The sequence below is a fragment of the Rhizobium sp. Rhizsp82 genome (genome assembly GCF_047325115.1).
In the GTDB taxonomy this organism is placed as follows: Bacteria; Pseudomonadota; Alphaproteobacteria; order Rhizobiales; family Rhizobiaceae; genus Rhizobium.
On sequence record NZ_CP168570.1, the window covers coordinates 345,264 to 401,663 of the forward strand.

Sequence of the window (56,400 nt, forward strand, 5' to 3'; positions counted from 1 at the left end):
ACCAGATCGCCGGGGCCGGAAAATAAACCAGAGTGGGATGCCCCATCCGCTCGATGAACGAAAGGGAGAACATCATGGACATCCAAATGCTGATCGGTTCGCGTTTCGAAGCGGGCACGGAGACGGAGGAACACGTCCTCAACCCCAAGACCGGCGAGAAGGTCGTCGACCTGCCGGAAGCCTCGCTCGGCCAGATCGACAACGCCGTCGATGCCGCCGAGAAGGCCTTCAAGAGCTGGTCGCAGACGACGCCCGGCGAGCGCTCCTCCTATCTCCTGAAGATTGCCGATGCGATCGAGAAGGATGCCGCGGGTTTCGCCGCCCTTGAGGCGCTGAACTGCGGCAAGCCGATCAACGCCGTCCTCAATGACGAAATCCCGGCGATCGTCGATTGCTACCGCTTCTTCGCAGGCGCCGTGCGCAACCTGCATGCGCCCGCCGCCGGCGAATACCTGCCGGGCCACACCTCGATGATCCGCCGCGACCCGATCGGCATCGTCGGCTCGATCGCGCCCTGGAACTACCCGCTGATGATGATGGCCTGGAAGCTGGCACCGGCAATCGCCGGCGGCAACACCGTCGTCTTCAAGCCCTCGGAACAGACGCCGCTGACGGCGCTGAAGATGGCAAAGCTGCTCTCCGAGATCCTGCCCGAGGGCGTCGTCAACGTCATCCTCGGCCGCGGCGAGAGCGTCGGCAACGCGCTGATCAACCATCCGAAGATCGGCATGGTCTCGATCACCGGCGATGTCGCGACCGGCAAGAAGGTGTTGCAGGCCGCCGCAAAGACGGTGAAGCGCACCCATCTGGAACTCGGCGGTAAGGCTCCCGTCATCGTCTTCGACGACGCCGATATCGATGCGGTCGTCGCCGGCATCCGCACCTTCGGCTATTACAATGCCGGCCAGGATTGCACCGCCGCCTGCCGCATCTATGCCGATGCCAAGGTCTACGACCGCTTCGTCGCCGACCTGTCCTCGGCTGTTTCGTCGATCAGGTTCAACCAGTCCGACGACACCGAAAACGAGATCGGTCCGCTGATCTCCAAGCGCCAGCGCGACCGTGTCGAGAGCTTCGTCGCCCGCGCCTCCGAGCACAAGCACATGGAGATCACCACGGGTGGCAAGACCTCGGGCGACAAGGGCTTCTTCTACACGCCGACTGTGATTGCCGGCGCCACGCAGGACGACGAGATCGTCCGCCGCGAAGTCTTCGGCCCGGTCGTCTCCGTCACCCGCTTCAGCGATGTCGAGGACGCCGTCACCTGGGCAAACGACAGCGACTACGGCCTTGCCTCCTCCGTCTGGACCAAGGATATCGGCCGCGGCATGAAGACGGCCGCCCGCCTGCAATATGGCTGCACCTGGATCAACACGCATTTCATGCTCACCAACGAAATGCCGCATGGCGGCCTGAAGCAATCCGGCTATGGCAAGGACATGTCGGTCTATGCGCTCGAAGATTATACCGCCGTGCGCCATGTAATGATCAACCACGGCTGAATAACCCAAACGGGTTATTGAGATAACATATTTGTGACTCCAGACCGCCGTAAACAACTACGGCGGTCTTTTTGTGGATATATTTCAATATTGCGTTGAACGAATATATGCTCCATATTTGAGAAAAGCCTTGGCAACAGCCGCGGGGGGCTAAAAAGGCTGATTACTTTCAATGGCATCGCAGATTAATATTCCGGAACTCCAGCGCGCCCTTGGCGGCTTGATGGATTCGGCGCTGATGCCGGAACAATGGGACGGCACGCTGGAGGCGATCAGCCGGGCCACCGGCTCGGTCGGCACCCACATCATGCCGGTGCGTGGAAAATTCGAGGCCGGCGTCCTCACCACCCCTAATTTTCTAGAGGCCTTCGACATCTATTTCTCGGAAGGCTGGTACAAGCGGGACTTTCGCGAGCGCGGCCTGCAGATCGGCCTGACCAAGGGCGTCGTCATCGAGCATGACATCGCCACCAGCAGCGATTTCTCGCAGCACGCCTTCTATGCCGACTTCCTGGCGCGCTTCGGCATGCGTTATTCCGCGATGGTGCTGTTTCAGGCGCGCGGCACGACGCTCAGCATCAACCTGCAGCGCGGCATCCATGATGCCCCCTTCGACCGCAATGACGAGGCGGCGCTTCTCGGCATGCAATCGAGCCTGTCATCAGCAGCCGAACTGGTGCGCACGCTGGATGCGGCGAAGGTCGGCGGCATGGGCGAAGCCTTCGATATGACGGCTGCGGCCGCAATCTTCTTCGACCGCAAGGGCCGCATCACCCATCTCAACGCACGCGCCGAAGGCCTGCTCGACGAGGAAATCCGTATCGCCGGGGGAGAGCTTTTCACCCTGAAGCAGAGCGAGGCGGCACAGCTGCAGCGCCAGGTGCTCTCGGCCGCCGACGGCGCGCTGTTCATCGAACTGCCTGCCATTCGCATCACCCGGACGGGAAAGCCACCGCTCGTGGCCCGCGTTCAGAAGCTGCAGGGCTTTGCCGCCGATCTCTTCGCCCATTCGAGTGTCGTGGCGCTGATCACCGACCTCGGCGAGCGCGACGGCCCGAGCATCGAGCTCTTGCGCAGCACCTTTTCGCTGACGCCCCAGGAGGCGACGGTGGCACGGCTGCTGCTCGACGGATCCTCGCCGCGCGAGATCGCCACCATCTGCGGCCTGCAATATGAAACGGCGCGCGGCTATGTGAAACGTGTGCTCTCGAAAACCGGAACGCAGCGCCAGGCACAGCTGATAGCGCTGCTCTCCGGCCTGAAGCCTTAACCGGCGACCTGCGCCCCATAGAGGGCCCATACTTCCCAGCCGCCTTCCCAGATCATGTCGAGCGCGACATAGACGATAATCGCCAGCCCGATCCAGCCGATCCATCGGAAGCGGCTGAGCAGCTTCGCCACGAAATTCGAGGCAACGCCCATCAGCACGACGGAGAGAATGAGGCCGAAGATCAGCGCCGTCATGTTCGACTTCGCCGCCCCTGCGACGGCCAGCGCGTTGTCCAGCGACATGGAAAGATCGGCGAAGATGATCTGGCCGATCGCCTGGCGCAGCAGCTTCGGCTTGTGGGCATGATGCCCGGCCTCGTCACCACCCTCTTCTTCTTCGCCGGCTTCCCGCAGCTCCTTGAACATCGTCCAGCAGATCCAGAGGAGTAGCAGCCCGCCGATCAGGTTGATGCCCTTGATGACGAGCAGTTCCGCGGCAATGACGGCGAAGACGATGCGGATAACGGCGGCAGCCGCGATACCGGACACGATCGCCTTGCCGCGCAGTTCAGGCGCAAGACCGGCGGCCGCCATGCCGATGACGATCACATTATCCCCGGAGAGGATGATGTTGATCATGATGACTTCGAGATAGATGGAAATGACGGCGGGATCAAAGAGGGAGGACATCAAGGCACTTTCGTCGATGGGGCAAATCGATGAAAAATCCCCACGCCTTCAGCCCGCCTGCCACGCACAAATATGCGGCAGATCGTCATCCTTAGGAATTGGGGGCTCTTCCTAGGCAAAAGTTTGAAACAGATCGAAGCCCAGTTGAAAAGCCCCGCAACCCGGCGATGCCGGAACATTAGAAAATCGCCTGTTATTTCAATCGATTTTATTCTGATGCGGGAACAAATCGCCGTCTGCCGCGTCATCTTCTGCGTCCAACACAGAGGAAACTTCCATGCTTAAGTGGGCTCTCATATTTTTCGTCATTTCGCTGATCGCCGGCTTCTTCGGCTTCTCCGGCATCTCGGCCGCCACCGCGACGATCGCGCGCGTCCTCTTCGGCATCGCGCTGGTGATCTTCCTGATCTTCCTCATCCTCGCGCTGATGGCGGGACAAGCCATTCTCTAGCACCCACCGCGTCTCACGGGCGGGCCTAAAGCAGGCTCGCCCCGACATTGATCGCCAATGCCAGGATCGTCGTGTTGAAAAGAAACGACAGGATCGCATGCAGCAGGGCGATCTTGCGCATGATCCGCGATGACACCGCCACATCGGCGGTCTGCGCCGCCACTCCGATGGTGAAGGAGAAATAGAGGAAGTCCCAATAGGTGGGCTCCTCTATCTTGTCCGGAAACATCAGCCCCTCGCCCTTATCCGACCCGCCATAGAAGCGGTGGGCATAGTGGATGGTGAAGAGCGTGTGCAGGAACACCCATGAAATCAAGATCGTAACGACCGCCGCGATCGCCCGTGCGAAGGCGACGTCAGGGGGAGCATCCTTGACGGAATGCAGCTCGAGGCCGATGCCGGCAATGCTGGCCACTGCGGCGGCGATCGACAGGAACAGCACGAACGTATCGGAGAAATCCAGATCCTCCGAGCGCCGCCGGATATCCGAGACGGTTGCCCGCAGCATCTTGCGCCAGCTGATGCCGATGAAGACGATAGCCGTGACATTCCAGCCGACCAGGACATTCTTGGCATTCACGTCACGCGATGTCAGCAGCAGGAAAACGGCGAACCCGGCGGCGAAGGCGATGATGAAACTGCCGTGTCTGATTGCGTAGGTCATAAAACCGGAGCGCTTGCTGCCTGCCATTCCGCTTCTCCTGCCTCGGCTGACGATATCACCATGAAAAAGGCCCGGACACCATCGGCGTCCGGGCCTTTTCAAACACTTATCCGGCAGGATCAGGCAGCAGCGAGCTGCAGTTCCTTCTGAACCATGCCGCGCAGCGTGCCGAGGTCCTTGGCGAAGGCGCGGATGCCTTCGGCGAGCTTTTCGGTCGCCATCGCATCTTCGTTCATCATCCAGCGGAAGGTCTTTTCGTCGACACTGATCTTCGCAGCCGGCTTGACGGTCTCCGGCGAGAGCTTGCGCTCCAGCTTGCCCTGATCGTTGGACAGTTCGTCGAGCAGGTTCGGAGCGATCGTCAGGCGGTCGCAACCGGCCAGCGCTTCGATTTCGCCGGCGCTGCGGAACGAGGCGCCCATGACGATCGTCTTGATGTCGTTGGCCTTGTAGTAGTTGTAGATGTCGCGAACGGAGATGACGCCCGGATCTTCCTCAGGGGTGAACTCCTTGCCGGTCGACTTCTTGTACCAGTCGAGGATACGGCCGACGAAGGGCGAGATCAGGAATACCTTGGCGTCGGCGCAGGCAACGGCCTGGGCCTTCGAGAAGAGGAGCGTCAGGTTGCAGTCGATGCCTTCCTTCTGCAGCACTTCGGCGGCGCGGATGCCTTCCCAGGTGGAAGCGAGCTTGATCAGGATGCGGTCACGCTCGATGCCGCGCTCCTTGTAGGCGGCGATGATCGAACGGGCCTTGGCAAGCGATGCTTCGGTGTCGAAGGAAAGATCGGCATCGACTTCGGTCGAAACGCGGCCCGGGACGAGCTTCACGAGAGCCGCACCAACGGAGATCGCCAGACGATCGGCAACGGCAGCCGAAACGGCTTCGGCATTGCCGCCCTGCTTCTTGCCCCAGGCAACGCCTTCCTTGATCGCATCGGCAAACATCGGCGTACCCAATGCCTTCAGAACAATGCTCGGGTTCGTGGTGCAATCGACCGGCTTCAGACGGGCAACGGCCTCGATGTCGCCGGTATCGGCAACCACCGTGGTTATCTCGCGGAGTTGGTCAAGCTTGGATGTCATGGTCAAAATCCTTTGTGACTGAGCTGCGGACCGGCGCGATCTTCGCCCGGAAAAGAGGTGATCTACGGAATGCTGACGTTCGTGTTGCAGGCGAAAAGGCGCGGCTCCATCACGGCTATTGGGCTAACGTGAGGAACACCCGCAGTGTTCCCGGTGCGGAGGGAAAGAATGGCGCGATAATTCCGCGCAGGCAATGCCCGCGGCACCATGGCCGGTCCTGACTTCCCGCATGCCCGCACACTGTCCTCCTCGGACGGACAAGAACGACTTCTGTCATCGATAATATGGCAATTCCGTTCATCGAAAGTCAAGGACATTTGTGCATTTCAATTGACATAAGTGTCACACCCGTCATTATCGCCGGGGAACAAAGGAATGCCTGCACCCCTTTCGCTTGCTGAAGCAAACTAGGGTGAAATTTTCGCGAGAGAAGATGTGGTCAAGCTGAAGCGCGGCACGCATACCGCCTATTCCGAAGCCTCGTCGCTGCGTCTGCGGGCGGCATGGCTCTATTACAATCAGGGCCTGACCCAGAAGGATGTTGCCGAGCAGCTCGGCATCAGCCGCACGACTGTGATCCGCCTCCTCGACGAGGCGATGAAGCGCAGCGAAGTGCAGATCTGGATCAACGATTCCATCGGCGACTGCGTCGAGCTCTCGGTCAAGCTGGAACGCGCCTATGGCCTGGACGAGGCGATCGTCGTTCCCTCGCCCGTCACCAACGACGTCAATGCTCTGGCGAAGAGCGTCGGCCTGGCGCTCGGCCAGTTTCTGTCCGAGGCAATCCCCGACGACTACACGATCGGTGTCGGCTGGGGCCGCACGATGACGGCATCGCTTTCAAGCTTCCGCCCGCCCAGGCGCGACAATTGCAAGGTGGTGTCCCTGCTCGGCGGCATCGTCGCGGTACATCAGACGAACCCGATCGATTATACCTGGCGCCTGGCAAACCAGCTCGGCGCCGAATGCTACATGTTCCTGGCGCCGCTGCTGGTCGACTCCACCGAGACGAAACGGAACCTGATCGACAAATGCGGGCTGGAAACCATCTACCGCCTCGCCGAAAACCTCGATCTCGCCATCGTCTCCTGCGGCGATATCGGCCCGCACTCCACCTCCCTGTCGGAGGGCTGGATCTCCAAGGCCGAACTGCAGGAACTGATCGACGCCGGCTGCGTCTGCGATACGATGTTCAACTTCCTCGACAAGGACGGCAATACCATCGATCACTCGATCAACAGCCGCGTCATGTCGGTCGATCTCGATACGCTGAAGAAGGCCAAGCACATCGTGCTCTCCTCAGGCGGCGCCCACCGCGCCACCGCCATCCGCGCAACGATCAAACGCATCGGCTGCAACACGCTGATCACCGATGAGAGTGCCGCCAAGGCGCTGCTGGAACTGGCTGAAGGCTGACGCACGCCTCAGGCGTGCGCCGACTCCCACCCGAGCATCGCGCGCTTGCGTGTCAGACCCCAGTGATATCCCGTCAGCGCGCCACTCTTGCCAAGCGCGCGATGGCAGGGCACCACGAAGGAAATCGGGTTGGCGCCAACAGCAGCCCCGACAGCCCGCATCGCCTTCGGATTGCCGATGTCATTGGCGATATCGCTATAGGTGACGGCCTTGCCGAACGGGATCTTCAGCAGGCTTTCCCAGACGCGTACCTGGAAATCCGTGCCGATCAGCACCACCCGCAGCGGCTGCTCGGATGACCACTTGCCCGGCTGGAAGATGCGCTCGGCATAGGGCGCCGTCGCTTGGTTGTCCTCGACATATTCGGCATTCGGCCAGCGGCAGGCCATATCGTCGAAACAGGCCGCCTCGTCTCCGAGATCGCTGAAGGCAAGGCCGGCGAGCCCTCGATCGGTGGCCATGACCAACGCAACGCCAAACGGCGAATGGTGGAAACCATAGCGGATCGTCAGCCCGCCACCCCTTGCCTTCCATTCCCCTGGCGACATCGCCTCGTGGGTAACGAAGAGATCGTGCAATCGGCTCGGCCCGGACAGGCCGACTTCGAACGACGTCTCCAGCAGCGGCAGCTCTTCCTGCCGCAGCAGCCGCTTGGCATGATCGAGCGTCACTGCCTGCAGGAAGGCTTTCGGCGAAAGCCCGGCCCAGCGGGTGAAGGTCTTCTGCAGCTGGGTCGGCGACTGGTTGAGACGCGCGGCGATATCGTCCAGCGAAGGCTGGTCGCGATAATCTTCGGTGATCAATTCGATGACCTGCCGCACGGTCTCGTATTCGGGACCGTCAGGCGTGATGTCTCTGTTCAGATTTGCGATCATGTTCATCGTATTTCTCCTTGTAACAAGGAGATAATCAAGCGCGATCTCGCAAGCCACCCGTTTCTTGCGCCACTTTCATAACCGCTGCTTGACGGTGGCGAGCGCCCCCTTGAAGGCCTTCGCAAAACTCTCGCGATCGTCAGGATTGAGGAAAGAGCCGATATCGGTGCGCCGCCCCTGCCCCGAGACATGCATCGAAAGAATGCCGATCTCTTCATGCCGCCGCACGAGAAAGCGGGTCCAGAAGGGATTGAAATGATGCTCGACCATCTTGCCCGACGGCGCGAATTTTCGGATCGCCACATCGGTGCGCGACACCGTCACTTCCTCGCGTGCCCGCCCCGACCGGTAGTTCAGCCAGAAAGCGCCGTAGAGCAGCGCGAAATCGAGCCCGAAGAAGAAGCCGATCGGCCAGGCGCCGGTGACGATGAAGAACATTCCGTAGAGGAAGCAGATACCGCCGGATATCGCCAGCATGATACGGAACCCCTTGCGGCCGAGAGAGCGGTAAGGGAAAAGTTCGGCTGCGAAAACAGGCTGTTCGCCTGCGCTGTCGGCGTTGCTTTCCGTCATGGCTGGCGAGTATAGATTGCGGATGGCCGAACCGAAACTCAAATCCGCTTCCCGGACTTCCGCAAACTCAAAAGTGATCGTCCGCCGCAAGAAGACGGCGGTGCGCACCGCCTATTCCGAGGCCGAGCGCGAAGAAATCTTCCGCCGCTTTTCGATCCAGCGGCCGGAGCCGAAGGGCGAGCTGGAGCACAGCAATCCTTTCACGCTGGTGGTCGCCGTGGCGCTTTCCGCGCAGGCGACGGACGCCGGCGTCAACAAGGCCACCCGCGCCCTTTTCAGGGCGGCAGATACACCCGAGAAGATGCTGGCTCTCGGCGAAGAGCAAGTGCGCGACTACATCAAGACCATCGGCCTCTATCGCAACAAGGCGAAGAACGTCATGGCTCTGTCGCAGATGCTGGTCGATGATTTCGGCGGCGTCGTGCCGCAGACGCTCGAAGAGCTCATTCGCCTGCCGGGCGTCGGCCGCAAGACCGCCAATGTCGTGCTCTCCATGGCCTTCGGCCAGGCCACGATGGCCGTCGATACCCACATCTTCCGCATTGCCAACCGCATCAGGCTCGCCCCCGGCAAGACGCCGGATGAGGTCGAAGAGCGGATGATGAAGGTGGTGCCGAAACAGTATCTCTACCACGCCCATCACTGGCTGATCCTGCATGGGCGCTATACGTGCAAGGCCAGACGCCCGGAATGCGAGCACTGTATCATCGCCGATATTTGTAAGTCGGCAGAAAAGACCTGGGAAATGCCGGCGCCGCTGGTCGAGCTACCGCCGCAGGTGATCGGCGAGGCCGTCGAGTAGGCTGGCAATCGCCCTCTCGTAGTCCTTACGCACCCCGCCCTGCTCGATCTCGATCGCCGCACGGTCAAAGGCGGCTGACAACAGTGATGTCAGCGGTCCAAGCTGCGCCCCGGCGGCCGGCAGCATCGCCGCCAATCCCCGCCGCAGGCTTTCCTCGGCATTCTCGCGGTCGATCGCCGATGCTTCGGCGCCGAGAACGGCCGGTGCTTCCAGCAACAGAAGCCGCGTGCGTCCCTCCGCCGCCATCGCATCGAAATAGGCCGAAGCGCCCGAGAGCAGCGCATCGCGCGGCGACTGTGCATCCGCCGAGCGGCTCTCGATCTCTTCGGCGACCTTCTCCGCCTCCTGTTCGATGACCGCCCGGAACAGCGCCCGCTTGTCTTCGAAATGGTGATAGAGCGCCCCGCGCGTCACACCCGCCGCCGAAACGATGTCCGGCGTCGCGGTCTCGGCATAGCCCTTGTCGACGAAGAGGCGGCGCGCGGCCGCAATCAGCGCCTGCTGTGTCTGTTCGGTTCGTTCGCGATTGGTCCTGCTCATATCCCCTATTTACATACACACTGCATGTATGTTAAACGAAAAAACATACAAACTGTACGCAAATAAAAGAGGAGCAACGAAATGAAATCGACGAGCTATTATCCGGTGATCATGACCGATGACGTGGCGGCCACGGCGGCCTTCTACATTACGCATTTCCGCTTTCAGGCGCTATTTGAAGCCGACTGGTACGTCCATCTCCAGTCCATGGAGAATGAGAACGTAACCCTTGCGGTCCTCGACGGCAGCCACGAGACCATTCCCGAGCAGGCGCGTGGCAAGGTCTCCGGCCTGCTTCTGAATTTCGAGGTCGAGGATGTCGATACGATCTATGCCGCCTGCAAGACGGCCGGGCTGCCGATCATGCGCGATCTGCGCGACGAGGATTTCGGCCAGCGGCATTTCATCACCACCGATCCGAACGGCGTGCTGATCGACATCATCAAGCCGATCCCGCCGAGCGCTGAGTTTGCCGCCATGTACGACGCCTCGGCGCTGCCCGCCTGACCTAGCCTCTGAAGGCCGGATCCTTCTGCGACACCAGCTTGTGCAGGTGCACCATCATGCCGGCGGCAAAGAGCGGCGTGAGGAGATTGAGGAACGGCACCGCAAGAAAGGCCGCGATGACAAGGCCGCCCAGGAAGACCGTCGATCCGTGCTTGGCCCGGAACGCCCGGGCCTCCTCGGGCGGCCGGAAACGCATCGCCGCAAACTCGAAGAATTCCCGCCCCAGCAGATAGCCGTTGACCATGAAGAAGGCGATCAGGTTGACGCCGGGAATGAAGAGCAGGAACAGCGCGATCATATTGCCGAGGATCACCACGCCGAGGAACTTGATCGAGCTCGCGAGAGCCGGCCCAAAGGGCATGGCGTTGCCCGGCCGGTCATTTGGATAGTCCCGCTTTTCCACAACCTCGGCCACATCGTCGAGAAACAGTCCGGCGATCAGCGCCGTCACCGGCGACAGCAGCAGCGCGAGAGCGAGCGCCAGCCCGAGACCGGCAAGGATGGCGAAGACGAAGCTCAGCCATCCGGCCCATTCCGGCATCTGCGGAAAGAAGCCCGCGACCCAGGGAAAGAGCAGCGTGGCAAACAGGCTGCGCAGCACGAACCACAGCCCCACCAGCACCAGCAGGGTAAGGCCGAGAACCTTCCAGAAGACCGAGCGCGTCTCGGCGGCGAGAAGATTGCTGAAGGACAGACGAGCGGCGTCAAGGATCATGCTTTGGCGTCTCCATGTGTTGTCCCGGATGTAGGAATCCCCGCGCAGAACGGCAAGCGGAAATAAAATTACATGCAACAATGGAAAACTTGTCTGCAACTAGACACTAATATATACTGCAAACTATTCGATCTAAACTTGAGCCTGAGACGCAGCTTCCGGAAATAGTTGCAAACGGCAAGTCTCGCCTAAGCGCATCGGAAGCCCTCGTGTCTCCGCCAGTGAGGGGATGCCCGCGTGGAAGACTTCGTCCAGAAGCTCAGGCACTACGTGAAATCCGGCACCCCAGCGGAGCGCCGGATCGCGAAATATTTCACCGAGCATCTGAACGATTTGCCCTTCGAAACGGCGGCATCCGTCGCCGACCGGCTGGACCTCAGCCCGATGACCGTCGGCCGTTTTCTGCGGGCGCTTGGCTATCAGGGCCTCGACAGCGTCAAGATCCACATCCGCGAAACCGCGGTCACCTCGCCGGTGCAATTGCAGACCTCGCTCACCGAACTGCAGACCGACGCATCGAGCGGCAAGCCGCTGGCGTTGCTCGTCACCGAACAGATCCAGGCCCTGCACCACATCTATCATCTTACCGCCCAGCCCCAATGGGCCGAAGCCGTAGCGATGATCTCAGGCGCTCGCGAAGTCTTCATCGCCACGCATGCCCGCATGGCCGGCTTCGCCTCGCATTTCGCCCAGCGGCTGACCCGCGCCCGCGATGGTGTGCGGGCCCTTGATGGCTCCGGCAGCCGTTTCGCCGAATTGTTTGCCCGCCAGACCGGCGAAGGCGCGCTCCTCGTCATCGTCGACAGCCGCCGCTTCGCCCGCGCCCGGCTGCTCGCCAGAACGGCACGGCGCTACGGCTACAAGGTCGTCCTGATCGCTGCCGAGAACAATGACTGGATGCCGGATCAATCCAACATCATGCTGACACTGCCGCCCTCCCGCGTCCCTGATGACGACAACCTGCCGCCGCTGATGGCCTTGCTCGATTGTCTCTCGGAAACGGTAATCGCCGCCACCGGCGACGAAGCACAGCAGCGCGAACGCCGCATGGCCGAATTCGGCGCCATCCTGGGCGAAGGCCGCGGCGGAGGTTAATCCATCGCCTCCAGTTCGGCGCGGTGGCGATACATCGCCAGCAGCCGGCGGTATTCCCGATCGTACATCGCCCGCTTCCCGGCGTTCGGGCTGCGCTCGTCGCCGCCGGGATACATGGCGGTTCCTGCAGCGGCGAGATCGCGGTGCAGGCCGCAGGCGACGGATGCGGCGATTGCCGTGCCGAGCAGTACCGCCTCGTTCATCTTCGGCACCACCACCTTGCATCCCGTGGCATCGGAATAGAGCTCCATCAGCACCGGGTTCTTCACATGGCCGCCTGCCACATGCAGCGTATCCGGCACGTAGCCATATTCCTTCATCTTCTCGAGGATGTGGCGGATGCCGAGCGCAATTCCGACGGCCGTGCGCCAATAGAGCGCGCAGAGACCGTCGAAGGACGTGTCGAGCGTCAGGCCGCTGACGACGCCGACGGCATGAGGATCGGCAAGCGGCGAGCGGTTGCCGTGAAAATCGGGGAGCACGAAGATGCGGGCGCCGAAGGCGTCGTCGCCCTCCTCGGCGCGAAGCTGCGCAACGCGGGCGGCGATCTTCTGGTGCAGCGCCGCGGTCGGCTCCCCACCTGCGGCATGCATCCGCACGATATGGTCGAGAAGCGCACCGGTCGCCGATTGTCCGGCCTCGACGAGCCAGGACTGCGGAAATACGGCTTCGTAATACGGCCCCCACATGCCGTGGCTCGGCCGCCGTTCGCGCGAGAAGGAAACGATGCAGCTCGATGTGCCGGCGATCAGCGCCAGCTGCCGCTCGAGCGCGCGCGGATCGTCGGCAAAGCCACCGAGCGTTCCGAGCGCTCCGGCATAGGCATCGATCATCCCAGCCGAGACGTGGCATGCCGTCGTCAGACCGAGGGCCGAGGCCGCTTCCTGCGTCAGCGTGCCGACGCTGGAGCCGACCGGAACGGTATCGTCGGGCAAATGCCCTCGCTCCTGCAGGTCCTCAAGGCCGATCTTCTCCAGGAAGTCCTTCCGCCAGCCCTGTTTCTCATGGGAGAGATAATTCCACTTGGCCGTCAGCGTGCAGCGCGAGCGGTTCAGCGATCCCGTCGCTTTCCAGGTCATGAAGTCGGCAAGGTCGAAGAAGTAGCCGGCATTCATCCAGGTGCCCGGCAGCTTCTTCTTCAGCCACATCAGCTTCGGCATTTCCATTTCGGGCGACATGAAATGCCCGGAATGCTCCAGCACCGCATGTTCCGTCGCCGTGCAGAAATCGGCCTCCTGCAGCGCCCGATGATCGAGCCAGACGATCGTGTCGAACCGCTTTTCGCCACCGGTCGAAACGGAAATCTGCCGCCCCTCGACATCGCGCACGACAAGCGAGCAGGTACCGTCGAAGCCGATCGCGCCGATCGAGGCAGGCGCCACGCCGGATTGTTCCACGGCCTTGCGGACCGAGATGCAGACGGCGGACCAGATATTTTCGGAATCGTGCTCGGCGTGGTTTTCACGCAGTCTGTTCATGATGATGGGATGCTCGGCCTTGCCAAGCAACCGGCCAGTGGCATCGAAGACACCGGCGCGCGCACTGCCGGTGCCGACATCCACCGCAACCACGTGATCATGCATCAGGGGCGCATCCCATCCAGCTTTTGTTTCTGGATAAGGTGTATCAAATCCGGCATCACGTCAAACACCGCTTCGGGCGAAAGCCGGTCAAGTTCAGCACGATAGCCTTCGAAATTGGCGTGCGAGCCGCCGGTGAAGGCAAAGACGCGCATGCCGGCTGCCTTTGCCGCCTCGATGCCTGCGGGGCTGTCTTCGATGACGACGCAGTTCTCCGGCGCGACATGCATTTCCCGCGCTGCATGCAGAAAAAGGTCCGGTGCCGGCTTGCCGTTCTTGACCATGCTGGCGCTGAAGATGTTCGGCAGCTTGTCGATCAGCCCGGTGACGGAAAGTGAAAGCTTGATGCGCTCGACCTGGCTCGACGAGGCCACGCAGCAGGGCAGATGCAGCGCGTCGATTGTCTCGCCGATACCCTCGATCGGCTTCAGCTCGTTGCGGAAGCGGCTGTAGAGATCGACCCGCATCCGCTCGAGAAACTCTTCACCGGCATGGACGTGATAATCGTTTCTCATGGTTTCGATGACGGTCGCCAGGCTCTTGCCGAGAAAGCGGCCATAGACCTCTTCTTCCGTGATCGGAACACCGAGATCGTTCATCGCCTTGACGAGAACGTTGACGGATATCGGCTCGCTGTCGACGAGCACGCCGTCGCAATCGAAAATGACAAGCCGTGTCTCAGTCATGAAAGACCAACCATGTTCTCGGACGCGTTGCCGGCCCGCTTGCCGCAAGGCGGGTCGATGGCGGCGTCATCCGCCGCCATCGCAATTGCTTACACTGCAAGCTTGCCGTCGAGATAGAGCTGCAGCGTCTCGCGGGTGCCCTTTTCCCACAGCGTTTTCAGGGCATGTGCGAAGCGCTTGCGGAAGACTTCCGATTTCGCCACTTCGCCGAAGATGTCGTCGAAGGCGAGGAACGCCATCGGATCGTCCTTGGCCTTCAGCGCCGCGGCATGCAGACGGTCGGCGCTGGCATCGTTGAAGACGATGTCCTTGCCGCTGTCGGTCTTGCCGGCGAAGTAACGGCACCAGAGCGCCGAGACCAGCGACAGGCCGACGACATCACGGCCCTGGCTGAGATTGTCGAGCGTCGAGGGCAGGATGAACTTCGGCTGACGGTTCGAACCATCCTGCGCCAGGCGCGGAATGGTATCGGCGATCTTCGGGTTGAGCAGGCGCCGCTCGATCAGCTGGAAATAATCCTGCAGCGAAGTGTTCGGCACCGGCGGAACGATCGGAATGATCTCGTCCTTTTCGAGCTTTGCCAAAAAGGCGCGGATCAGCGGATCTTCCATGGAGTCATGCACGAAATGGATGTCCATCAGCGCCGCCGGATAGGCGATCGCCGCATGGCCGCCGTTCAGGATACGGATCTTCATGTGCTCGTAGGGCGTGACATCCGGAACGAAGGTGACGCCGACCTTTTCGAGGGCTGGACGGCCCGCCGTGAACTTGTCTTCCAGCACCCACTGCTTGAACTCTTCGCAGTAGACGGGCCAGTGGTCCTCGATGCCGAACTGATCCTTCAGAAGGTCGATTTCGCGCTGACCGGTTGCCGGCGTAATGCGGTCGACCATGGCATTCGGGAAGGCGACATTGGCCTTGATCCAGTCGGCAAGCGCCGGATCGGAAAGCTTTGCGGTGCCGACGACGGCATTGGTGGTGACGACGCCGTTATGCGGAATGTTATCGCAGGACATGACCGTGAACGGCACGATGCCCTTGTCCTTGCGCGCCTTCAGACCGGCAACGATCAGGCCGAAGACGGTCTTCGGCTCCGCCGGGTTCTTGCCGTCGGCGGCAATCGCCGGATGCTCCGGATTGAACTTGCCGGAAGCATCGATGAAATAGCCGCCTTCGGTGATCGTCATCGAGACGATGCGGATTGCGGGATCGGAGAGCTTGGCGATGATCGCCTTGGCGTCGCCGATCGGCAGAATGTCGGCCATCGGTCCGGTGACCCGGGCCGCGGTCTTGTTGTTGTCCTGCTCGACGACGGTCGTCAGGAAATCCTGGGCCGCGAGCTTCTCGCGCATGGCCGCGTCAGACGGCAGCATGCCCGCGCCGACGATCGCCCAGTCGTGATCCTGCCCCTGGTTGAACAGGTCGTCGAGATAGATCGCCTGGTGGGCGCGATGAAAATTGCCGACGCCGAAGTGCACGATGCCGGCCGTGAGCGACGCCCGGTCATAGGCCGGAATTGCGGCGGTCTTTGCCGCTTCGGTAAGCGTTGCCAGCGATAGTTTGCACGTCATGATCTCAGTCCTCTTGAGGTCTTCCGGAACGGCAGCCGCTCCGGGTATCGGTGAAGCGGACACCCCGCCCGCTTCACATGGCCACCCCGGCCCGGTCGTCGCCTCAGATGGCGAGGCCGCCCTCGTTGAATTTGTGGATGCGGGTCTTGTCTGGCGTCAGGTAGACGGTGTCGCCGGCCTTGGCCGCGAACTCGCCGCCGCCACGCGCCGTCACCGGGCCAATGCCATCGACGTCGATATGCAGGAACGTATCGGAGCCAAGATGCTCGGCGACCGTGACCCTGCCCTTCCACTCACCGCTCTCGTTCGACAGCATCACATGCTCCGGACGAATGCCGATCGTGTGCGCGCCGAGCTGAGCTGCCGTCTGGCCCTTGACGAAATTCATCTTCGGCGAGCCAATGAAGCCGGCGACGAAGAGATTGCGCGGGTTCTTGTAGAGCTCCAGCGGCGAGCCGACCTGCTCGATATTGCCCTTGTTCAGCACCACGATCTTGTCAGCCATGGTCATGGCTTCCACCTGGTCGTGGGTGACGTAGATCATCGTGGTCTTCAGCTGCTGGTGCAGCTCGCTGATCTCGATGCGCATGTTGACGCGCAGCGCGGCATCGAGGTTCGACAGCGGTTCGTCGAACAGGAAGGCCGACGGCTGGCGGACGATCGCGCGGCCGATGGCGACGCGCTGGCGCTGACCGCCCGAAAGCTGGCGCGGCTTGCGCTCCAGATAGTCGGTCAGGTTCAGCACCCGGGCCGCATCGGCGACCTTCTTGTCGATTTCGGCCTTGTCCATCCCCGCCATCTTCAGCGGGAAGGCGATGTTATTGCGCACGCTCATATGCGGATAGAGCGCGTAGGACTGGAAGACCATCGCCAGACCGCGTTCGGACGGGGCCCTTTCGGTCGCGTCCTTGCCGTCGATGACGATCTTGCCGCCGGAGACGTCCTCAAGCCCGGCGATCAGCCGGAGCAGCGTGGACTTGCCGCAGCCGGAGGGGCCGACGAAGACGACGAACTCGCCGTCCTTGATATCGAGATCGATCGAAGGGATGACCTTGGCTTCGCCGAAGACCTTCGAGACTTTCTGAAGGGTAATGCTGCCCATGTTTCTCTCCCTGTAGTCTTATTTCACCGCGCCGAAGGTCAGGCCGCGGACGAGTTGTTTCTGCGAGAACCAGCCGAGGATAAGGATCGGGGCGATCGCCATTGTCGATGCTGCCGAAAGCTTTGCGTAGAACAAGCCTTCGGGGCTGGAATAGGAAGCGATGAAGGCCGTCAGCGGCGCCGCCTTTGAGGCAGAGAGGTTGAGGGTCCAGAAGGCTTCGTTCCAGGCAAGGATGATGTTGAGCAGCAGCGTCGAGGCAATTCCCGGAACCGCCATCGGCGTCAGCACATAGATGATTTCCTTGGCGAGCGAGGCGCCGTCCATGCGGGCGGCTTCGAGGATTTCGCCGGGGATTTCCTTGAAGTAGGTGTAGAGCATCCAGACGATGATCGGCAGGTTGATCAGCGTCAGCACGATCACCAGTCCGAAGCGGCTGTCGAGCAGGCCGCTGTTGCGGAACATCAGGTAGATCGGGATGAGCGCGCCGACCGGCGGCATCATCTTCGTCGACAGCATCCACATCAGGACATCCTTGGTCCGCTTGGTCGGCGAGAATGCCATGGCCCAGGCGGCCGGGATGGCGATGATCAGGCCAAGCAGCGTCGAGCCGAAGGAGATGATCACCGAGTTCATGAAGTGGCCGAGATAGTTCGACCGGCTCTGCACTTCCGAATAGTTCTCGGTCGTCCAGTGGAAGAACAGGAACTGCGGCGGCGAGGCGATTGCATCGGCTTCCGACTTGAAGCTCGTCAGGAAGGTCCAGAGGATCGGGAAGAAGATCAGGATCCCGAGCGTCCAGGCAATCGCGGTCATGATGACCTTGCGCTGTGTTGTGACTTTGCGAGCCATCTTACGCCTCCAGGTTCTTGCCGACGAGGCGGACAAGGAAGATCGCGACGATATTGGCGAGGATGACAGCAACGATACCGCCTGCCGAAGCACCGCCGATATCGAACTGCAGAAGCGCCTGCACATAGACCAGATAGGTCAAATTCGTGCTCTGCGTGCCGGGACCGCCATTGGTCGTGACCAGGATTTCGGCGAAGACGGACAGCAGGAAGATCGTCTGGATCAGGATGACCACGGTGATGGCACGGGCCATGTGCGGCAGCACGATATAGATGAATTTCGAAACGACGCCGGCGCCGTCCATCTCGGCGGCTTCCTGCTGCTCTTCGTCGAGCGACTGCAGGGCCGTCAGCATGATCAGCGTCGCGAAGGGCAGCCACTGCCAGGCAACGATCAGGATGATCGAGAACAGCGGCGCGTTCGCCAGCCAGTCATAGGGCTGCAATCCGAGCGCCTTGGCGAGATGCGCGAAGAGCCCGTTGACCGGGTTCATGAACATGTTCTTCCAGACGAGCGCTGCGACCGTCGGCATGACGAAGAACGGCGCGATCACCAGGATGCGCACGATGCCCTGCCCGTAGATGTCCTGGTTCAGCAGGATGGCGAAGGCAATGCCGCCGATGACGGTGATCAACAGCACCCCAAGCACGAGCAGCAACGTATTGCCAAGCGCCGAGAAGAAGGCCGGGTCCGTGAGGAAGTACTTGTAGTTCAGGAAGCCGACGAAGGTTTCCATGCCCGGGCTGAGCAGATTGTAGTTCAGCAGCGAGAAGTAGATCGTCATCGCCAGCGGGATGAGCGACCAGAGCAGCAGGAGGATGACCGAAGGCGCCATCATCATGCGCGCCGCAGAGCGGGTGTGTAACGTTGCCATGGCAATTACCGATCTTGTCTTGGAGTGGCGAACGGCTGCAGGGCAGCAAAGAAAAAAGGGGCCGCCGATGCAGTTCGGGCAATTCGGCGGCCCAGTTGAGTGGAATGTCAAGCATTCCAACCCGTTCTCAGGAGGTTATTACTTGATGTAACCAGCCTTGGTCATTTCGCGGGTGGTCAGCTGCTGTGCGCTCTGGAGAGCCTGGTCGACCGAGATCTGGCCGGCAAGCGCTGCGGAGAACTGCTGGCCAACGGCCGTACCGATGCCCTGGAATTCCGGGATCGCCACGAACTGAACGCCGACATAGGGGACCGGCTTTACGGTCGGCTTGGTCGGGTCAGCCGAGTTGATCGAGTCCAGCGTCATCTTCGCGAAAGGAGCTGCCTTCTGGTAGTCGGCATTCGCATAGAGCGAAGAGCGCGTACCGGGAGGTGCATTCAGCCAGCCTTCCTTCTCGGCGACCAGCTCGGTGTAGTGCTTGCTGGTAGCCCAGGCGACGAACTTTTCAGCCGCTTCGACCTTCTGCGAGCCTGCCGGGATGGCGAGGTTCCAGGCCCAGAGCCAGTTGCCGCGCTTGCCGAGACCCTTATCCGGAGCCAGAGCGAAGCCGACCTTGTCGGCAACCTGCGATTCCTTCGGGTTGCTGACGAAAGATGCAGCAACGGTCGCGTCGATCCACATGCCGCACTTGCCGGTCTGGAAGAGCGCCAGGTTTTCGTTGAAGCCGTTCGAAGAAGCACCCGGAGGGCCGGCTTCCTTCATCAGGTTGACGTAGAAGTTCAGTGTGTCCTTCCACTCGGGCTGATCGAACTGAGGTGCCCACTTTTCGTCAAACCAGCGAGCGCCGAAGGAGTTCGACATAGCCGTCAGGAAGGCCATGTTTTCGCCCCAGCCAGCCTTGCCGCGAAGGCAGATGCCGTAGATTTCCTTGTCCTTGTTGGTGATCTTCTTCGCAGCGTCTGCGATGAAGTCCCAGGTCGGAGCGTCGGGCATCTTCAGGCCGGCAGCGTCGAACAGATCCTTGCGGTACATGACCATGGAGCTTTCGCCGTAGAACGGAGCTGCATAGAGCTTGCCGTCTGCGGTCAGGCCGCTGCGGATAGCCGGCAGCAGGTCGTCGGCATCGTAGTCGGCGCCGAGATTGTCGAGCGGCATCAGCCAGCCCTGCTTTGCCCAGATCGGAACTTCGTAAGTGCCGATGGTCAGAACGTCATACTGACCGCCCTTGGTCGCGATGTCGGTGGTGACCTTCTGGCGCAGCACGTTCTCTTCGAGCGTGACCCATTCCAGATCGATGTCGGGGTTGGATTTTTTGAAGTCGTCCGTCAGCTTCTGCATCCGGATCATGTCGCCGTTGTTCACGGTCGCGATCGTGAGCGTTTCAGCCGAAGCCATGCCCGCAAACGCAAGTGCCGAGCAGGCGCCCAGCAGGAGAGTTCTCAATGTCATATCTTCCTCCCAGAAGATGAGTGTGAGCATTCGCTTTGCTCATGGGCAATTACTCACAAAACATTACAAAATGTCAATCCGCATTCGTTGCTGCATCAGCGAACGGCACACTTAACTATATGATTTAAAACAAAATAATTTTTGCTCAGCCTGTGAGCAAAAACTCGGCAGTTGCCTCATCGGTGATCAAAGCATTGATCTGCCGGCCAACGATCGCCGCCCGTATCGCCTTGAATTTACGCTTGCCCTTGGCGATTCCAATCACCGTCGAAGACTCGCGCGGCGGGATCGGCGCAGACGCCACCCGCTCGTTGATCGGGTTATCCAGAAGCTTGCCATCACCGTCGAAAATCCAGCCGCAGATCTCGCCGACGGCGCCGTTGCGCATCAGCTCCATCATCTCGTCCTTCTCGAGGAAACCGTCGACGCAGAGCGGGCCGTCGATGCCGAGCTCGCCGATACCGACGAAGGTGACATCCGACTGCGAGCTGATCTCCAGCGTCGAGCGCACCAGCTGCTGGCTGTGCAGCATCTCTCGCTCTTCCGAAGAGGTGACGAGAACCGGCAGCGGCATCGGGAAATGCCGCGCCTTGACGGCATCGGCCATGCTGAAGATGACGTTGTAATAGGCCGCCGACCCGTCGGGCGTGATGTTGCCGGTCAGCGAGACGATGCGGTGATCGGGACATTCGAGCAGCGGCAACTGATCGACCGCGGCCTTCAGCGTACGTCCGGTGCCGACGGCAAGCACGATCGGCTCCGGCCGCTTCAGCCAGCGCTCGATCTCCGCCGCCGCCGCCTCGGCAATGCCGATCGTCGTCGAGGAGGAGCCGGGATCGCTGGGCACGACCTCGACATAGCGCAGGTCGAATTTCTTGCGCAGCTGGTTGCCGAGTTCGAGGCAGGCGGCGATCGGATGGTCGAGCCGCACCTTGATCAGCTTTTCGGCAACGGCGAGCGAAACCAGCCGCTGCGCCGACTGGCGCGAAATCCCCATGGTGGAGGCGATCTCGTCCTGCGTGCGGCCGGCAACGTAATAGAGCCAACCCGCCCGCGCCGCGTCGTCCAGCCGTCCAGGAGTATCGGTTCTCTTTGCCATCTAGCTTCTACCGCGCAAAATAAGCCGGTGCTTTACCGGGTGAAATGACCATGAATCTCTAATGCGCCAGATCAAAACAAAAATGGGCAAATGTCGAGTGCGTTGAAGAAATGCGTGACAGATTTCGTTGTCTGGGCCGTCACGCAAACCAGTTCGCGATGACGAAAGCCGCCGCTTTGATGATCCCGTAGACCATGCCGCCGACAATCGTCGCCGACAGCGCCGTGGCAATCACGCCGAGGATCACAAACAGCCCGTCACGCCCGAGAATGCCGAAGGAGAACAGGCAGATCGCCAGCGCCGGCAGCATGTTCCCGAGCGGGATCGGCAGCGTCAGAATGATCGCCATGACAAGACAGAGGAAGCCCGCGAAATATTCCGCCGGAGGCTCGACCAGCACGGAAAGCCGCGGCTTCAGCATCCGCTCGGCAAAGGCCAGCCAGCGATGGATCCGCGAAATGATCGCCTCGAAATCCTCCCGCCGCATCGAGCGGTCGGCAATCACCTTCGGCAACCAGGGCTTCAGGCCGAACGTCAGCTGCGCGGCAAGAAAGAGCAGCGGTGCGCCGAGGATCGCCGAGGTTCCCGGCGGTGTCGGCACGAGATTGGGCAATGCGAAGACCAGCATCAGAGCGCCGATTGCCCGGTCACCCATGGTCTCGAAAATATCCCGGATGGAGATGCGTTCGCGCGAACGGTCGTTCGCCATCTGCCTCAGAATTGCCGACAGGCGGCGCGCCCGCGGACGTGGATTACGCGGCAGGCGCCCCCGCGCCATGTCCATGCTATCGATCGTCATAAAACCCCAGCTTCTCGATTTCGGCTTACTGATACCATCCAAATATGAAGCTTCTCTGCTGAATGTGCCGCCATCATGACGGCAGGGGTTCGCGATCACGGCCATTGCAAGGCCATTTTTCGCCGTCACGCCCCGCTTGACCCGTGCAGCGACCGGGCGCTACTCATTCGCCAAGGAGAAATTTGCGTGCGGATTTTGCTGGTTGAAGACGACGGAATGATCGGCGAAGCGGTGCGCGACCATGTGGCCGCCGCCGGTCACGCGATCGACTGGATGCGCACCATCACCGACGCGCATGTGGCGGCGAAATCCGTCGACTACGGGCTGATTCTGCTCGACCTGCAGCTGCCTGACGGCACCGGCATCGCCTTCCTCAAGGAGATCCGCGGCCGCGGCTCATCGGTTCCCGTCATCATCCTGACGGCCCGGGACCAGATTTCCGACCGCATCGAAGGGCTGAACGCCGGCGCCGACGACTATCTCGTCAAACCCTTCAATCTCGGCGAGCTCGAGGCCCGCATCATGGCGGTCGCGCGCCGCTATGGCGCCAACCCGCACCCGATCATCAAGATCGCCGACATCGAGATCGACCGCCCGCAGCACAAGCTTGCGGTCGCCGGCGAGCCGATCGTACTGACGAGCCGCGAATGGGCCGTTCTCGATCTTCTGATCGCAAGGCCGGGCGCCATCGTTCCCAAGGACCGGATCGAGGAGGCGCTCTATGCTTTCGGCTCAGAGATCGAGAGCAATACGGTCGAGGTCTATGTCAGCCGCCTGCGCAAGAAGATCGGCAAGGACCGCATCCGTACCGCCCGCGGCATCGGTTACACACTGGGCGAAGCATGAGACGTGAACCGAGCATCACCCGGCCGCTGATCCTGGCGCTGACGAGCATCCTCGTGCTTTTCTGGCTGATCGCCATCGGCCTCAGCATCCGCGTCATGCAACACGAATTCTCGGAGATTTTCGATAGCGCGCAGGAAGAAACGACGCAGCGCCTGCTGGCGCTGATCGTCGACGATCTCGGCGAACGGACCGTCAGCGACCCGCGCAGCATCGCCATGCTGAACACGGCCGCCAGCCGCGAATATCTGACCTATCAGCTGCGCGACAAGACGGGGAAAGTCGTGCTGCGCTCCAACGACGCGCCGTCCGAGCCCTTCAGCGCGCCGCTGACCCAAGGCTTCCACGACACGCAATCCCACCGCATCTACACCGAGGCGACAGCAGATGGCACGCTGTTCATGCAGGTCGCCGACCGCTTTGGCAATCGCCGCGAAGCGGTGCGCGAAAGTGCCGCGACGCTTCTCTGGCCGCTGATCGTCCTGATCCCCGCCAGCATCTTCGCCGTCTGGTTCGTGGTCGGCCGCGCGCTGAAACCGATCGAGACTCTGCGGCAGGACATTGCCACCAAGGACGGCGGCAACATGGCGCCGATCGAGAGCGGCCGCCTGCCGCGCGAGATCAAACCGATCGCCCGTTCCGTCAACCTGCTGCTTGCCCGGCTGCGCGCAGCCCTCGAAGCCGAGCGCGAATTCACCGCCAACAGCGCCCACGAGCTGCGCACCCCGATCGCCGGTGCGCTGGCGCAGACACAGCGCCTTGCGCAGGAGCTGCCTGCAGGCCCCGTCCGCCAGCGGGCGCAGCAGGTAGAAGCATCGCTTACCAATCTCGGCCGCCTTGCCGAAAAGCTGCTTCAGCTCTCCCGCGCTGAGGCCGGCATCGGCCGAAGCGACACGCCATCCGATCTCAAGGCGATCCTCGACATGCTGATGGTCGACTACGCCCGCGACAGCCGCACCGAAGGCCGCGTCGCCTATCAGGCAGAACCCGGTGCTGCCATGGTGCGCAATGCCGATATCGACGCCTTCGGCATCGTCATCCGCAATCTCGTCGAGAACGCGCTCTCTCATGGCGATCCCGAACAGCCGGTGGAGGTCTCGATCGATGGCAATGGCACGATCCGGGTCGTCAACGACAGCTCCGTCATCGCCGCAGCCGATCTTGCAAATCTGAAGCGCCGCTTCCGCCGCGGCGCGACCAACGCGCCGGGCTCCGGCCTCGGCCTGGCGATCGCCGACCGCATCACCACACAGATGGGCGGCACGCTGGAGCTGATCTCACCCGCTAGCGGCAGCCGATCCGGCTTCGAAGCGCGCGTCACCCTGCCCGCATAGGACTTGCAAATCACATCAAACGGTGCGAGCAGACGCCAGTAATCGCGAGGCGGCAAGACATGATCATTTCCTTCGATATCGGCGGCTCGGCTATCAAGGGCGGCATCGCCCGCTCGGAAGCGGACATCACTCCCATGGGCCGCAAGCCGACCCCGAAGGATGATTTTGCCGCCTTCGTCGAGATCATCCGCAGCTTCATCAACGAAAGCGGCGAACAGCCCTCGCTCGTCGCGCTGTCGATCGCCGGCGTTGTCGATCCCGATACGCAGCGCCTGACCTGCGCCAACATTCCCTGCATCCATGGCCGCGATCTTGCTGCCGATCTTCAGGCCGAACTCGGCCTGCCGGTGCTGATCGCCAATGATGCGGATTGCTTTGCCATGGCCGAAGCCGAACTCGGCGCCGGTCGCGGCCACCGCATCGTTCTCGGCGCCATCCTCGGCACCGGCGTCGGCGGCGGTCTGGTTTCCGATGGCCGCCTGATCAACGCCTCGGGCGGCTTTGCCGGTGAATGGGGCCATGGTCCGATCATCGCGTCGGAAGCAGGAAACCCGCCTGCGAAGATCCCCGCCTATCCTTGCGGCTGCGGCCAGAAGGGCTGTGTCGACACGGTCGGCGGCGCCCGCGGCCTCGAACGCCTGCACAAGACGCTGCACGATCTCGATTTCTCCAGCGAAGAGATCATCACGCAGTGGCAGCAGGGCGATGAGAAGGCGACGCGCACGATCGACGTTTATACCGATCTCGTGGCCTCGCCGCTGGCGCTGACCGTCAACATCACCGGCGCGACGATCGTGCCCGTCGGCGGCGGCCTGTCGAATGTCGAGCAGCTGCTTGCCGAACTCGACAAGGCGGTTCGTCAAAGAATCCTGCGCAAGTTCGACCGTCCGCTGGTAGTTCGTAGCGAATGCCGCGTCGAGCCCGGCCTCATCGGTGCGGCCATCCTCGGCCTGAAGGCCGAGGCCGCCTAAAGCCCAAAAGCGAAAACGGCGCGGCCGAAGCCGCGCCATCTTCACTCAGCAGCCATCGCCGGCGGATGATGCTCATCCGCGTCTTCCTGGTCGGCGCTGGCCTGCCCGCTCGTCGCGTCCTTCGGCTCGCGGCCGAAGAACAGTGCGTAGCCTGCGGGCAGAACGAAGATCGTCAGCAGGGTGGCAACCAGAATGCCGCCCATCATCGCATAGGCAAGCGGACCCCAGAACACGCCGCGCGAGATCGGGATCAGCGCCAGCACGGCCGTCAGCGCCGTCAGCATGATCGGCCGGAAACGGCGCACGGCAGCGCCGACGATCGCTTCCTGGCGATGCATCCCCGCCTTGATATCCTGGTCGATCTGGTCGACGAGGATGATCGAGTTGCGGATGATGATGCCGAGCAGCGCGATGACGCCGAGGATCGCTACGAAACCGAAGGGGGCACCGCTGATCAGCAGCGCGCTTGCCGCGCCGATGATGCCGAGCGGACCGGTCGCGAAGACCAGCATCGCCTTGCCGAAGTGCTGCAGCTGCGCCATCAGCAGGATCATGATCACGACGAGCATGATCGGCGCCTTGGCGGCAATCGAATCCTGGCTCTCGGCCGCATCTTCCGCACCGCCCTGGATCTGAACCTGATAGCCGGCCGGAAGGCTGTCGCGCAAGCCCTTCATGTCGGCATACATCTTCATCGCCACGTCGTTCGGCTGAACGCCGTCCGGCAAAGTGGCGCGCACGGTGATCGTCGGCAGACGGTCACGCCGCCACTCGACGCCCTGCTCCATCACAGGCACGACCTTGGCGATCTGCGAGACCGGCACGAAGCCACCGAAATCCGTCGGCACATAGACCGAATTGACGGCAGACAGCAGCGAGCGGCTGGCATCCGGCTCACGGGCAACGATCGAAACCGTCTCCTCGCCATCGCGGAAATCGTCGAGCGGTGCACCTGATGTCGCCGTCTGCAGCATCTGGCGGACGCGCTGCGAGGTGACGCCGAGCGAGCGGGCGCGATCCTGGTCGATGACCAGCTTCATGGCGGGCACGGGCTCGAGCCAGTCGTCGTGGATGGCGCCAAGCTCAGGGTTCTCGGCAAACTTCGCCTTCACCTGATCGGCGATGCGCCGCACTTCCTGGCGATCCGGACCCATGACGCGCATCTGGACGGGCCAGCCGGTCGGCGGCCCCAGGAACAGGCGATCAACCTTGCCACGGATATCCGGGAAGTCTTCGGCCAGAATGGTGCGCAGCTTGGTGATCAGTCGCTCACGGGCCTGTTCGTCATTCGCCATGATCAGCAGCTGGGCGAAGTTCGGATTGGCAAGCTGCTGGTCGAGCGGCAGGAAGAAGCGCGGCGCGCCCTCGCCGATATAGGTGGCGATGAACTTCTTGTCCTTGTCGTCCATCATCTTGGCTTCGAGGGCTTTCGCCTTGGTCTCGACATCCTTGATGCTGGTACCCTCTGGCAGCCAGAGATCGACCAGGATTTCCGGCCGCGAGGACTGCGGGAAGAAGTTCTGCGGAATGAACTGGAAGCTCCAGAGGCTGGTGACGAAGGCACCGACAGTGATCAAGAGCACGATCGCGCGATGGCGCACCGCCCAGCCGACGCTGCCCCGCAGGCCGCGATAGAAGCGGGTATCGAAAACATCGTGATGCTCACCCGCATGGTGGCGCTGCTTCAGGATCATGTAGCCGAGCCACGGCGTGAAATAGACCGCGACGAACCACGAAACGATGAGAGCGATGCCGACGACATAGAACAGCGAGCGCACATACTCACCGGCCGTCGAGGCCGCGAAGCCGACGGGGATGAACCCCGCCGTGGTGATCAGCGTGCCGGTCAGCATCGGGAAGGCGGTCGACGAATAGGCAAAGCTTGCCGCCTCGATCTTGACGAGCCCTTCTTCAAGCTTTCGCTCCATCATCTCGACCACGATCATGGCGTCATCGACCAGAAGGCCGAGCGCAATGATCAGCGCGCCGAGCGAGATACGCTGCAGATCGATGCCGAGTTCGTACATGATCGCGAATGTCGCCGCGAGCACTAGCGGAATGGCGATAGCAATCACCAGACCCGACCGCCAGCCGATCGACAGGAACGAGACGATGAGAACGATGACCAGAGCCTCGCCGAGCGCATGCATGAACTCGCTGATCGCATCGGTCACGACATCTGGCTGGTTGGAAATCTGGTCGACAGCCACGCCGTAAGGCAGCGACTTCTCGAAGCGCTCATAGGTCGCTTCGACATCCTTGCCGACATCGGTGACCTTGAAGCCCTTGGCCATGACGACGCCGACCTGGACGCTTTCGTGACCGTTGAAACGGTACTTGCGCTGGTAGGGATCTTCGAGGCCGGAATAGACGGTGGCGATATCGCCAAGGCGGGTCACCTGATTGCCGGAGCGCAGTCGCAGCTCGCGGATATCGTCCAGCTTGCGCACATCGCCCTCGACGGAAATCCGCACAGACCGCAGACCGGTATCGACGGAACCGGCGGGATCGACGCTGTTCTGGCCCTTGATGGCGTTCTGCAGGTCGACGACCGTCAGGCCGCGCTCGGCCAGCGCCTTGGAGGACACGTCGATATAGATCTTCTCCGGCTGGTCGCCGATAATAACCGCCTTCTCGACGCCCGGCGTCGTCAGCAGCATGTCACGCGCCTGGATCGCGAATTTCTTCAGCTCCGGATAGGAATAGCCGTCGCCGCTGATCGAATGCAGCGTGATGAACGTATCGCCGAACTCATCGTTGAAATACGGCCCGAGCAGACCCTGCGGCAGCTCGCTGGAGATATCGCCGACTTTCTTGCGCACCTGGTAGAAGGCGTCGGCAACGTCAGCGGCGTTGGTATCGCCCTTCACCTGCACGGTGATGATCGAGCTGCCCGCGCGGGTATAGGACTTCACCCAGTCGAGATGCGGCGTTTCCTGGAGCTTGCGCTCGATCTTGTTGGTGACCTGGTCTTCCATTTCCTGGATGGAGGAGCCCGGCCAGACGGCCTGCACGACCATGACGCGGAAGGTGAAATCCGGGTCTTCCTTCTGGCCCATGCGCATCAGCCCGAGCACGCCGGTGATCAGGATGAGGCCGAAGAGGAAGCGGGCGATGCTCGGATGACCGATTGCCCAGCGCGACAGGTTGAACGGGCGCTTCTCGGTGGTGTTGTTGTCCATGACCTTGATCCCTCTCCCGGCGCTTTACTCGACGGAGCTCGTCACATCGGCCGAGGCGGCCTGCAATTCCGGCAGCTTGACCTTGAGGTTTTCGCTCATGAACTGCGTGCCGGCCGCAACAACGATATCGCCGGTCGAAAGGCCTTCCGTGACGTTGACGCCGTCACCGGTGAAATCGGCAACCTTGATCTCGCGGGCATGAACTGTCGCCGCCTGGCGGTCGACGATCCAGACGATCTTCTTGCCTTCCTTCTCGGCCAGCGCACTGAGCGGCACGGCGACGTAGGGATTGGCATTGGTGACGTTGGCTTCGACAGTCGCTGTCATGCCCAGGAGCACACGGGGATCGTTCGGCAGGCTGACGCGGACCGAGAAGGTGCGCGACTGCGGATCGGCAGCGCCCGAGACTTCGCGAACCTTGCCCTGGAGAACCAGCTTGTCATCGGACCAGAAGCTCGCCTTGACCTTCTTGCCCGGCTTGAATTCAGCGATGTCGTTCTCCGGCACCGCGATCTGCACTTCCTTTTCGCCATCGACCGCGACGGTCACGACGGGCGTACCGGCCGAGACCACCTGGCCGGTATCGGCGTTGATCGTGGTGACGATGCCGTTCTGGTCGGCCTTCAGCTGCGAATAGCTGACCTGGTTCTTGGCCTGATCGAGAGAGGAGAGCGCCGCATCGCGCGTCGATACCGACTGGTCGTAGCTCAGCGAAGCCTGTTCGAGCTGGGATTTGGAGGCGACGCTCTTGTCGAACAGCTGCTCGGCACGCTTGTTGGCGAGATCGGCCGTCTGCACGCCCTTTTCGGCGGCGGCCAGATTGGCCTCGGCACTCTTCACGGCAAGTTCGTAATCGGTGGAATCGATGGTGGCGAGGATATCGCCGGGCTTCACCCGATCGCCAATATTGACGCGGCGCTCGGTGATCTTGCCGGCAACGCGGAAGCCGAGGTTCATCTCCGTGCGCGCCTTGACGGCGCCGGAATAATCGAGGACCCGCGTGTCACCGGCCTTGGCGATCTCAACGACCTTGACCGGACGGATGATCTCCGGAGCCTCGGCTTTCTTCTCGTCACTGCAGGCGGCAAGCCCGAAGCCGAGCGCGCCAACGAGCGCAATGCTGAGGATGGACGGCACGCGGCGGCTTTCTTGCGAAATCATGTTCGCACTCCCAATCTTTTTGATGTTCTCAGACGGCCGAGCCGCCTGTTATTTCAGTGCTTTCAGAGAGAATTCGACGAGTTCGTCGATCGTCGCCCGATTGGTCTTTGCAAGACACTGGGCCACGATCTGCGGGTGACACAGGGTCACCGTCGCCGCACCGAAACAACGCGAAGCCGCATCCGCGTCCTGTTCGGCAAACTCACCGGCGGCGATCCCCTCGCGGATCACGTCGGCGGTCAATGCTTGAATGCTGTCGATATGCTTGTCGATGACATGCCAGTCGCGCTCGATCGCAACGATGACCATCTCGTGAACCTTTTCACGGTCGAGCATGGTGTCCACGGTCATCTGATACTGGCCATGGACGAAGAGCCGCAGCCGCTCGGAAGCGCTGATCGGCAGGTGGCAGACGTCGTAGGCCTGCTTGTAACTGGCGGCCAGCATGCGGCCGCAGATCGCCTGGTGGATCTCCACCTTGGAGGCAAAGAAGCGATAGATATTGGCCGGCGACATGCCGAGATCGCGCGCCACGTCGGCAACAGTCGTCTTGGCATATCCGTAGTGCCGGAACAGCTTTTCGGCCGAGTCGAGAATGCGGGTGACATTCTCCTGGCGGGTGCTGTCCAATACGTTTTCGGCGGTTTCAACCATGTTTTCGGCGGCCTCACTTACGACTGACGATTTTCGAATTTCGTCAGTCGTAAGATATCATCCGTCAGATGTCAACCGAATTAGCGAATACAAAAATGCCGCGGCCAAAGGCGCGCGGCATTCAACAGGCGGTTTTGAAGCTGTCAGGAGAGCGTGACGTCGAGCGTGATCGGAACCGCCGACAGCGCCTTGGAGACCGGGCAACCGGCCTTTGCCTTGTTGGCAAGCTCGGTGAATTTCGCTTGGTCGGCACCAGGCACCTTGCCGGTGAGAGCCAGATGGATCGCGGTGATAGCAAAGCCGCCCTCGACGCTTTCGAGTGTCACCTTTGCCGTGGTTTCCATGCTTTCCGCCGTCAGCCCGGCTTCGCCGAGGATCAGCGACAGCGCCATGGTGAAGCATCCCGCATGAGCCGCGCCGATCAGCTCTTCCGGGTTGGTGCCGGGAACGCCTTCGAAGCGGGTCGCGAAGCCATAGGGCTGCTCCTTGAGCGCGCCGCTCTGCGTCGAAATCTTGCCCTTGCCGTCCTTGAGCCCGCCGGACCATTGGGCTGAAGCTGTACGATTGATCTGCATGCCGTCCTCCGTTGCGATTGAAGCTTAAGGCGGTCAACGCCGCCACCCTGGGAAGGCGAAACCTTCCTGCCCGGCAATATAAGGCTCTATCGCGTGTTGAACACAGCTATACGAAAATCATTCAGGCGGGATGCTGCTGGACGCTGAGGCCGCCGTCGACAGTCAGGCAGGTGGCGTTCATGAACGGGCACTCGTCGGAGATCATGAACACCGCCGCCATGGCGATCTCCTGCGGCGTCGCGATCCGCCCGCCGGGATGCAGCTTCATCGTCTCGGCCCTCGCCGCCTCCGGATCGGCAAAGCCGTTCCAGTAGTCGATGACCTTCTGTGTCGCGACATAACCCGGCGCCAGCGCATTCACGCGAACATTCTTCGGCGCATATTCGAGACCGAGGGACTTGGTCATCCCGAGAAGCGCATGCTTGGCGAGCGGATAGGGAAAGGTATGCGGAATGATCGTGAAGGCATGTGTCGAAGCGATATTCAGGATGACGCCGCCCCCCTCCCCGATCAGCCCCGGCAGAAAGGCCTTCGAGCAGTTCCAGGCGCCCTTCAGATTGATATCGAAGCAGCGGTTCCATTCCTCGTCGCTGGTTTCCAGCGGCTCGGCAAAGACGTTGACGCCGGCATTGTTGACCAGCGCATTGATCCGCCCGATCTCGCGTTCGGCTTGAGCCACGGCTTCGCCGATCGCCTTCGCATCGGTGATATCAGCCGTCATATGGCCGACAGCAGCGCCCTGTGCCAGAAGCTTTTCAGCCTCAGCCGCAAGGAGGGCGCCGTCCATATCGATAAGGAAGACGGCCGCCGCTTCGCGAACGAAAGCCTCGGCAATCGCCAGGCCGATGCCCTGTGCCGCGCCGGTGATGAACACGCGCTTGCCTGCCAGACGTCCTACCAAAGCTCTCTCCTCAAATTCCTGCCGAAAGGCTGATCGTCATTCGCCCCGCAAGGCTCTCACCGGGCGCCAGCAAAACCAGCCCGCCAAAATCCCGCATATGATGGCCATTCGGCAAGTGGCTCATCGGCTCGAAACAGAAGAAGCCGGCATTGCCCGGCGTATAGATCATGTAGTTTCTGAAGATCCCGTCCATCTCGATCTCGGCGCCGAGATCAAGTTCCGGCCATCGTATGGAGACCGCACCATTCCAGCCCTCGAATGCATTGTTGATCCATCGATCGGGAACCGGTCGCGGGGTCGAGAAATCGAGCTCTTCCGGAATGGCAACCGGCGCATCCGGCAGATAGCCCTGCCTCTCAGTCCAGAGCCGTGACGCGGGAGCCAGCAGCGCCGCGTTCGGCGTCAGTGGAAAGAACGGATGAAAGCCGAGCCCGAAGGGCATCGACGTGTCACCGCGATTGGTGACGGACAGGACATTCTCAAGACGGCGGCCAGAAACCGAAAAGCCCTGCGATGCCGAATAACGATAGGGCGAGACACGCCCCGCCTCATGCTCATAGCTCAGCGTCAGAGATCGCTCATCGTGCGCTTCGACATTCCAGAGTCCAAGCCACCCATCACCATGCAGGTAAAGCGGATCATCCGTATTCGGCTGGAACGAATAGTCGCGTCCCTGAACGGTCATCACGTTGTATTCGACGCGATTGCCGAAAGGCACCAGCGGAAAGCTCGCCATGCCGCCATCCGGTCCGCCCCTCGGCTGCAGGAAGGCGCGGCCGTGGAATGTGGCGCTGCGTATCGCGCCGCCCTGCCGGGACACGGAGATTTCGAGACCGCCATCGGCGATCCTGATCTCGTCCATGGCCGCGACCTCGCTCACCCGCGCCGGCCCGCCGCCGAAGAGCGCAGATTGTCGAGCAGCACCGCGATCAGCAGGATCAGGCCACGCACGACATACTGGTAGAAGGCCTGGATATTCAGCAGGTTCATGACGTTTTCGGCAATGCCCATGATCAGCACCCCGACGATGACGCCGGTCATCGCCGCGCGCCCGCCGGCGAGCGACACACCGCCGAGAACGCAGGCCGAGATGACCGAGAGCTCGAGGCCGGTCGCCGCATTCGGCTGGCCCGAAGTGATGCGCGAGGCAAGCAGGATGCCGGCGATGGCGCAGACGAGCCCCTACAGCGCAAAGATCCAGATCCGCATGTTGACGACATTGACGCCGGCAAGCCGCGAGGCCTCCGGATTGCCGCCGATCGCCAGCGTGTTCTTGCCGAAGACCGTGCGGTTCAGCACGAAGCCGAAGACGATGAACAGCGCGATCATGATCCAGATCGGCGTCGGCACCGTCAGGATGCGCGACAGCGCCAGCTGATAGAATGCCGGATCGTTGATGCCGACGGCGCGGCCATCCGAGGCGATCAGCGCCAGGCCGCGAACGATCTGCATGGTCGCGAGCGTGGTGATCAGCGCGTTGATGCGAAACTTGGCGATGACCACGCCATTGACGACGCCGACGATGCTGCCGCAGATCAGTGCCGCCAGCAGGCCGAGCGGGATCGAGCCCGTCGAGTTCGACACCATGACGGCGATCATGCCGGAGAAGGCGACGGTCGAGCCGACCGAGAGGTCGAAGTCGCGCGATGCCAGGCAGAACATCATCGTGCAGGCGACGATGCCGATCGTCACCACCGACTGCAGCAGGCCCAGCATGTTGCGTTCCGTTAGGAAGCTCGGAACGGTCAGCGAGACGATGACGAAGGCGATCGCGAAGATCACCACGAGGCCCTGTTCGCCGAGAAGGATTTTTTTCAACGAGTTCATCACTACCGTTCCTGAATTAGAGTGTGCCGGCGGCATTCTTGTCGGGCAGAGCCGCGGTCAGAATGCTGCGTTCGTCGAAATCGGCGCGCGCCACATTGGCGGCGACGCGGCCCTGGCACATGACCATGATGCGATCGGAAATGCCCATCACCTCGGGCAGTTCGCTGGAAATGACGACGATCGCCATCCCCCCTGCCGCGAGCTCATAGAGGATCTCGTAGATCTCCGACTTGGCGCCGACATCGATGCCACGCGTCGGCTCGTCGATGACGAGCACCTTGACGCCCTGCTCCGAAAGCCAGCGGCCGAGAATGACCTTCTGCTGGTTGCCGCCGGAGAGATTGATGATGTCCTGCTTGCGCGAGGGCGTGCGAACCCGAAGCTTGGCGATGAACTGGTCGGCGACCGAGGCTTCCTTCTTCGGGTTCAGAATGCCGAAGGGCGAGAAATGGCGGCGCGACGAGATCGCGATATTCTCCTCGATCGACCGCCCCTGAATGATGCCGTCGAACTTGCGGTCTTCGGGGCAGAGCACCATGCCGGCATTGATCGCCGCCTTCGGATTGTCGGGAGAGACGGCGACGCCGTCGATCTCGACTGTACCCTGATGGCGATGATCCGCTCCATAGAGCAATCGGGCCATCTCGCTGCGCCCGGCACCGATCAGGCCGAAGAAACCCAGAATTTCGCCCTGACGGACAGAGAAGCTGATCGGATTGCGCAGCTTCGAGCCGGAGAGGGTCTTCACCTCCAGCCTGACACCGCCGACCGGCCGCTCGCGCCAGCCCCAGATATTGCTGATCTCTCGCCCGACCATCTCGGCGATGATCTGGTCACGCGTCGTCTCAGCGACCTTGGGGTGATGCGCTGCAAGCTTGCCGTCGCGAAGAACGGTGAGGCTGTCGCAAAGCCGGAAGATTTCGTCCAGGCGATGCGAGACATAGAGAATGACAGTGCCCTTGGCCTTCAGCTTCTCGATCAGCGAAAAGAGGATTTCGCTCTCCCGCGACGACAGCGACGACGTCGGCTCATCGAGCGCGATGACCCGCGCGTCGAGCATGACGGCCTTGGCGATCTCGACCATCTGGCGGGCTCCGATCGACAGCGTCGCGACCTTGGCCGACGGATCGACATCGATGCCGATTTCCTCGAGATTGGCGCGAACGGTCTCGATCAGCGTCTTGCTGTTGATGACGCCGCCCTTGCCGGGGAAACGGCCGAGCCAGAGGTTCTCGGCAACGGTCAGTTCCGGAACCAGCTGCAGTTCCTGGTGGATGACGATGACGCCGGCATGGAAGGCATCGCGCACGGAACCGTATTTCTGCTCTTCGCCATCGATGACGATGCTGCCCTCGTCGGCGGACTGGTCGCCGGAGAGCACGCGGATCAGCGTCGACTTGCCCGCGCCGTTCTCGCCCATCAGCCCGTGCACGGCACCTTTTTCAACGTCGAAGGAGACATTGGAAAGCGCCCGGACCCCGGGATAGCCTTTGGAGATGTTGTTGAATTCGAGGAAAGCCATGCCAGCTCCATGGAGAAAGAGCCCGGCGGCTTTCAACGCCGCCGGGGTGAAATCACCTTGGGAGGATGATTACTGGATGCCCAGGTCCTTGCGAACCTTTTCATAGTCGCCGCGCAGCGCCAGCGAGCCGGAGGTCAGCGTCAGCTTTGCCGGTTCCTTGTCGTTGGCGATCCAATCGTACATGTTGAGCGCGGTCTCGTAGCCGTGACGCTTCGGCGAGATGATGACCGTACCGAAGAAGCCGGTGGCCGAAGGCTTCTTGAACTCGTTGATCGCCGAATCCGCGCCACCGATGCCAACGCCAATCATGTTGTCGGCGGCAATGCCGACCGATTCCGAGGCACGGACGGCGCCGAGAACGGCTTCGTCGTTGAGGCCGAAGGCAACCCAGTACTTCACGTCGGCATGCTTGTTGAGAACGGTGGTCGCAGCGTTGAGGGCGGCTTCCGTATCGGTCTTCGCCTGCGGTGCGTCATAGATGTTCTCGGCCGGGAAGCCGGCAGCCTTCAGCACGGAGATAGCGCCTTCGACGCGATCGACGGCGGTCGGCAGCTGATCGTAAGAGATGCGGATGGCGCCGACATTCTTCATGTCCCAGCCACGCTTCTTGATTTCGTCGACCAGCGCCTGACCGACGGTTTCGCCGATCTTGGTGGCGGAGATACCCATATGCGGAACGTCTTCCAGCGGCTTGCCTTCGGCATCGACGAGGCGGTCGTCGACAGTCATCAGCTTCAGCTGGTTGGCAGCGGCCTTGGCGACGATGCCGGGGCCGAGCTTGACGTCCGGCGTGCAGACGATGAAGCCCTGCGCGCCCTGGGCGCCGAGGTTGTCGATCGCCGACTGGACTTTTTCGCCGTCCTCAGCGCCGATCTTGACGAGGGTAAAACCCTTTTCCTTGGCAGCCTGGTCGGCGAACTTCCATTCGTCCTGGAACCACGGCTCTTCCGGCTGCTTGACGATGAAGCCGATCTTTACGTCCTCGGCGAAGGCGGAGCCGGCGGCCAGAATGGCAAACGTGCCAGCCAGGATGGCTGCTTTGAACAAGCGCATGTCTCTCTCCCTAACTCTCAAAATGAGCATCTGCCTCCCAGGCAGTGCGCTAGAATTAAGTTAAATCATCATACCAGTCAATTGCCTTTGTATGATGATTGGAATAATAAGATAATATCAAGCCTGCCAGGAGGAGGCGTCGCAAAGGCAATCGAATTCGGCTAAGACGGTTCGGTTTGCTTCGCGGGCAGAGAAAGCGGAGAGGTTCATTTTGGATTCCATCGAGCGGCAGAGTGGGGATGCAAATCCACGCACGGGAAGCCGTCCGCGCGTGCGCAAAAGCGTAACGGCGGCCATTGCCGAAGACATCTTCTCGGAGCGCTATCCGGCCGGCTCGCCGCTGCCGCGCGAGAACGATCTCTGCGAGATTTACGGTGTCAGCCGCACCGTGATCCGCGAGTCCCTGAAGGTCCTGGAATCGAAGGGCCTGGTGCGCGGCAAGCCGCGGATCGGCACCTCGGTCTGCGACCGGGACGACTGGAACATCCTCGACGCCGAAGTGCTCGAATGGATGGGCCCCTATATCAAGGACTTCGATCTGCTCGGCTGCATCCTCGAAGCACGCCGCACGATCGAGCCCGCCGCTGCCGAATATGCCGCCGAGCGCGCCTCCACCCAGGAGATCGCCGATCTCGACAGCGCCTGGCGCCAGATGCGCGATTCCGCCGGCGATCCCGAAGCCTTCACCGATGCCGACGTGATGTTCCATGCCGTGCTCCTGAAGGCGAGCCACAATCAGGTCTTCCGCCGGCTTCTGAGCGCCATCCACGCCGCACTCAAATATGCGCTCCACGCCTCGAACATCGCCGTCGAGAGCCGCGAGGATGCCGTCGCCGTCCACGGTGAACTCGTCGAGGCGCTGCGGCTGCGCAACCGCGCCAAGGCGCGCGAATGCGCCAACCGCATGCTGGATCTTGCCGTGCGCGACCTCGCGGCTGCCGAAAAGGCGATCGGCCGGACCAAATAGACAGACAGGCGGCACCGCCGCAGACACAACACGACAATAGCGAAAGCCCCATTCCATGAAGATCACCAAGCTCACGACCTACATCGTTCCGCCGCGCTGGCTGTTTCTGAAGATCGAAACGGATGAGGGCGTGGTCGGCTGGGGCGAGCCGGTCGTCGAGGGCCGTGCGCTGACCGTAGAGGCCGCCGTGCATGAGCTCGCCGACTACCTGATCGGCAAGGACCCCTTCCTGATCGAAGACCACTGGACGGTGATGTATCGCGGCGGTTTCTATCGCGGCGGTGCCATCCACATGTCGGCTCTCTCGGGCATCGACCAGGCGCTCTGGGATATCAAGGGCAAGGCGCTCGGCCAGCCGATCCATTCGCTGCTCGGCGGCCAGGTGCGTGACCGTATCAAGGTCTATAGCTGGATCGGCGGCGACCGTCCCTCCGATGTCGCCCGCAACGCCAAGGAAGTCGTCGCCCGCGGCTTCAAGGCGATCAAGCTCAACGGCTGCGAGGAAATGCAGATCGTCGACACCAACGAGAAGATCGACAAGGCAGTCGAGACCATCGCCACGATCCGCGAGGCAATCGGCCCGCATGTCGGCATCGGCGTCGATTTCCACGGCCGCGTCCACAAGCCGATGGCCAAGGTGCTCGCCAAGGAACTCGAGCCCTACAAGCTGATGTTCATCGAAGAGCCCGTCCTCTCCGAGAACCGCGAGACGCTGAAGGAAATCGCCAATCATTGCTCGACGCCGATCGCGCTTGGCGAGCGGCTCTATTCGCGCTGGGACTTCAAGTCGGTCCTGGCTGACGGCTATGTCGACATCATCCAGCCGGATCTCAGCCATGCCGGCGGCATCACCGAATGCCGCAAGATCGCTTCGATGGCGGAAGCCTATGACGTGGCGCTGGCTCCGCATTGCCCGCTTGGCCCGATCGCGCTTGCCGCCTGCCTGCAGGTCGACGCGATCAGCTACAACGCCTTCATCCAGGAACAGAGCCTCGGCATCCATTATAACAAGGGCAACGACATCCTCGACTACATCTCCAACAAGGAGGTGTTCCAGTATGCCGACGGTTTCGTCTCGATCCCCCAGGGCCCCGGCCTCGGCGTCGAAGTGGACGAAGCCTATGTCATCGAACGCGCCAAGGAAGGCCACCGCTGGCGCAACCCGATCTGGCGCCACGAAGATGGCAGCTTCGCCGAATGGTAAGACAGGAAGGGCCGCGAAAGCGGCCCTTTTCAGTAGATGCCAGGGATGAGCCGCCAGGTGTGGCTGCGATAGCCTTCATACTCTGCACCGAACTGCGATTTCAGAAAGGCTTCTTCTGCACGGATCCGCGCGATCACCGGCCATAGTGTCACAAGCACCAGGATCACCCCAACCATCGAACGGAAGGCCAGCGCCCAGCCGAGCGATGTGACCAGCAGCCCGACATAGCTCGGATGCCGGATAAACCGGTAAGGCCCTGCCGTCACCAATTCATGGCCCGGCTGGATGGCCACAAGGCCGCTGAACCTGCGGCCAAGCACAAAGACCGGCCAGAGCCGCAACGAGCCGCCGACGGCATAAATGATGACGCCGGCCCAACGCACGCCGTCTCCGCCGAATGTCCAGAAATCCAGCCTGTCAGTATAGGCAGGCAGGTAGCCGAGCAGAAAACCGAGGATAGCAAATGCCACAAGCACCCAGCGGTTCGATCTGTCCTCCCGCTCGCCACCACTGAGATTGCCCTTGCTGAACCCGGCCGCGACCGCCAGCGCGATGGTCACCACCGTCAGCGCCACCAGCGGCGGGTGACTGAAGAACGCTCCGAAACCTCCGAGCCCCGTAATCGCGAGAATGAGAAAGACGGAGGTCCCGAACAGCGACAGAAGCGTCAGTGCCAATGCAGATGAATTTTCCATGGCCTTGCTATGCGATGATCACGAACACCGAACCATACGCCACACCGGATTGTTCCCTATCGATGCCAAGGAAAAGCGGGCAGGCATGGGCAGAATGGCGATCGCTCAGAGATCAGCGCCGAGCCGCGCCGTCTCCAGCGTATAGAGCGCCTGCGCCCGCTTGACGCCGCGCAGCGCGTAGCGGCCGATGCAGGCAAGCACGTCGCGATCCGCCTGCGGAATGGTCTCGGCGAATTCCGAGGATATCAGCACGTTGAAATCCACCGACCGGCACATTGATGCGATGCGGCTGACTTCGTTGACCGCCGGACCGATGACGGTGAAATCCAGCCGCTCCTGGCTGCCGATATTGCCGTAGAAGACATCGCCGATATGCAAGCCGAGATAAACATCGGTCGTCGGGCGGCCATCGATCTGGCGCGCGGCATTGAGCGTCGCGAGCTTGCCGCGCAGCAACCGCTCCGCCTCCAGCGCCGCGCAGCAGGCGTCTGATGGATCATCCGCCTTGAAGATCGCCAGCACGCCGTCGCCGATCAGCTTCAAGACGTTGCCACCCGCCTCGTGGATCGCCGAGATGACGACTTCGCTATATTCGTTGAGGAAGGGCAGGATTTCCTCGGGCGAGGCGTTGTCCGAAATCTTCGTGTAATTCAAGAGGTCTGAGAACCACAGCGCCGCCGAAATCCGTTCCGATTTACCGCGGCTGATCTTCCCTTCCATGACCTGCCGGGCCGCATCCTCGCCGAGATAGACCTCGGCAATCGTCCGGGCGATGCGGCCGAGCCCGATGCATTTGATGGCAAGACCGAGCACCGGCACCAGCTTGCGCAGGATGACGAGATCGTGGTCCGAAAAGCCTTCGGGATGGCGTGTCGAAAAATGCGAGAAGAAGCAATCCATCTCGCCGATCGTGCCCTGCTTCTCGAAGCGGTGGATCATCGCGACATAGTCGGTATGGCCCAGCTCGGCCATCTTCTCGAGCATCTGGAAATCGGCGGGATCACCAAAACCGAGACGGCGGCGGACCTCATTTTCCGTACCGGCCCAGAGATAATAGAAGGCCGAGCGCTTCCAGCTCTCCAGCGCCTCGCCTTCGCCGGTCGGGCCATATTCGAATTCGGACTCGACCTCCTGCTCGCTGTCGAAGCGGAAGGCGCGCCCCTCGTGAACGGGATGCAGCGTATCCATCAGCGCCATGCCGCGGTCGATCTGCAGGCCCTTCTCGCGGCAGGCGATGCAGAAGCCGTCGAGGAGCTCGGACTCGGTCGCGCCCTTGAGCCCCTGCTCCGTCAACCAGGTCGCAATGGTTCCGATGTCGCTATATTCCATCCCGTCCACCTCGCTTCAGCCCACCACTACCCCGATTTCATCCTTTGCGGAAGCATAGTGGTCCGGCATGTTGAACGGCGTGATGATCTCAACGGCAGAGAGTGGTCCAGGCCCGCCCCGCGCCGCCTTCGAGACGCGGTCGAGAATGGCACGAAACGCCGATCGCGCATCGCTGCGCAGATCGTGATGCAGCACGAAATTGATCTTGCCGGATGCAAGCAGCGACCGGTTGTCGGCATCGAGATCATGCGCCACGAAAACGCGAAGCTTCCGGCCGGCCGCCTCGAAGGCCGCCAGCACCGCGCGATTGCCACCGCCGATCGAATAGACCGCATCGATGGTCGCATCCGATGCCAGCGCCCTGGCCGCCAGCGAACCCGTTGCCGCATCCGTGCCGTGGCCCTCGCTAATCTCGGTGATGCCGATAGCCGGATAATGTTCGCGGATCACGCGGCGAAAACCGATTTCGCGCTCCTCCTCGCCGCGGAACCGGCCGCTCGAGAGTGTCACCAGCACATTGCCCGGCGTCCCGCCGAAGACCGAGCCGATCAGATAGGCCGCCGTCTCGCCCGCAGCCCTGTTATCCGCACCCGTATAGGCAACCCGCGGCGAGTTCGGCAGGTCGGTCACCAGGGTCACGACGGGAATGCCGGTGTCATCGGCGCGCCGGACGGCGGCAACCACTTCCGGCACATCAGGCGCCTTCAGGACGATGCCATGCGTGCCGCGCAGCCGGATGCGGTCGAGCAGCTGCACCAGTTCGGCTGGCTTCATCACCTCGGCGAAATGGAACCGGCAGCGGAAGACGGTCGGCAGCAGCGTTGCGACTTCCGCCTCAAAGGCGGCGCGGACGGCATCGCTGAACCGCACCGGCGTTTCCATGACGATATCGATCGCCAGCTTTCGCCCTGCCACTTCGGCACCGGCCTGCTGCTTCTCGAGCTCGGCAATCGCCGCCTTCACCCGCTGCTCCGTCTGGCGGCGTACACCTGCCCGTCCATTCAGTACCCGGTCGACAGTTGCTGTGCTGAGACCGGCCTGAAAGGCGATGTCCTTGACGAGAAAGGGATGAGCCATAGCTGCCGTTCTGATGGTTTTTTGATGGATTTCTGATCTATATCAGCAAATCATGCGGCGTATAGTTCCTTCATCAGATTTGGAGGAGCACCTGATGAAAACCGACAACCTGCAGAAAATGCGCGCCGACCGCGTCTGGCTGACCGAAGACGCCTGCGATCTTGGCGATTTCCGCGCGCTGGCCGAAAAGACCACGGCGCTGGCCGATTACCCGACCGCCGATAGCGTCGAGAAGAACGTCCTGATCTACGACAGCCGCAAGGTGACCGAAGCGATTGCCGATCCCGAAGGCCGCCGCGCCGTGCTGGCGGAGATCTGCGAAGCCTTCGGCGAAGGCCCAGGCGTCGTCGTCTTCAAGCGCGCTTACGAGGATACCTCAATCATCGACCGCGCCAGCCAGATCTTCGACGAGATCATCGAGGAACAGCACCGCACCTCGACCGGCGGCGGCGACCATTTCGCAAAGCCCGGCGCCAACGACCGCATCTGGAACTCGCTCGAAAAGCACTGCCTTGCCGATGCCGAGAATTTCGCGCTCTACTACGCCAACCCGATCGTCGCGATTGCCAGCGAAGCCTGGCTCGGCCCGAGTTACCAGATGACGGCGCAGGTCAACCGGGTCAATCCCGGTGGCGCGGCGCAGTCGGCGCATCGCGATTATCACCTGGGCTTCCAGTCCTCCAAGGTGATCGAGCAGTTTCCCGCCCATGTTCACAAGCTCTCGCCGGTGCTGACGCTACAGGGCGCCGTCGCCCATTGCGACATGCCGATCGAAAGCGGCCCGACCCTCTTCCTGCCGCACAGCCAGACCTATGTGCCAGGCTACCTCGCGCTCAAGCGTCAGGAGTTCCGTGATTATTTCGACCAGCACCACATCCAACTGCCGCTGAAGAAGGGCGACGTCGTGTTCTTCAATCCGGCGGTCTTCCATGCTGCAGGCACCAACCGCTCGGCTGACATCAAGCGCGTCGCCAACCTGCTGCAGGTCTCCTCAGCCTTTGGCCGCGCCATGGAGACAGTCAACCGCGAGCGGATGAGCGCCAAACTCTTCCCGGCGCTGAAGACGCTAAAAGGCAAGCTCTCGGAAACGGGCATCGCCAACGCCGTCGCCTCCTGCGCCGAAGGCTATTCCTTCCCCACCAATCTCGACCGCGACCCGCCGGTCGGCGGCCTGGCGCCGAAAACGCAGGCGCAGCTTATGCATGAGGCGCTGAAGGAAGGCTGGAGCGACGCGGCCTTCACCAAGGCGCTCGCCGATCAGGCGGAGAAGAAGCTGACCTGATCAGCTCACAAGAACGACACCATTGAAGCCTCTCGTTTCGACGAGGGGCTTTTGCCGTGAGATCACCATTCAACACATCGGAGGAACCATATGAGCACAGGTACCAGCCGCCTCGACGGCAAGATCGCTATCGTCACCGGCGGCACACAGGGCCTCGGCGCCACCATCGCCCGGCTGTTTGCCGAGCGCGGCGCCAAAGGCATCGTCATCTGCGGCCGCAATGAACAGAAGGGCAAGGCGAAGGCCGAGGAGCTGTCGTCGAAAACCGGCGCCGGGGTCGTCTATGTCAAGGCCGATCTCGGCAAGGTCGAGGATGCGCAAAATGTCGTGCGCGCCTGCGACGAGACCTTCGGCCGCGTCGATGCGCTGGTGAATGCCGCAGCGATCACCGACCGCGGCACGATCCTCGACACCAGCCCCGAACTCTTCGACCAGATGTTCGCCGTCAACGTGAAGGCACCGTTTTTCCTGATGCAGGAGGCCGTCAAGGTGATGCGGCGCGAGAAGATCGAGGGAACGATCGTCAATATCGGCTCGATGTCGGCAAAAGCCGGCCAGCCCTTCATCGCCGCCTACTGCGCATCCAAGGGCGCGCTGGAAACGCTGACGAAGAACACCGCCTATGCGCTGCTGCGCAACCGCATCCGCGTCAACGGCCTCAACATCGGCTGGATGTCTTCGGAAGGCGAGGACCGCATCCAGCGGGAATATCACGGCGCCGCCGAAGACTGGCTGGCGAAGGCCGCCGCGAGCCAGCCCTTCGGCCGCCTTGTCGACCCGGAAGAGGTGGCCCGCGCCTGCGCCTATCTTTCCTCTGCCGAATCCGGCCTGATGACCGGCTCCGTAATCTGCTTCGACCAGTCGATCTGGGGCGCCTATGACGGCTCACCGCATCCGGTCGCCGCCCTCTAAGTGACTGCCGGAGCCCGGTAATTTTCAGCGCCGGGCTCTGGCACCGCTCACCGTTTGCGTTTACGAAAGACACGGCCAATCGCTTTGGGAGGAGCAATTCAGTGTCCGAAACCCCGCTCTACGACATCCGTGACGAACGTTTCCGCGGCCTGATCGCCGGCAGCGCCCGGCTCGAGGAGCTCTATAGCGGCTGCCGCTGGGCCGAGGGTCCGGTCTGGTTCTCCGACATGAACTGCCTGATCTGGAGCGACATCCCGAACGAGCGGATGATGCGCTGGGTTCCGGATGGCGGCGTCTCCGTGTTCCGCTCGGCATCCAACTATGTGAACGGCAACACCAGGGACCGCCAGGGCCGGCTAGTCTCCTGCGAGCATGGCGGACGGCGGGTCACCCGCACCGAGGCCGATGGCCGCATCACCACTCTCGCCGACAGCTACAACGGCAAGCGGCTGAACTCGCCGAACGACGTCGTCGTGAAATCTGACGGTTCGGTCTGGTTCACCGATCCGAGCTACGGCATCATGTCCGATTATGAAGGACACAAGGCCGACGAGGAGCAGGAGACACGGAACGTCTACCGCATCGATCCGCAGAGCGGAAAGGTTGAGGCGGTCGTCACCGATTTCATCCAGCCGAACGGCCTCGCCTTCTCGCCGGATGAAAAGCAGCTCTTTATCGCCGATTCAGGCTCGTCCCACCATGAGGTTCCGCGCCACATCCGGGTGTTCGACGTGATCGACGGCAAGACGCTAGCCAACAGCCGCTTCTTCTGCACGATCGACAAGGGCGTTCCCGATGGCTTCCGCTTCGATGTCTCAGGCAATCTCTGGAGCAGCGCGGCCGACGGCGTTCACTGCTTTGCGCCTGATGGCACCCTGCTCGGCAAGATCCTGATCCCGCAGACGGTCTCGAACATCTGCTTCGGCGGCTTCAAGAAGAACCGGTTGTTCATCACGGCAACACAGTCCGTCTATTCGATCTACACGACCACCAACGGCGCGCAGTATCCGTAAGGCTCAGGAGGCGCGGCGGGCCGATTGGCGCAGGCCGTGCTGAAAGCCCTGCTTCATCTCGGCGAAACCATCGAAGCCGAGATGCTGGGCAAACCGCACGACGCTGGTTTGCGACACCTTGCAGCGCTCGGCGATCTTCTGGCTGCTTTCGAAGGCGAAAACGTCAGGCCTTTCGGCCGCGAGCCGGGCGAGTGCCGCCAGCCGCTCTGGCACGTTGCGATGCACCGCCGCCCAGAAATTCTTGCTGATCAGGAATTCGTGGACGTCGCTTTCAGCCTTCAGCGAAATCAGCTGCATCGCATTCCTCCTCGATGAATGCCGCCCGCGGAGGCCGGAGCGAGACCGCCCCAGCCCCCACGGGAGGAAGCTCAGACCTTGCCGTCAGGGCGCGGATGCAGCGCTTCGGCGCGGTGCCAGTTTTCCAGGATCCGGCCATCCCTGTGCTTCTGCTCCGCCCAGCGGATGCCGTTGGAGATGACCTTGTGGATCGTCTTGTCGTGATAGATCGGATAGGTCTCGTGGCCCGGGCTGAAGAAGAAGATGCGCCCACGGCCGCGCTGCCAGGTGCAGCCGCTGCGGAACACTTCGCCGCCTGAGTACCAGGAGATGAAGACCAGCTCGTCCGGCTGCGGGATATCGAAGGGCTCGCCGTACATTTCCGAGGCATTGACCTCGAAGAACGGCGGCAGACCCTCGGCGATCGGATGCGAGGGATTGATGACCCAGACGCGCTCCAGATCGCCCGCCGGTGACTCGCGCCACGAGAGATTGGCATTGGTGCCCATCAGGCGGCGGAACAGCTTGGAGTGATGGCCGGAATGCAGGATGACCAGGCCCATGCCCTTCAGCACCCGCTGCTGGATGCGGTCGATCAGCCCGTCGCTGACCTCCTCATGCGCCATGTGGCCCCACCAGAGCAGCACGTCGGTATCGTTGAGCAATGAATCCGGCAAACCTTCGTCCGGATCATCCAGCGTGCCGCGGCGGATCTCGAAGTCGGGATGCTTGATGCCGGCCGCGATCGCGCCATCGATCCGGTCAGGATAGATATCCTGGACTTCCTTGTGCACCTGCTCGTGCCGGCCCTCGTTCCAGATCGTAACCTTGATCGTCATGATAGTCCTCGATGTTATGAAAGATTGGCCGAGCGGATGACCCGGCCCGACGCGTCGAAGAGATGGCAGGCAGCCGGATCGGCCGAAAGCGAGACCCGATCCCCGGGCCGGACGGCAATATCGCCATCGGCGCGAACGATGATCGGATCCTGCGTGGTGCCGACGGTGATGTAGGTTTCGACGCCGAGCCGCTCGACGATCGCCACCTCTGCATTGAAATTGCCCTGCCCCTCGCCGACGATCTTCAGATGTTCGGGCCGAACACCGAGGCGCACTTCGCCCTGCGGCACCGATGCGGCATCGGGCAATTCCATCCTCAGCCCGATCGGGCTATCGAGCGCGATCCGGCCCGCCTGTCGCGTTGCGGTCGCCGGGATCACGTTCATCTTCGGCGAGCCGATGAAGGTGGCGACGAACTCGTTCTCCGGCTGATGATAGAGGCTCATCGGCGCGCCCTGCTGCGCAACCGTGCCCTTGTTCAGGACAACGATCCGGTCAGCCATCGTCATCGCCTCGACCTGGTCGTGGGTGACGTAGACGACGGTCGCCTTCAGCTCGCGGTGCAGCCGCTGCAACTCGGCACGCATCTGGACGCGCAGTGCGGAATCGAGGTTGGAGAGCGGCTCGTCGAACAGGATCAGCGACGGCTTCTTGATGATCGCCCGTCCGATCGCCACGCGCTGGCGCTGACCACCCGAGAGAGCCGCCGGGCGGCGATCGAGGTAATCCGTCAGCTGCAGGATCTCGGCGACGCCCTCGACCTGCTTGCGGATCTCCGCCTCCGGCACCTTCTTCAGGCTGAGCGAGAAGCCGATGTTTTCCGCGACGGTCATATGCGGATAAAGCGCGTAGGACTGGAACACCATGGCGATGCCGCGCTTGTCCGGTGGCACATCGTTGATGCGCTGGCCATTGAGGATCAGGTCGCCCTCGTCGATGCCTTCCAGACCGGCGATCATGCGCAGCAGCGTGGACTTGCCGCAGCCCGACGGGCCGACGAAGACGGCGAACTCGCCATCCTCGACGGTGATGTCGACGCCCTTGATGACTTCCAGCGCACCGTAGAATTTGCGGACGTTCTTGAGATTGATCATTCGGTTTCTCTTTCTTGTCTCAGCCCTTCACGCCGCCAGAGAATGTCTGGACGAGGAAGCGCCGCGCGAAGCCGAAGGCGATGACGGCAGGCAGGAGGTAGATGAAGGCAAGAGCCGCCAGCAGGCCGTAATCGATCTCGTTGATGCGCAGGAAGGCGCGGAAGAGACCGAGCGGCAGCGTCTGCAGTTCCGGCGACGACAGGAAGATCAGCGGCAACAGGAAATCACCCCAGGCCGACATGAAAGTGAAGAGACCGGCAGCGGCCAGACCCGGCAGCGCCAGCGGGATCAGCACCCGGCGGATGCGCTGGATCATGGTCGCGCCGTCCATGACGGCCGCCTCCTCGTAGTCACGCGGCAGCCCATCGAAGAAAGTCTTCATGATCCACAGCGCCAGCGGCAGCTGCATGGTGGCAAGTACCAGCATAATGCCGAGATAGCCATCGATGAAGCCGGTCCAGCGCATGATGTCGCGGGCATAGCTGCCGAACACCGGCCGTAGCACCGCGCCCTCGGCATCATTGAGCGTCAGCAGGAATTTATAGAGCGGCACGACAAGCGCCGTCGGCGGCAACACGCGGATCAGCAGGATGGCATAGAGGAAGGGCAGCTTCCACCAGGCCCGGGTACGCGACAGCGCATAGCCTCCGAGACCGGCAAGCACCATGACGATAAACGTTGCCCCGCCAACGACGAAGAGCGAGTTGAACAGCCACTTCGCGCCGTCCTCCTTGACGAAGACACGGGCATAATTGGCAAGCGTCCATTGCTCCGGCCAGCGCAGGAAAAGCTGCGCATTGCCATCGAAGGAGGCGAGCAGCACCCAGAAGAACGGTACGGCACAGAAGATCGAGATCAGCGACAGCGTCGCGTAGGCGAGAAGGTCGGAACGCGTCTTGTTGGCGCTTTCGCTTGGAGAGATCACGGCCATATCAGATCTCCACCTTCATGGCCCGCACATAGGCAATGCCGAGGATCAGCGAGATGACCAAGGCAACAACTGCGACCGCAGCGCCATAGCCGAGCTGGAAGGCCGTGAAGGATTGGTTGTAGATATAGATGCTGACGAGCTCGGTCGCTCCACCCGGACCACCGCGGGTCAGCGCATAGACGAGACCGAAGACGGCAATCGTCGAGACGGCGGAGATCAGCATGTAGAGCAGGATCGTCGGCATCATCAGCGGCAGCGTGATGCGGCGGAACATCTGCGACGGGGTCGCGCCATCCATGCGGGCAGCCTCGTAGATTTCGTTGGGAATGGTGCTCAAACCGGCGGTGAGCAGGATCATCGCGGTCGCGATTCCGCGCCAGGTATTGACGATGATGATCATCGCCAGCGGAAACGTGTTCAGCCAGTCGGCGGGCGTGATGCCGAAGAAGCTGACGATGCGCGACAGCGTCGCGTGTTCGCCGCCGGCCAGCATCGAAATCCACATGAAGCCGGCAACGACTTCAGGCGCCGCATTCGGCAGCAGGATGATCGACGAGAAGATACGCCGGAAACGGATTTCGCGGCGAAGCGCCATGGCGGATACGAGGCCGAGCACGAACTGCCCGATGATCGCCGAACCCATGACGAAGAAGAAGGTGACGAGCAGCGAGTTCCAGAACTTCGCGTCGTTGAACAGCCGCGCGTAATTGCGCAGGCCGACGAAGCGCGGGCGGAGCGCCGCAGCACCCGTCAGGGCCTCGTTGGTGAAGCTCAGATAGAGCGAATAGAGCGCAGGATAGATGACGAACGCCAGCAGCAGCACGAGCGAGGGCAGCAGGATGATGAGAAGCTGGCGCTCGGCGCGGCGTTCATGAGAGTTTCTGATCATCGAAGCTCACAACCTTATCGAATGAACCGGGAAACGCGGCAAGAGCGCCGCGTTCCCCAATCTTGGGCGGGAGAAGGTAACCCAAGCTTACTTTACGGCGTCGTCGCCGAGCGTTTCCTTGACGTAGTCGACCAGGATCTTCTGGGCGCCAGCCGCATCGGTTTCCTTGCGCAACAGCGCTTCGGTTGCGCGGGCAACACCTTCCGAGACGGTGCCGAAGCCGGAAGCCTGCTTCAGGAACACGCCGTTTCCGGCAGCAGCATGGATCGGAACGAGTTCCGTCAGCTTCTGGAAGTCGGCATTCTTGGCCGCATCCTTGCTGGCCGGAATGTTGCCGATGCGGGCAGCGTAGGAGACCTGCGTTTCGACCGAGCCGATTTCCATCAGCGCCTTGATCGCCAGTTCGGCATTGGCCGACTTGGCATTGACGGCCCACGGGGCGGCAAGGTTGGCGAGAACGTACTGACCGCCGCTCTGGCCCGGAACGGTCCAGGTGCCAACGACCTTGGTCACGTCAGGGATCGGGTTCTTGCTCTCGCGGCCCCAGTCGAAGATGTAGCACCAGGAGCCGCAGGTGGTGGCAGCAAGCTTGCCCTGCGGGAACATCTCATATTTCGGCACGACCCACGGCTCCGGTCCGAGCAGCGGCTGAACCGGCATCAGGTCGTTATCGATCAGCTGCTTGTAGACGTCGAAGACATCCTTGACGCCCTCGCCGTTCAGATCGAGCTTGCCGTCTGCATCGACGATCTGCGGCGTCTTGGAGCCAACAATCAGATGCTGGAAGCCTTCGTCGAACGCACCGCCGCCCCAGGCGACACCGGCCGGGAAGAGCAGACCGTAAGCGCCGGTCTTCTTCTTGATCTCGGCAGCGCGATCGAGCAGGTCCTTCCAGTCCTTCGGCTGGTCGGTCGAGATACCGGCCTTTTCGAGAACGTCCTTGCGATAGTAGATTTCCTGAATGCCCAGCATGAAGGGCATCACGTAGGTCTCGCCATCGGGGCTGACGGCCAGCTGCTTGGCGACGTCATAGAGACCGTTGTAGCCTTCCCAGGCCTTGAATTCCTTGGTGACCGGCGCGAGGTAGCCCGCCTCGACCATATCGGCAACGGCCGATGCCGTCGGGATCGAGAACAGGTCGGGCGCATTGCCGGCGCCGAGTTCGGTCAAGAGCTTGGTGAGATAATCCTTATCCGGCGCCGGATATTCGACGACTTCGACCGTCACGCCATATTTCTTTTCGATGCGCTCGACCGTCGACTTCATGGCGTCGATGCCCGACTGACCATGGTTGGCGATGCGGATCGTTTCAGCATGGGCCAGCGTCGAGACCGCGCTGAGCAAAATGGCGCAAAGGCCACCGATAACCGTCTTCTTCAACGGAAGTCCTCCCTCTTTAAAACATGGCGCCCTCCAGCACCTGCGGAAAATGTACACGCATTCCTATATCTGACAAGTCGATTTTCACGGCGATCTCTATCCAAATTTTAATACATTGATTTTCAATGATTATTTATAGCTTGCCAGTCGTGATTGCTTTGTGTAATCGTTTGCACAATGAGTTTCGGGAGGATTTTTCATGGTTGAGAAACTGCGCCTCGGCGTCATTGGCGCCGGGCTGAAAGCGGCCGAATATGCGGCCAGCTGGGCACGCATGCCCGAGATCGAATTCGTCGCTCTCGCCGATACGATCCCGGCCTCGCGCCAACGGCTGATCGACGTCTGCACGGCAGCCGGCGCACCGGCGCCCGAGGCGTTCGAGGACTATCGCGAGATGCTGGCGACGCGTCGTGATGCGCTCGATATCATCTACATTTCCACGCCGCACGCCTTCCACGGCGAACAGGCTGTCGCTGTGGCCGAAGCGGGCCTCGATCTCTTCCTCGAAAAACCGATGGTAACGACGGTTGCCGAAGCCGAGCGGCTGATCGCGGCGCAGAAGAAATCCGGTGTTACCATCGTCACCGCCTTCCAGGGCGGGCTCTCGCCACTGGTCCTCGACACCCGCAAGCGCGCGGTGGCCGGCGAATTCGGCGATCTCATCGCCATCTCCGGCATGATCTGGGAAAGCTGGGCATCGAACTATAGCGGCCACTGGAAGCAGCAGCCGGAAATCTCCGGCGGCGGCTTCATGTTCGATACCGGCGCGCACATGATGAACACCGTCTGCCTGCTGGCGAACTCGGATTTCGAGAGCGTCTCGGCTTACATGCACAATCACGGCCGGAAGGTGGATATTGCAACCGCAGTCTCCGCCCGGCTGAAGAACGGCGCGCTGGCGACGCTGACGGCCGCCGGCGAAGGACCTCCCGGCTGCGCCTCCTACATCACCTTCTTCTATTCCAAGGCGATCGTTCGCATCGACGCCTGGGGCGGCTGGCGTGAAATCAGCTTCGGCCGCACCAGCGAAGCCCGCGAAGAGGCCGAAATCCTCGGCAATCCCATGAAGAACTTCCTCGCAATCCGGGCCGGAAGCATGGAAAACTCCGGCTCCGTTGAAATGGGTTTGCGATTCGCTAAGCTCTGGGACGCAATCAAGGAATCGGCAGCGGCGGAGGGAGTGCCCGTCAGGATCGCCGACTAAGGCAATTCCAGCAAGACTGCGCAGCGGTTTTGCGTCTGGAATTGCATAACAAGGGATAGACCATTCCGCCACTCGAAGAAGAGCGGAACGGGTCTGGACGGGTGGGAACAGGCATGAGCAGGAAACGCATCACCTCCAAAGAGCTGGCAAAGCTCGCCGGCGTATCCTCGGCAACGATCTCGCGCGCCTTCTCGCCGGATTCCCGCATCGGCAGCGCCACCCGCGACCGCATCCTGGCGGTCGCCCGTGAACACGGATACCAGCCGAACGCCATTGCCCGCTCGCTGAACAACCAGCGCTCGCGGCTCGTTGCCCTCGTCGTCAACGCGATCGGCAACCCCTGCGAGGCGGAAGAACAGCAACTGCTCGTCCACCGCCTGCAGGCCCGCCAGCTCCTGCCCATCATTCTCTGCTGCGCCGATCACTCGGACCGCCTGCAGCTGATGCGGCTCGCCTCGACCTACCAGGTCGATCACGTCGTCGTCTTCTCCGACATGGTCTCGATGCAGGATGCCGTCGACATCTTCCACACGACCAAGCCGATCATCGTCTCCTTTGAGCCGCTGGAAAACGAGAACGTCTCGAGCATCCGCATCGATGGCGCTGTCGGCGCCGCCGAGATCATCGACAAGATCGTCAAGGACGGGAAGAAGCGCTTCGCCTATCTGTCCGGCACCAAGTCGAGCTGGATCGACAAGCTGCGCCGCAAGTGGTTTGCCGATGCGCTCGCCAAGCACGGTCTCGATTTCGAGGCCGAAGCCTTCGGCGACTATTCCTACGATTCAGGCTTCAAGGAAGCCGTCATGCTGCTGCACCGCTCGAAGGTCGATGCGATCATCTGCGGCAACGACGTGATGGCGATCGGTGCGCGCGACGCGGCCCGCCGCGTGCTCGGCAAGAACACGCCCGGCGATATCGCCATCGTCGGCCAGGACGGCATCGCCATGGCCGCCTGGGACTGCAACGACCTGACGACGCTCGGCCTGGACCATGTCGCCTTCATTGATGCCGTGGTCGAGGTGATCGAACGCCACGAGCAGGACATCGAAGGCCCGCACAACATCACGCTTGCCTGCACGGCCCGCTGGGGCTCCACCGCCTAAGGCAGCGCTTTTCATTGCATCGAGGAGGAATTTCCGTGACCATCACTTCATGCGCGCGTGTATCGCGCCGAACCATTGCCCACGGCTGCAGCAAGGAAGTCTGATATGCGTTCCGTCGTTTCCTTCAACGAATCCTGGAGCTTTCACGAGGGCTTCGGCCAACGCCTGCTCGACGCCTTCGACGGCAATACCACGATCAGCCTGCCGCATACCGCCGTCGAACTGCCGTTCAACTATTTCGACGAGAAGACCTATCAGCGCGCCTTCACCTATCAGAAGGTCCTGCGCTGGATGCCGGAATTCGACGGCCGCGAAGTCTCGATCGTCTTCGATGGCGCCATGGCCGATAGCGTCGTCTATCTGAACGGCGAAGAGATCATCGCCCACAAGGATGGCTACACGCCTTTCGAGGCGCGCCTGACAGGCAAGCTCGTCAAGGGCGACAACCTCATCACCGTCAAGATCGACGGAAGCGAGAACCCCGCCATCCCGCCCTTCGGCGGCCGCATCGACTACCTGACCTACGCCGGCATCTATCGCGACGTCTGGCTGAAGGTCACCGGCGCCGTCTCACTGCGCAATATCAAGATCGAGACGCAGGACGTGCTCGCCGACGTGAAATCGGCAACCGTGCGCTGCCAGCTGTCGAACCCGCAGCATGCCACCTTCCTCGGCACTGTGACGGGCACGATCCGCGACGCCTCGGCCGTGGTGATCGCCACCGCGACGGCCGAGACCACGGGCGAAGACGTGACGCTCGCCTTCGGTAGCCTGACCGGCATCGCCCTCTGGGATATCGCCAATCCGGCGCTCTATGAGCTCACCGTCGATCTGAAGACCAGCCACGGCTCGGATCGCCTCGCCTCGAATTTCGGCTTCCGCACCGCCGAGTTCACGCCCGAGGGATTCCTGCTGAACGGCCAGCCGCTGAAGCTGCGCGGCCTCAACCGTCACCAGGCCTATCCCTATGTCGGCTATGCCGCGGGCCGCTCCGCGCAGGAGCTCGACGCGACGATCATGAAGACGGTGCTGAAGTGCAACATCGTCCGCACTTCGCACTATCCGCAGTCGAAGTGGTTCCTCGACCAGTGCGACCGGCTCGGCCTGCTCGTCTTCGAAGAAATCCCGGGATGGCAGCATATCGGCGATCTCGAGTGGCAGAAGGAATCGATCGAAAACGTCCGCCGCATGATCGAGCGCGACTGGAACCATCCGTCGATCATCATCTGGGGCGTGCGCATCAACGAGTCGCTCGACAGCCACGACTTCTACGCCGAAACCAACCGCCTCGCCCGCGAGCTGGATACGACCCGCCAGACGGGTGGCGTCCGCTACCTGACGGAAAGCGAGCTGCTGGAAGACGTTTACACGATGAACGACTTCATCCTTGGCAACGAGGAACTGCCGGGCGCCAACCGCCCGCGCACCGCACTTCGTCCGCAACAGGAAAATACCGGCCTTTCCCACAAGGTGCCCTACCTGATCACCGAGTATAACGGCCACATGCATCCGACGAAGATGCACGATCCCGAACAGCGCCAGGCCGAGCACGTGCGCCGCCATCTTGAAGTATTGAATGCCGCCTATGGCGATCCCGATCTTTCAGGCGCGATCGGCTGGTGCATGTTCGACTACAACACGCACAAGGATTTCGGCTCCGGCGACCGCATCTGCTACCACGGCGTCATGGACATGTTCCGCGAGCCGAAATTCGCGGCCTACGTCTATTCCAGCCAGTGCGATCCCTCCGACGAGATCATCATGAAGCCGGTGACCTTCTGGGCGCGCGGCGAGCGCAGCATCGGCGGCGTGCTGCCGCTGATCATCCTCACCAACTGCGAAGAGGTGGAGCTCAAGTACGGAACGCTGACCAAGCGCATCGGCCCGGACCGCGAGAACTATCCGCACCTGCCGCATCCGCCCGTCGTTCTCGACCACCGGCATTTCACGGCGGACGAGCTCGGCACCTGGGGTCTGGAATGGATCGATGGCGAATTTATCGGCTTTATCGACGGCGAGCCGGTCGCCCATCTGACGCTCGCGGCCGATCCGCTTCCGGCAAAACTGGAACTTGCGCCTGACAGCACCGTCCTGAAGGCCCGCGAACGCGACAGCACGCGCGTCATCATCCGCGCGCTCGATCAGCGCGGCCAGCGCCTGCCCTTCATGGAGGACAGCATCAGCCTGCGCGTCGAGGGACCGGCAAAGATCGTCGGCCCGACGAGCGTGCCGCTACAAGGCGGCACGGCCGGTTTCTGGCTGGAGGCGACCGGGCTTACAGGCGCAATCACGGTGGAAGCGACCTCAAGCCGCTTCGCCGCCGTCAGCTTCAGCGTTACCGCCGGCTGAGAGATCAGGCGATCCGCAGCTGGCTCTGCGGATCGAAGAACACCGCCTTGTCGAGATTGAAGGCAAGGCGGGTGTTCTGCCCGGCTTCGATCCCGGCATCGGCGCCCAGGCGCGCGACGACGGACTTTCCGCCAAGCTTGGTAACGGCAAACGTATCCGCGCCCGCGGGCTCGACAACTTCGATCATGCAATCACCATGCGACACCGATTTCGCCTTGCGATCGACGCCGTCGAGATCGGTCAGCGCTTCCGGGCGGATGCCGAAGATCACCGGCTTGCCATTATAGCTGGTCAGGCTGTTATTGCCGGCCGGAACCGGCAGCTTCAGTGGCTCGCCATTCGGACGGTCGAGCGAGACCTGCAGGCCACCCGAGCCGTTCTCGACGGTGGCATTCAGCAGGTTCATCGCCGGCGAACCCATGAAATCGGCCACGAAGACATTGGCCGGGCTGTTATAGATCTCGGCGGGCGTACCGAACTGCTGCAGCACGCCATCGCGCAGCACGGCAATCTTGGTCGCCAGCGTCATTGCCTCGATCTGGTCATGGGTGACGTAGACGATCGTCGTCCCCATGCGCTGATGCAGGCGTTTGATTTCCGTGCGCATGTCGACGCGCAGCTTGGCATCGAGGTTGGAGAGTGGCTCGTCGAACAGGAAGACCTGCGGATTGCGCACCAGCGCGCGGCCCATGGCAACACGCTGACGCTGGCCGCCGGAAAGCTGGCTCGGCTTGCGATCGAGCAGATGGCCAATCTGCAGCATTTCCGAAACCTGCTTGATCGCCTTGTCGCGCTCGGCCTTCGGCACGCCGCGGATTTCCATGCCGAAGGCGATGTTTCCGGCAACGGTCATGTTCGGATAGAGCGCGTAGCTCTGGAACACCATGGCGATATCGCGTTTCGACGGATGCAGGTCGTTGATCGCCCGGCCGTTGACGCGGATCTCGCCTTCGGTGATCGACTCCAGGCCGGCGATGGTGTTGAGCAGCGTGGACTTGCCGCAGCCGGACGGGCCGACGAGCACGAGGAAGCCGCCCTCTTCGAGCTCGAGATCGATCCCCTTGAGGATGTCGACGGCGCCGAAGCGCTTCTTGAGACCGGAAATTTCAAGGAAAGCCATGGATCACCCTTTGACGGCGCCCGCCATGAGACCGCGCACGAAATAGCGGCCGGCGAGAATGTAAACGATAAGCGTCGGCACGGCGGCGATCATCGCAGCAGCCATGTTGACATTGTATTCGACCACCCCGGTCGAGGTGTTGACGACGTTGTTCAGCGCCACGGTCATCGGCATGGATTCACCGGTGCCTGCGTAAGCCGAGGCGAACAGGAAGTCGTTCCAGATATTGGTGAACTGGTAGATCACGGTGACGACGATGATCGGCAGCGAATTCGGCAGCATGATTCGGCGGAAGATCTGGAAGAAGCTTGCACCATCGACCTGCGCTGCGCGCACCAGTTCCGTCGGGAAGGCTTCATAAAAATTCCGGAAGAACAGCGTCGTGAAGCCGAGACCGTAGACCACATGCACGAAGACCAGGTTCACGGTCGGATTGCCGAAACCGAAACTCATGCCCGTCGCATTCTGCAGCGTCATCCCGAACCGGCCGAAGGCGCCGAGGATCGTTGCCATCGGCAGCAGCACCGACTGGAAGGGAATGAAGCAGGCAAACAGCATCAGCCCGAAGACCAGCGTATGG

At 61.8% G+C, this 56,400-nt stretch carries 54 protein-coding genes and 1 pseudogene (2 of these 55 running past the window's edge); 19 read left to right on the plus strand and 36 right to left on the minus strand.

Features of this window, described 5'->3' with window-relative positions; all coding sequences use genetic code 11:
- The 3 genes from ACEN84_RS06385 to ACEN84_RS06395 form a co-directional block, all read left to right on the plus strand.
- Positions 1-26, plus strand: partial view of an ABC transporter permease gene (locus ACEN84_RS06385; RefSeq protein WP_413710331.1) — the 3' end only. It extends 790 nt beyond the left edge of the window; only the last 26 of its 816 coding nucleotides appear in the window; the start codon falls outside the window, past its left edge; its stop codon occupies positions 24-26.
- A gap of 48 nt (positions 27-74) precedes the next feature.
- Complete coding sequence (locus ACEN84_RS06390; protein ID WP_413710332.1) at positions 75-1,502, plus strand: gamma-aminobutyraldehyde dehydrogenase; 1,428 nt, start codon at positions 75-77, stop codon at positions 1,500-1,502.
- 172 nt (positions 1,503-1,674) lie between these two features.
- Positions 1,675-2,772, plus strand: coding sequence for a helix-turn-helix transcriptional regulator (locus ACEN84_RS06395; protein ID WP_130282283.1), 1,098 nt, complete (start codon positions 1,675-1,677; stop codon positions 2,770-2,772).
- Here the strand turns inward: ACEN84_RS06395 and ACEN84_RS06400 are convergent.
- A complete protein-coding gene (locus ACEN84_RS06400) occupies positions 2,769-3,401 on the minus strand; it encodes a YjbE family putative metal transport protein (protein WP_413710333.1) in 633 nt (210 codons plus the stop codon). The genes ACEN84_RS06395 and ACEN84_RS06400 overlap by 4 nt on opposite strands.
- Before the next feature lie 277 nt (positions 3,402-3,678).
- On the opposite strand from ACEN84_RS06400, the gene ACEN84_RS06405 reads away from it, so the two are divergent.
- Complete coding sequence (locus ACEN84_RS06405) at positions 3,679-3,852, plus strand: DUF1328 domain-containing protein (RefSeq protein WP_112719786.1); 174 nt, start codon at positions 3,679-3,681, stop codon at positions 3,850-3,852.
- Positions 3,853-3,877: 25 nt separating this feature from the next.
- Here the strand turns inward: ACEN84_RS06405 and ACEN84_RS06410 are convergent, their stop codons facing one another.
- Both ACEN84_RS06410 and tal read right to left on the minus strand, forming a co-directional pair.
- Complete coding sequence (locus tag ACEN84_RS06410) at positions 3,878-4,543, minus strand: DUF1345 domain-containing protein (protein ID WP_413710334.1); 666 nt, start codon at positions 4,541-4,543, stop codon at positions 3,878-3,880.
- A 92-nt stretch (positions 4,544-4,635) separates the two neighbouring features.
- The gene (gene tal, locus ACEN84_RS06415; protein ID WP_112719788.1) at positions 4,636-5,601 is read right to left on the minus strand and encodes a transaldolase; all 966 of its coding nucleotides are present in this window, start codon (positions 5,599-5,601) and stop codon (positions 4,636-4,638) included.
- Between the two features lie 435 nt (positions 5,602-6,036).
- On the opposite strand from tal, the gene ACEN84_RS06420 reads away from it, so the two are divergent.
- Entirely contained in the window at positions 6,037-7,017 is a 981-nt protein-coding gene (locus ACEN84_RS06420) for a sugar-binding transcriptional regulator (protein WP_413710335.1), read from the plus strand.
- Between the two features lie 8 nt (positions 7,018-7,025).
- On the opposite strand, the gene ACEN84_RS06425 is transcribed toward ACEN84_RS06420, so the two are convergent.
- Entirely contained in the window at positions 7,026-7,898 is an 873-nt protein-coding gene (locus ACEN84_RS06425; RefSeq protein WP_413710336.1) for a methylated-DNA--[protein]-cysteine S-methyltransferase, read from the minus strand.
- A 69-nt stretch (positions 7,899-7,967) separates the two neighbouring features.
- Positions 7,968-8,465: a DUF2244 domain-containing protein gene (locus ACEN84_RS06430; protein WP_413710337.1), complete on the minus strand. Its 498-nt coding sequence runs from the start codon at positions 8,463-8,465 to the stop codon at positions 7,968-7,970.
- Between ACEN84_RS06430 and nth the strand changes: the two genes are divergently transcribed.
- Positions 8,464-9,267, plus strand: a complete 804-nt coding sequence (nth, locus tag ACEN84_RS06435) for an endonuclease III (RefSeq protein WP_413710338.1) — start codon at positions 8,464-8,466, stop codon at positions 9,265-9,267. The genes ACEN84_RS06430 and nth overlap by 2 nt on opposite strands.
- Here nth and ACEN84_RS06440 read toward each other — a convergent pair.
- Positions 9,232-9,807 (minus strand): TetR/AcrR family transcriptional regulator, encoded by a 576-nt coding sequence (locus ACEN84_RS06440; RefSeq protein ID WP_413710339.1) that lies wholly within the window; start codon positions 9,805-9,807, stop codon positions 9,232-9,234. The two genes, nth and ACEN84_RS06440, sit on opposite strands and share 36 nt — an antisense overlap.
- A gap of 81 nt (positions 9,808-9,888) precedes the next feature.
- On the opposite strand from ACEN84_RS06440, the gene ACEN84_RS06445 reads away from it, so the two are divergent.
- Positions 9,889-10,314 (plus strand): VOC family protein, encoded by a 426-nt coding sequence (locus ACEN84_RS06445; RefSeq protein WP_413710340.1) that lies wholly within the window; start codon positions 9,889-9,891, stop codon positions 10,312-10,314.
- Between the two features lies 1 nt (position 10,315).
- On the opposite strand, the gene ACEN84_RS06450 is transcribed toward ACEN84_RS06445, so the two are convergent.
- Positions 10,316-11,029: a sulfate transporter family protein gene (locus ACEN84_RS06450; protein ID WP_413710341.1), complete on the minus strand. Its 714-nt coding sequence runs from the start codon at positions 11,027-11,029 to the stop codon at positions 10,316-10,318.
- Between the two features lie 237 nt (positions 11,030-11,266).
- Between ACEN84_RS06450 and ACEN84_RS06455 the strand changes: the two genes are divergently transcribed.
- Positions 11,267-12,124 carry a MurR/RpiR family transcriptional regulator gene (locus ACEN84_RS06455; RefSeq protein WP_130282295.1) on the plus strand — a complete coding sequence of 286 codons (858 nt, stop codon included), beginning with the start codon at positions 11,267-11,269 and terminating at the stop codon, positions 12,122-12,124.
- On the opposite strand, the gene ACEN84_RS06460 is transcribed toward ACEN84_RS06455, so the two are convergent.
- The 9 genes from ACEN84_RS06460 to ACEN84_RS06500 all read right to left on the minus strand — a co-directional run bounded on the left by ACEN84_RS06460 (position 12,121) and on the right by ACEN84_RS06500 (position 22,052).
- A complete protein-coding gene (locus ACEN84_RS06460) occupies positions 12,121-13,707 on the minus strand; it encodes an FGGY-family carbohydrate kinase (protein ID WP_413710342.1) in 1,587 nt (528 codons plus the stop codon). The two genes, ACEN84_RS06455 and ACEN84_RS06460, sit on opposite strands and share 4 nt — an antisense overlap.
- The gene (locus ACEN84_RS06465) at positions 13,707-14,390 is read right to left on the minus strand and encodes an HAD family hydrolase (RefSeq protein ID WP_199628917.1); all 684 of its coding nucleotides are present in this window, start codon (positions 14,388-14,390) and stop codon (positions 13,707-13,709) included. Before ACEN84_RS06465 ends, ACEN84_RS06460 begins: the two co-directional genes overlap by 1 nt.
- A gap of 89 nt (positions 14,391-14,479) precedes the next feature.
- Positions 14,480-15,961 carry a mannitol dehydrogenase family protein gene (locus ACEN84_RS06470; protein ID WP_413710343.1) on the minus strand — a complete coding sequence of 494 codons (1,482 nt, stop codon included), beginning with the start codon at positions 15,959-15,961 and terminating at the stop codon, positions 14,480-14,482.
- Between the two features lie 103 nt (positions 15,962-16,064).
- Positions 16,065-17,063 (minus strand): ABC transporter ATP-binding protein, encoded by a 999-nt coding sequence (locus tag ACEN84_RS06475; RefSeq protein WP_112719799.1) that lies wholly within the window; start codon positions 17,061-17,063, stop codon positions 16,065-16,067.
- An 18-nt stretch (positions 17,064-17,081) separates the two neighbouring features.
- Positions 17,082-17,912 carry a carbohydrate ABC transporter permease gene (locus ACEN84_RS06480; protein ID WP_112719800.1) on the minus strand — a complete coding sequence of 277 codons (831 nt, stop codon included), beginning with the start codon at positions 17,910-17,912 and terminating at the stop codon, positions 17,082-17,084.
- A gap of 1 nt (position 17,913) precedes the next feature.
- A complete protein-coding gene (locus tag ACEN84_RS06485; RefSeq protein ID WP_112719801.1) occupies positions 17,914-18,786 on the minus strand; it encodes a carbohydrate ABC transporter permease in 873 nt (290 codons plus the stop codon).
- A gap of 138 nt (positions 18,787-18,924) precedes the next feature.
- Positions 18,925-20,235 carry an ABC transporter substrate-binding protein gene (locus ACEN84_RS06490; RefSeq protein ID WP_199628914.1) on the minus strand — a complete coding sequence of 437 codons (1,311 nt, stop codon included), beginning with the start codon at positions 20,233-20,235 and terminating at the stop codon, positions 18,925-18,927.
- Between the two features lie 145 nt (positions 20,236-20,380).
- The gene (locus ACEN84_RS06495) at positions 20,381-21,334 is read right to left on the minus strand and encodes a sugar-binding transcriptional regulator (RefSeq protein ID WP_130282301.1); all 954 of its coding nucleotides are present in this window, start codon (positions 21,332-21,334) and stop codon (positions 20,381-20,383) included.
- 139 nt (positions 21,335-21,473) lie between these two features.
- Positions 21,474-22,052 carry an exopolysaccharide biosynthesis protein gene (locus tag ACEN84_RS06500; RefSeq protein WP_413711270.1) on the minus strand — a complete coding sequence of 193 codons (579 nt, stop codon included), beginning with the start codon at positions 22,050-22,052 and terminating at the stop codon, positions 21,474-21,476.
- A gap of 267 nt (positions 22,053-22,319) precedes the next feature.
- Between ACEN84_RS06500 and ACEN84_RS06505 the strand changes: the two genes are divergently transcribed.
- Genes ACEN84_RS06505 through ACEN84_RS06515 form a run of 3 tightly spaced genes read left to right on the plus strand, consistent with a single transcriptional unit; the run spans position 22,320 to position 25,281 of the window.
- On the plus strand, positions 22,320-22,979 hold the full coding sequence (locus ACEN84_RS06505) for a response regulator (protein ID WP_130282305.1): 660 nt from the start codon (positions 22,320-22,322) through the stop codon (positions 22,977-22,979).
- Positions 22,976-24,310 (plus strand): ATP-binding protein, encoded by a 1,335-nt coding sequence (locus ACEN84_RS06510; protein ID WP_199628912.1) that lies wholly within the window; start codon positions 22,976-22,978, stop codon positions 24,308-24,310. The genes ACEN84_RS06505 and ACEN84_RS06510 overlap by 4 nt, the downstream gene beginning before the upstream one ends.
- Positions 24,311-24,369: 59 nt before the next feature.
- Positions 24,370-25,281: an ROK family protein gene (locus ACEN84_RS06515; RefSeq protein WP_413710344.1), complete on the plus strand. Its 912-nt coding sequence runs from the start codon at positions 24,370-24,372 to the stop codon at positions 25,279-25,281.
- A gap of 41 nt (positions 25,282-25,322) precedes the next feature.
- On the opposite strand, the gene ACEN84_RS06520 is transcribed toward ACEN84_RS06515, so the two are convergent.
- From ACEN84_RS06520 to ACEN84_RS06560, 9 genes and pseudogenes are all read right to left on the minus strand, one after another.
- Positions 25,323-28,463 (minus strand): efflux RND transporter permease subunit, encoded by a 3,141-nt coding sequence (locus ACEN84_RS06520; RefSeq protein ID WP_413710345.1) that lies wholly within the window; start codon positions 28,461-28,463, stop codon positions 25,323-25,325.
- Positions 28,464-28,487: 24 nt separating this feature from the next.
- Positions 28,488-29,624 carry an efflux RND transporter periplasmic adaptor subunit gene (locus tag ACEN84_RS06525; protein ID WP_112719808.1) on the minus strand — a complete coding sequence of 379 codons (1,137 nt, stop codon included), beginning with the start codon at positions 29,622-29,624 and terminating at the stop codon, positions 28,488-28,490.
- A gap of 48 nt (positions 29,625-29,672) precedes the next feature.
- The gene (locus tag ACEN84_RS06530; RefSeq protein WP_413710346.1) at positions 29,673-30,278 is read right to left on the minus strand and encodes a TetR family transcriptional regulator; all 606 of its coding nucleotides are present in this window, start codon (positions 30,276-30,278) and stop codon (positions 29,673-29,675) included.
- Positions 30,279-30,421: 143 nt separating this feature from the next.
- The gene (locus ACEN84_RS06535; RefSeq protein WP_112719810.1) at positions 30,422-30,853 is read right to left on the minus strand and encodes an OsmC family protein; all 432 of its coding nucleotides are present in this window, start codon (positions 30,851-30,853) and stop codon (positions 30,422-30,424) included.
- 121 nt (positions 30,854-30,974) lie between these two features.
- On the minus strand, positions 30,975-31,754 hold the full coding sequence (locus ACEN84_RS06540) for an SDR family oxidoreductase (RefSeq protein WP_413710347.1): 780 nt from the start codon (positions 31,752-31,754) through the stop codon (positions 30,975-30,977).
- A gap of 10 nt (positions 31,755-31,764) precedes the next feature.
- A complete protein-coding gene (locus ACEN84_RS06545; protein WP_413710348.1) occupies positions 31,765-32,634 on the minus strand; it encodes an aldose 1-epimerase in 870 nt (289 codons plus the stop codon).
- Positions 32,631-33,581, minus strand: a pseudogene (gene araH / locus ACEN84_RS06550) (L-arabinose ABC transporter permease AraH). The gene ACEN84_RS06545 and the pseudogene araH overlap by 4 nt, the downstream one beginning before the upstream one ends.
- Positions 33,582-33,597: 16 nt before the next feature.
- Entirely contained in the window at positions 33,598-35,103 is a 1,506-nt protein-coding gene (gene araG / locus ACEN84_RS06555) for an L-arabinose ABC transporter ATP-binding protein AraG (RefSeq protein WP_413710349.1), read from the minus strand.
- Between the two features lie 69 nt (positions 35,104-35,172).
- Positions 35,173-36,156: an arabinose ABC transporter substrate-binding protein gene (locus ACEN84_RS06560; protein WP_112719815.1), complete on the minus strand. Its 984-nt coding sequence runs from the start codon at positions 36,154-36,156 to the stop codon at positions 35,173-35,175.
- Between the two features lie 211 nt (positions 36,157-36,367).
- On the opposite strand from ACEN84_RS06560, the gene ACEN84_RS06565 reads away from it, so the two are divergent.
- A complete protein-coding gene (locus ACEN84_RS06565; protein WP_112719816.1) occupies positions 36,368-37,123 on the plus strand; it encodes a FadR/GntR family transcriptional regulator in 756 nt (251 codons plus the stop codon).
- 55 nt (positions 37,124-37,178) lie between these two features.
- Positions 37,179-38,327 carry a galactonate dehydratase gene (dgoD, locus tag ACEN84_RS06570; protein ID WP_130282319.1) on the plus strand — a complete coding sequence of 383 codons (1,149 nt, stop codon included), beginning with the start codon at positions 37,179-37,181 and terminating at the stop codon, positions 38,325-38,327.
- A gap of 29 nt (positions 38,328-38,356) precedes the next feature.
- On the opposite strand, the gene ACEN84_RS06575 is transcribed toward dgoD, so the two are convergent.
- From ACEN84_RS06575 to ACEN84_RS06585, 3 genes are all read right to left on the minus strand, one after another.
- Positions 38,357-39,022, minus strand: a complete 666-nt coding sequence (locus tag ACEN84_RS06575; protein ID WP_413710350.1) for a methyltransferase family protein — start codon at positions 39,020-39,022, stop codon at positions 38,357-38,359.
- A 105-nt stretch (positions 39,023-39,127) separates the two neighbouring features.
- A complete protein-coding gene (locus ACEN84_RS06580; RefSeq protein ID WP_130282321.1) occupies positions 39,128-40,351 on the minus strand; it encodes an adenylate/guanylate cyclase domain-containing protein in 1,224 nt (407 codons plus the stop codon).
- 15 nt (positions 40,352-40,366) lie between these two features.
- Entirely contained in the window at positions 40,367-41,428 is a 1,062-nt protein-coding gene (locus ACEN84_RS06585) for a LacI family DNA-binding transcriptional regulator (protein WP_413710351.1), read from the minus strand.
- Positions 41,429-41,522: 94 nt separating this feature from the next.
- Between ACEN84_RS06585 and ACEN84_RS06590 the strand changes: the two genes are divergently transcribed.
- From ACEN84_RS06590 to ACEN84_RS06600, 3 genes are all read left to right on the plus strand, one after another.
- Positions 41,523-42,710, plus strand: a complete 1,188-nt coding sequence (locus tag ACEN84_RS06590; RefSeq protein ID WP_413710352.1) for a phytanoyl-CoA dioxygenase family protein — start codon at positions 41,523-41,525, stop codon at positions 42,708-42,710.
- A gap of 90 nt (positions 42,711-42,800) precedes the next feature.
- Entirely contained in the window at positions 42,801-43,622 is an 822-nt protein-coding gene (locus tag ACEN84_RS06595) for an SDR family oxidoreductase (protein ID WP_413710353.1), read from the plus strand.
- 101 nt (positions 43,623-43,723) lie between these two features.
- Complete coding sequence (locus ACEN84_RS06600; RefSeq protein ID WP_413710354.1) at positions 43,724-44,635, plus strand: SMP-30/gluconolactonase/LRE family protein; 912 nt, start codon at positions 43,724-43,726, stop codon at positions 44,633-44,635.
- Between the two features lie 3 nt (positions 44,636-44,638).
- Here the strand turns inward: ACEN84_RS06600 and ACEN84_RS06605 are convergent, their stop codons facing one another.
- The 6 genes from ACEN84_RS06605 to ACEN84_RS06630 form a co-directional block, all read right to left on the minus strand.
- Positions 44,639-44,932, minus strand: coding sequence for a MurR/RpiR family transcriptional regulator (locus ACEN84_RS06605; protein WP_112719823.1), 294 nt, complete (start codon positions 44,930-44,932; stop codon positions 44,639-44,641).
- Between the two features lie 71 nt (positions 44,933-45,003).
- On the minus strand, positions 45,004-45,750 hold the full coding sequence (locus ACEN84_RS06610) for a ThuA domain-containing protein (RefSeq protein ID WP_130282331.1): 747 nt from the start codon (positions 45,748-45,750) through the stop codon (positions 45,004-45,006).
- A 14-nt stretch (positions 45,751-45,764) separates the two neighbouring features.
- Complete coding sequence (locus ACEN84_RS06615; protein WP_413710355.1) at positions 45,765-46,844, minus strand: ABC transporter ATP-binding protein; 1,080 nt, start codon at positions 46,842-46,844, stop codon at positions 45,765-45,767.
- 19 nt (positions 46,845-46,863) lie between these two features.
- The gene (locus tag ACEN84_RS06620) at positions 46,864-47,775 is read right to left on the minus strand and encodes a carbohydrate ABC transporter permease (protein ID WP_413710356.1); all 912 of its coding nucleotides are present in this window, start codon (positions 47,773-47,775) and stop codon (positions 46,864-46,866) included.
- A gap of 1 nt (position 47,776) precedes the next feature.
- The gene (locus ACEN84_RS06625) at positions 47,777-48,664 is read right to left on the minus strand and encodes a carbohydrate ABC transporter permease (protein WP_112719827.1); all 888 of its coding nucleotides are present in this window, start codon (positions 48,662-48,664) and stop codon (positions 47,777-47,779) included.
- A gap of 87 nt (positions 48,665-48,751) precedes the next feature.
- The gene (locus tag ACEN84_RS06630) at positions 48,752-50,044 is read right to left on the minus strand and encodes an ABC transporter substrate-binding protein (protein ID WP_112719828.1); all 1,293 of its coding nucleotides are present in this window, start codon (positions 50,042-50,044) and stop codon (positions 48,752-48,754) included.
- A gap of 199 nt (positions 50,045-50,243) precedes the next feature.
- Between ACEN84_RS06630 and ACEN84_RS06635 the strand changes: the two genes are divergently transcribed.
- The 3 genes from ACEN84_RS06635 to ACEN84_RS06645 all read left to right on the plus strand — a co-directional run bounded on the left by ACEN84_RS06635 (position 50,244) and on the right by ACEN84_RS06645 (position 54,700).
- Positions 50,244-51,248: a Gfo/Idh/MocA family protein gene (locus ACEN84_RS06635; RefSeq protein WP_413710357.1), complete on the plus strand. Its 1,005-nt coding sequence runs from the start codon at positions 50,244-50,246 to the stop codon at positions 51,246-51,248.
- Between the two features lie 113 nt (positions 51,249-51,361).
- Entirely contained in the window at positions 51,362-52,351 is a 990-nt protein-coding gene (locus tag ACEN84_RS06640) for a LacI family DNA-binding transcriptional regulator (RefSeq protein ID WP_413710358.1), read from the plus strand.
- Between the two features lie 105 nt (positions 52,352-52,456).
- Entirely contained in the window at positions 52,457-54,700 is a 2,244-nt protein-coding gene (locus ACEN84_RS06645; protein ID WP_413710359.1) for a glycoside hydrolase family 2 protein, read from the plus strand.
- A gap of 4 nt (positions 54,701-54,704) precedes the next feature.
- On the opposite strand, the gene ACEN84_RS06650 is transcribed toward ACEN84_RS06645, so the two are convergent.
- The gene (locus tag ACEN84_RS06650; protein ID WP_203427929.1) at positions 54,705-55,820 is read right to left on the minus strand and encodes an ABC transporter ATP-binding protein; all 1,116 of its coding nucleotides are present in this window, start codon (positions 55,818-55,820) and stop codon (positions 54,705-54,707) included.
- A gap of 3 nt (positions 55,821-55,823) precedes the next feature.
- Positions 55,824-56,400, minus strand: partial view of a carbohydrate ABC transporter permease gene (locus tag ACEN84_RS06655; protein WP_199628891.1) — the 3' portion only. Its footprint extends 368 nt past the window's final position; the window shows 577 of its 945 coding nt (coding positions 369-945); its start codon lies beyond the right edge, outside the window; the stop codon is at positions 55,824-55,826.

Bases quoted from the DNA above. Each gene is read 5' to 3' on its own strand.
- ACEN84_RS06515 (WP_413710344.1), top strand. From the start codon at position 24,370: ATGATCATTTCCTTCGATATCGGCGGCTCGGCTATCAAGGGCGGCATC.
- ACEN84_RS06575 (WP_413710350.1), bottom strand. From the start codon at position 39,022: ATGGAAAATTCATCTGCATTGGCACTGACGCTTCTGTCGCTGTTCGGG.
- tal (WP_112719788.1), bottom strand. From the start codon at position 5,601: ATGACATCCAAGCTTGACCAACTCCGCGAGATAACCACGGTGGTTGCC.
- ACEN84_RS06615 (WP_413710355.1), bottom strand. From the start codon at position 46,844: ATGATCAATCTCAAGAACGTCCGCAAATTCTACGGTGCGCTGGAAGTC.
- ACEN84_RS06595 (WP_413710353.1), top strand. From the start codon at position 42,801: ATGAGCACAGGTACCAGCCGCCTCGACGGCAAGATCGCTATCGTCACC.
- ACEN84_RS06445 (WP_413710340.1), top strand. From the start codon at position 9,889: ATGAAATCGACGAGCTATTATCCGGTGATCATGACCGATGACGTGGCG.
- ACEN84_RS06605 (WP_112719823.1), bottom strand. From the start codon at position 44,932: ATGCAGCTGATTTCGCTGAAGGCTGAAAGCGACGTCCACGAATTCCTG.
- ACEN84_RS06640 (WP_413710358.1), top strand. From the start codon at position 51,362: ATGAGCAGGAAACGCATCACCTCCAAAGAGCTGGCAAAGCTCGCCGGC.
- ACEN84_RS06425 (WP_413710336.1), bottom strand. From the start codon at position 7,898: ATGAACATGATCGCAAATCTGAACAGAGACATCACGCCTGACGGTCCC.
- ACEN84_RS06430 (WP_413710337.1), bottom strand. From the start codon at position 8,465: ATGACGGAAAGCAACGCCGACAGCGCAGGCGAACAGCCTGTTTTCGCA.
- ACEN84_RS06525 (WP_112719808.1), bottom strand. From the start codon at position 29,624: ATGATTTCGCAAGAAAGCCGCCGCGTGCCGTCCATCCTCAGCATTGCG.
- ACEN84_RS06530 (WP_413710346.1), bottom strand. From the start codon at position 30,278: ATGGTTGAAACCGCCGAAAACGTATTGGACAGCACCCGCCAGGAGAAT.
- ACEN84_RS06480 (WP_112719800.1), bottom strand. From the start codon at position 17,912: ATGGCTCGCAAAGTCACAACACAGCGCAAGGTCATCATGACCGCGATT.
- ACEN84_RS06520 (WP_413710345.1), bottom strand. From the start codon at position 28,463: ATGGACAACAACACCACCGAGAAGCGCCCGTTCAACCTGTCGCGCTGG.
- ACEN84_RS06450 (WP_413710341.1), bottom strand. From the start codon at position 11,029: ATGATCCTTGACGCCGCTCGTCTGTCCTTCAGCAATCTTCTCGCCGCC.
- ACEN84_RS06645 (WP_413710359.1), top strand. From the start codon at position 52,457: ATGCGTTCCGTCGTTTCCTTCAACGAATCCTGGAGCTTTCACGAGGGC.
- ACEN84_RS06485 (WP_112719801.1), bottom strand. From the start codon at position 18,786: ATGGCAACGTTACACACCCGCTCTGCGGCGCGCATGATGATGGCGCCT.
- ACEN84_RS06390 (WP_413710332.1), top strand. From the start codon at position 75: ATGGACATCCAAATGCTGATCGGTTCGCGTTTCGAAGCGGGCACGGAG.
- ACEN84_RS06580 (WP_130282321.1), bottom strand. From the start codon at position 40,351: ATGGAATATAGCGACATCGGAACCATTGCGACCTGGTTGACGGAGCAG.
- ACEN84_RS06535 (WP_112719810.1), bottom strand. From the start codon at position 30,853: ATGCAGATCAATCGTACAGCTTCAGCCCAATGGTCCGGCGGGCTCAAG.
- ACEN84_RS06625 (WP_112719827.1), bottom strand. From the start codon at position 48,664: ATGATCAGAAACTCTCATGAACGCCGCGCCGAGCGCCAGCTTCTCATC.
- dgoD (WP_130282319.1), top strand. From the start codon at position 37,179: ATGAAGATCACCAAGCTCACGACCTACATCGTTCCGCCGCGCTGGCTG.
- ACEN84_RS06440 (WP_413710339.1), bottom strand. From the start codon at position 9,807: ATGAGCAGGACCAATCGCGAACGAACCGAACAGACACAGCAGGCGCTG.
- ACEN84_RS06490 (WP_199628914.1), bottom strand. From the start codon at position 20,235: ATGACATTGAGAACTCTCCTGCTGGGCGCCTGCTCGGCACTTGCGTTT.
- nth (WP_413710338.1), top strand. From the start codon at position 8,464: ATGGCTGGCGAGTATAGATTGCGGATGGCCGAACCGAAACTCAAATCC.
- ACEN84_RS06475 (WP_112719799.1), bottom strand. From the start codon at position 17,063: ATGGGCAGCATTACCCTTCAGAAAGTCTCGAAGGTCTTCGGCGAAGCC.
- ACEN84_RS06465 (WP_199628917.1), bottom strand. From the start codon at position 14,390: ATGACTGAGACACGGCTTGTCATTTTCGATTGCGACGGCGTGCTCGTC.
- ACEN84_RS06405 (WP_112719786.1), top strand. From the start codon at position 3,679: ATGCTTAAGTGGGCTCTCATATTTTTCGTCATTTCGCTGATCGCCGGC.
- ACEN84_RS06460 (WP_413710342.1), bottom strand. From the start codon at position 13,707: ATGCATGATCACGTGGTTGCGGTGGATGTCGGCACCGGCAGTGCGCGC.
- ACEN84_RS06395 (WP_130282283.1), top strand. From the start codon at position 1,675: ATGGCATCGCAGATTAATATTCCGGAACTCCAGCGCGCCCTTGGCGGC.
- ACEN84_RS06620 (WP_413710356.1), bottom strand. From the start codon at position 47,775: ATGGCCGTGATCTCTCCAAGCGAAAGCGCCAACAAGACGCGTTCCGAC.
- ACEN84_RS06400 (WP_413710333.1), bottom strand. From the start codon at position 3,401: ATGTCCTCCCTCTTTGATCCCGCCGTCATTTCCATCTATCTCGAAGTC.
- ACEN84_RS06495 (WP_130282301.1), bottom strand. From the start codon at position 21,334: ATGGCAAAGAGAACCGATACTCCTGGACGGCTGGACGACGCGGCGCGG.
- ACEN84_RS06470 (WP_413710343.1), bottom strand. From the start codon at position 15,961: ATGACGTGCAAACTATCGCTGGCAACGCTTACCGAAGCGGCAAAGACC.
- araG (WP_413710349.1), bottom strand. From the start codon at position 35,103: ATGGCTTTCCTCGAATTCAACAACATCTCCAAAGGCTATCCCGGGGTC.
- ACEN84_RS06610 (WP_130282331.1), bottom strand. From the start codon at position 45,750: ATGACGATCAAGGTTACGATCTGGAACGAGGGCCGGCACGAGCAGGTG.
- ACEN84_RS06410 (WP_413710334.1), bottom strand. From the start codon at position 4,543: ATGGCAGGCAGCAAGCGCTCCGGTTTTATGACCTACGCAATCAGACAC.
- ACEN84_RS06560 (WP_112719815.1), bottom strand. From the start codon at position 36,156: ATGCGCTTGTTCAAAGCAGCCATCCTGGCTGGCACGTTTGCCATTCTG.
- ACEN84_RS06635 (WP_413710357.1), top strand. From the start codon at position 50,244: ATGGTTGAGAAACTGCGCCTCGGCGTCATTGGCGCCGGGCTGAAAGCG.
- ACEN84_RS06650 (WP_203427929.1), bottom strand. From the start codon at position 55,820: ATGGCTTTCCTTGAAATTTCCGGTCTCAAGAAGCGCTTCGGCGCCGTC.
- ACEN84_RS06510 (WP_199628912.1), top strand. From the start codon at position 22,976: ATGAGACGTGAACCGAGCATCACCCGGCCGCTGATCCTGGCGCTGACG.
- ACEN84_RS06585 (WP_413710351.1), bottom strand. From the start codon at position 41,428: ATGGCTCATCCCTTTCTCGTCAAGGACATCGCCTTTCAGGCCGGTCTC.
- ACEN84_RS06590 (WP_413710352.1), top strand. From the start codon at position 41,523: ATGAAAACCGACAACCTGCAGAAAATGCGCGCCGACCGCGTCTGGCTG.